This window comes from Glycomyces sp. L485 (genome assembly GCF_022548875.1).
Taxonomy (GTDB): Bacteria; Actinomycetota; Actinomycetes; order Mycobacteriales; family Micromonosporaceae; genus Glycomyces.
This window is the reverse complement of sequence record NZ_JAKZEW010000004.1, coordinates 139,684-197,354: the sequence shown is the minus strand read 5'-3', so window position 1 is coordinate 197,354 and position 57,671 is coordinate 139,684. Positions and strand designations below refer to the sequence as shown.

Annotated in this window: 40 protein-coding genes (1 of these 40 running past the window's edge); 27 read left to right on the top strand and 13 right to left on the bottom strand. The window is 69.9% G+C overall.

Annotated features, from left to right (window positions below):
- The 5 genes in view from L0U85_RS04495 to tkt are tightly spaced (at most 50 nt apart) and all read right to left on the bottom strand, a layout consistent with a single transcriptional unit that may run on beyond the window.
- Window positions 1-748, bottom strand: the 5' portion of a protein-coding gene (locus tag L0U85_RS04495) for a glucose-6-phosphate dehydrogenase assembly protein OpcA (RefSeq protein WP_241376559.1). 197 nt of this gene lie to the left of the window's left edge; 748 of the gene's 945 nt are visible here — the first part of the coding sequence; the start codon lies at window positions 746-748; its stop codon lies beyond the left edge, outside the window.
- A gap of 13 nt (window positions 749-761) precedes the next feature.
- Window positions 762-2,351, bottom strand: a complete 1,590-nt coding sequence (gene zwf, locus L0U85_RS04490; RefSeq protein ID WP_241376558.1) for a glucose-6-phosphate dehydrogenase — start codon at window positions 2,349-2,351, stop codon at window positions 762-764.
- A gap of 2 nt (window positions 2,352-2,353) precedes the next feature.
- Complete coding sequence (locus tag L0U85_RS04485) at window positions 2,354-3,949, bottom strand: glucose-6-phosphate isomerase (protein ID WP_347177354.1); 1,596 nt, start codon at window positions 3,947-3,949, stop codon at window positions 2,354-2,356.
- A gap of 15 nt (window positions 3,950-3,964) precedes the next feature.
- Window positions 3,965-5,080, bottom strand: coding sequence for a transaldolase (gene tal, locus L0U85_RS04480; RefSeq protein WP_241376556.1), 1,116 nt, complete (start codon window positions 5,078-5,080; stop codon window positions 3,965-3,967).
- A gap of 50 nt (window positions 5,081-5,130) precedes the next feature.
- Complete coding sequence (gene tkt / locus L0U85_RS04475) at window positions 5,131-7,206, bottom strand: transketolase (protein WP_241376555.1); 2,076 nt, start codon at window positions 7,204-7,206, stop codon at window positions 5,131-5,133.
- A 217-nt stretch (window positions 7,207-7,423) separates the two neighbouring features.
- Here tkt and L0U85_RS04470 point away from each other — a divergent pair, with 217 nt between their 5' ends.
- The 10 genes from L0U85_RS04470 (at window position 7,424) to L0U85_RS04425 (ending at window position 28,908) form a co-directional block, all read left to right on the top strand.
- Window positions 7,424-8,410 carry a heme o synthase gene (locus L0U85_RS04470; protein WP_241376554.1) on the top strand — a complete coding sequence of 329 codons (987 nt, stop codon included), beginning with the start codon at window positions 7,424-7,426 and terminating at the stop codon, window positions 8,408-8,410.
- Between the two features lie 64 nt (window positions 8,411-8,474).
- Window positions 8,475-11,801: a DUF4132 domain-containing protein gene (locus L0U85_RS04465; protein ID WP_241376553.1), complete on the top strand. Its 3,327-nt coding sequence runs from the start codon at window positions 8,475-8,477 to the stop codon at window positions 11,799-11,801.
- Between the two features lie 11 nt (window positions 11,802-11,812).
- Complete coding sequence (locus tag L0U85_RS04460; RefSeq protein WP_241376552.1) at window positions 11,813-15,139, top strand: DUF4132 domain-containing protein; 3,327 nt, start codon at window positions 11,813-11,815, stop codon at window positions 15,137-15,139.
- Window positions 15,140-15,179: 40 nt separating this feature from the next.
- Window positions 15,180-18,443: a DUF4132 domain-containing protein gene (locus L0U85_RS04455; protein ID WP_241376551.1), complete on the top strand. Its 3,264-nt coding sequence runs from the start codon at window positions 15,180-15,182 to the stop codon at window positions 18,441-18,443.
- A gap of 205 nt (window positions 18,444-18,648) precedes the next feature.
- Entirely contained in the window at window positions 18,649-21,186 is a 2,538-nt protein-coding gene (locus tag L0U85_RS04450) for a DUF4132 domain-containing protein (protein WP_241376550.1), read from the top strand.
- Between the two features lie 9 nt (window positions 21,187-21,195).
- Window positions 21,196-22,284 carry an AAA family ATPase gene (locus L0U85_RS04445; RefSeq protein WP_241376549.1) on the top strand — a complete coding sequence of 363 codons (1,089 nt, stop codon included), beginning with the start codon at window positions 21,196-21,198 and terminating at the stop codon, window positions 22,282-22,284.
- Window positions 22,285-22,289: 5 nt separating this feature from the next.
- Complete coding sequence (locus tag L0U85_RS04440; protein ID WP_241376548.1) at window positions 22,290-24,581, top strand: DUF5682 family protein; 2,292 nt, start codon at window positions 22,290-22,292, stop codon at window positions 24,579-24,581.
- The gene (locus L0U85_RS04435; protein ID WP_241376547.1) at window positions 24,578-25,702 is read left to right on the top strand and encodes a VWA domain-containing protein; all 1,125 of its coding nucleotides are present in this window, start codon (window positions 24,578-24,580) and stop codon (window positions 25,700-25,702) included. The genes L0U85_RS04440 and L0U85_RS04435 overlap by 4 nt, the downstream gene beginning before the upstream one ends.
- Window positions 25,699-27,621 (top strand): hypothetical protein, encoded by a 1,923-nt coding sequence (locus tag L0U85_RS04430; protein WP_241376546.1) that lies wholly within the window; start codon window positions 25,699-25,701, stop codon window positions 27,619-27,621. Before L0U85_RS04435 ends, L0U85_RS04430 begins: the two co-directional genes overlap by 4 nt.
- A 150-nt stretch (window positions 27,622-27,771) precedes the next feature.
- The gene (locus L0U85_RS04425) at window positions 27,772-28,908 is read left to right on the top strand and encodes an NADP-dependent malic enzyme (protein ID WP_241376545.1); all 1,137 of its coding nucleotides are present in this window, start codon (window positions 27,772-27,774) and stop codon (window positions 28,906-28,908) included.
- 11 nt (window positions 28,909-28,919) lie between these two features.
- Here L0U85_RS04425 and L0U85_RS04420 read toward each other — a convergent pair whose 3' ends face one another.
- The 3 genes from L0U85_RS04420 to L0U85_RS04410 all read right to left on the bottom strand — a co-directional run bounded on the left by L0U85_RS04420 (window position 28,920) and on the right by L0U85_RS04410 (window position 32,744).
- Entirely contained in the window at window positions 28,920-30,521 is a 1,602-nt protein-coding gene (locus L0U85_RS04420; protein WP_241376544.1) for a phospholipase D-like domain-containing protein, read from the bottom strand.
- 159 nt (window positions 30,522-30,680) lie between these two features.
- The gene (locus L0U85_RS04415; RefSeq protein WP_241376543.1) at window positions 30,681-31,643 is read right to left on the bottom strand and encodes an ADP-ribosylglycohydrolase family protein; all 963 of its coding nucleotides are present in this window, start codon (window positions 31,641-31,643) and stop codon (window positions 30,681-30,683) included.
- A gap of 111 nt (window positions 31,644-31,754) precedes the next feature.
- Entirely contained in the window at window positions 31,755-32,744 is a 990-nt protein-coding gene (locus L0U85_RS04410) for a COX15/CtaA family protein (protein ID WP_241376542.1), read from the bottom strand.
- Window positions 32,745-32,909: 165 nt separating this feature from the next.
- On the opposite strand from L0U85_RS04410, the gene L0U85_RS04405 reads away from it, so the two are divergent.
- The 9 genes from L0U85_RS04405 to L0U85_RS04365 are packed head-to-tail and all read left to right on the top strand — an operon-like array spanning window position 32,910 to window position 40,128.
- Entirely contained in the window at window positions 32,910-33,602 is a 693-nt protein-coding gene (locus L0U85_RS04405) for a metalloregulator ArsR/SmtB family transcription factor (protein WP_241376578.1), read from the top strand.
- A gap of 25 nt (window positions 33,603-33,627) precedes the next feature.
- Entirely contained in the window at window positions 33,628-35,061 is a 1,434-nt protein-coding gene (gene sufB, locus L0U85_RS04400; RefSeq protein WP_241376541.1) for a Fe-S cluster assembly protein SufB, read from the top strand.
- A 33-nt stretch (window positions 35,062-35,094) separates the two neighbouring features.
- Window positions 35,095-36,279, top strand: coding sequence for a Fe-S cluster assembly protein SufD (sufD, locus tag L0U85_RS04395; protein ID WP_241376540.1), 1,185 nt, complete (start codon window positions 35,095-35,097; stop codon window positions 36,277-36,279).
- Entirely contained in the window at window positions 36,276-36,614 is a 339-nt protein-coding gene (locus L0U85_RS04390; RefSeq protein ID WP_241376539.1) for a non-heme iron oxygenase ferredoxin subunit, read from the top strand. Before sufD ends, L0U85_RS04390 begins: the two co-directional genes overlap by 4 nt.
- Before the next feature lie 14 nt (window positions 36,615-36,628).
- Complete coding sequence (gene sufC, locus L0U85_RS04385) at window positions 36,629-37,390, top strand: Fe-S cluster assembly ATPase SufC (protein WP_241376538.1); 762 nt, start codon at window positions 36,629-36,631, stop codon at window positions 37,388-37,390.
- 14 nt (window positions 37,391-37,404) lie between these two features.
- Window positions 37,405-38,673 carry a cysteine desulfurase gene (locus L0U85_RS04380; protein ID WP_241376537.1) on the top strand — a complete coding sequence of 423 codons (1,269 nt, stop codon included), beginning with the start codon at window positions 37,405-37,407 and terminating at the stop codon, window positions 38,671-38,673.
- Window positions 38,673-39,134 (top strand): Fe-S cluster assembly sulfur transfer protein SufU, encoded by a 462-nt coding sequence (gene sufU / locus L0U85_RS04375; protein WP_241376536.1) that lies wholly within the window; start codon window positions 38,673-38,675, stop codon window positions 39,132-39,134. The genes L0U85_RS04380 and sufU overlap by 1 nt, the downstream gene beginning before the upstream one ends.
- Window positions 39,134-39,472 carry a metal-sulfur cluster assembly factor gene (locus L0U85_RS04370; protein ID WP_241376535.1) on the top strand — a complete coding sequence of 113 codons (339 nt, stop codon included), beginning with the start codon at window positions 39,134-39,136 and terminating at the stop codon, window positions 39,470-39,472. The genes sufU and L0U85_RS04370 overlap by 1 nt, the downstream gene beginning before the upstream one ends.
- The gene (locus L0U85_RS04365) at window positions 39,472-40,128 is read left to right on the top strand and encodes an acVLRF1 family peptidyl-tRNA hydrolase (RefSeq protein WP_241376534.1); all 657 of its coding nucleotides are present in this window, start codon (window positions 39,472-39,474) and stop codon (window positions 40,126-40,128) included. Before L0U85_RS04370 ends, L0U85_RS04365 begins: the two co-directional genes overlap by 1 nt.
- Window positions 40,129-40,141: 13 nt before the next feature.
- Here the strand turns inward: L0U85_RS04365 and L0U85_RS04360 are convergent, their stop codons facing one another.
- From L0U85_RS04360 to L0U85_RS04345, 4 genes are all read right to left on the bottom strand, one after another.
- Window positions 40,142-40,756, bottom strand: coding sequence for an NAD(P)-binding domain-containing protein (locus L0U85_RS04360; RefSeq protein WP_241376533.1), 615 nt, complete (start codon window positions 40,754-40,756; stop codon window positions 40,142-40,144).
- A gap of 176 nt (window positions 40,757-40,932) precedes the next feature.
- Window positions 40,933-42,846, bottom strand: a complete 1,914-nt coding sequence (locus tag L0U85_RS04355) for a beta-galactosidase (protein ID WP_241376532.1) — start codon at window positions 42,844-42,846, stop codon at window positions 40,933-40,935.
- A 100-nt stretch (window positions 42,847-42,946) separates the two neighbouring features.
- Entirely contained in the window at window positions 42,947-43,666 is a 720-nt protein-coding gene (locus tag L0U85_RS04350; protein ID WP_241376531.1) for a glutamine amidotransferase, read from the bottom strand.
- Window positions 43,656-44,900 (bottom strand): MurT ligase domain-containing protein, encoded by a 1,245-nt coding sequence (locus L0U85_RS04345; RefSeq protein WP_241376530.1) that lies wholly within the window; start codon window positions 44,898-44,900, stop codon window positions 43,656-43,658. The genes L0U85_RS04350 and L0U85_RS04345 overlap by 11 nt, the downstream gene beginning before the upstream one ends.
- Window positions 44,901-45,441: 541 nt before the next feature.
- On the opposite strand from L0U85_RS04345, the gene mraZ reads away from it, so the two are divergent.
- From mraZ to L0U85_RS04320, 5 genes are all read left to right on the top strand, one after another.
- Window positions 45,442-45,873: a division/cell wall cluster transcriptional repressor MraZ gene (gene mraZ, locus L0U85_RS04340; RefSeq protein WP_241376529.1), complete on the top strand. Its 432-nt coding sequence runs from the start codon at window positions 45,442-45,444 to the stop codon at window positions 45,871-45,873.
- A 16-nt stretch (window positions 45,874-45,889) separates the two neighbouring features.
- Entirely contained in the window at window positions 45,890-46,858 is a 969-nt protein-coding gene (gene rsmH, locus L0U85_RS04335; protein ID WP_241376528.1) for a 16S rRNA (cytosine(1402)-N(4))-methyltransferase RsmH, read from the top strand.
- Window positions 46,855-47,424, top strand: a complete 570-nt coding sequence (locus L0U85_RS04330; protein WP_241376527.1) for a hypothetical protein — start codon at window positions 46,855-46,857, stop codon at window positions 47,422-47,424. The genes rsmH and L0U85_RS04330 overlap by 4 nt, the downstream gene beginning before the upstream one ends.
- 8 nt (window positions 47,425-47,432) lie before the next feature.
- On the top strand, window positions 47,433-49,568 hold the full coding sequence (locus L0U85_RS04325) for a penicillin-binding protein 2 (protein ID WP_241376526.1): 2,136 nt from the start codon (window positions 47,433-47,435) through the stop codon (window positions 49,566-49,568).
- Between the two features lie 87 nt (window positions 49,569-49,655).
- Complete coding sequence (locus tag L0U85_RS04320) at window positions 49,656-50,567, top strand: PAC2 family protein (RefSeq protein WP_241376525.1); 912 nt, start codon at window positions 49,656-49,658, stop codon at window positions 50,565-50,567.
- A 59-nt stretch (window positions 50,568-50,626) separates the two neighbouring features.
- Here L0U85_RS04320 and typA read toward each other — a convergent pair whose 3' ends face one another.
- The gene (gene typA, locus L0U85_RS04315) at window positions 50,627-52,498 is read right to left on the bottom strand and encodes a translational GTPase TypA (RefSeq protein WP_241376524.1); all 1,872 of its coding nucleotides are present in this window, start codon (window positions 52,496-52,498) and stop codon (window positions 50,627-50,629) included.
- 141 nt (window positions 52,499-52,639) lie between these two features.
- Here typA and gsmA point away from each other — a divergent pair, with 141 nt between their 5' ends.
- From gsmA to L0U85_RS04300, 3 genes are all read left to right on the top strand, one after another.
- On the top strand, window positions 52,640-53,740 hold the full coding sequence (gene gsmA / locus L0U85_RS04310; protein ID WP_241376523.1) for a sporangiospore maturation cell wall hydrolase GsmA: 1,101 nt from the start codon (window positions 52,640-52,642) through the stop codon (window positions 53,738-53,740).
- Window positions 53,741-53,919: 179 nt separating this feature from the next.
- The gene (gene uvrA, locus L0U85_RS04305; RefSeq protein ID WP_347177353.1) at window positions 53,920-56,820 is read left to right on the top strand and encodes an excinuclease ABC subunit UvrA; all 2,901 of its coding nucleotides are present in this window, start codon (window positions 53,920-53,922) and stop codon (window positions 56,818-56,820) included.
- Window positions 56,821-57,453: an A24 family peptidase gene (locus L0U85_RS04300; protein WP_241376521.1), complete on the top strand. Its 633-nt coding sequence runs from the start codon at window positions 56,821-56,823 to the stop codon at window positions 57,451-57,453.
- Window positions 57,454-57,671 lie beyond the last annotated feature (218 nt).

The window sequence follows — 57,671 nt, the reverse complement described above, 5'->3', positions numbered from 1 at the left end:
TCGTCTCGCCGTTCTCCATGGTGAACCCCACGGAGGCGATCGCCGGCAGGTGCTCGGAGTTCCGCTCGACCTTGGTGTCGACCACTTCGGGCGTCACCCCGAGCCGGGTGTGAAGCCAGGCTGCCATCAGCTGCGCGGAGGGATCCCGGCGGTCGGCCTTGATGTCGACCTTCTCGACCGCGTGCGTGACCCCGTCGAAGCAGCTGGCGATGAGCGAGCGCCACAGGCTGATCCGCGTCCAGCAGATGTCGGTGTCGCCGGCGACGTAGGTCTGGGCGCGGCGGTACAGCGACTCGACCGGGTCGGTGGCCCTGGCCGAGTAGGTGATGCGGCGGTCTGCGAAGGTGCGCAGCTCCTGCTCCAGTCCGTACCGGACCGGGTCGAGCAGCCACCAGGTCACCACCGGCACGTCGGGCGCCAGCATCGGCAGCACGATCGAGGTCAGGTGGGCGGTGGCCGGGCCGTCGAGGCGCAGGATGACGGCCTCTGCCGCGCCGAGTCGCTCTCCGAGGGTGACCTCGGCGTCGATGCGCGGCTTCTCGGCGTCGGTGTCGCGCGGGATCGCGAGGATCAGCCGGTACGGGTGCTCCTGCGCGGCCTGCGAGGCGGCCTCCTCGACCTCTTCGCGCTCGTCCTCGGTGGTCAGCGCCACCAGGTTGAGCGCGAGGCTCGATGAGCCGCCGACGGCGTGGATCAGTTCGGCGAGCGCCTTCATGATCTCGCCGGTCGTGGTGTCCTCCAAATGCATGTCCAGACCCCTTCTATGCCCGCCGCCAGCGTCGACCGGACGCCTGCAGCATGAGATCGGCCCCGGTCGGGCCCCAGGTTCCGGACTCGTACGCCTCGGGTTTGGTTCCGGCCCAGAACTCTTCGAGCGGGTCGACGACCGCCCAGGAGGCGTCCACTTCGTGCGAGTCGGGGAAGAGGGTCTTGTCGCCGAGCAGGACGTCCAGGATGAGCCGCTCGTACGCCTCGGGGCTGGACTCGGTGAACGTCTCGCCGTAGCCGAAGCCCATGGTGATGTCGCGCAGCTCCATGCCGGTGCCCGGCACTTTGGAGCCGAACTTGACGGTGACGCCCTCGTCCGGCTGCACCCGGATGACCAGCTGGTTGTTGCCGAGGATCTGGGTGTCGTAGTCGGCGAACGGCATGTGCGGGGCCTCCTTGAAGACCACCGCGATCTCGGTGACCCGCTTGGGGAGCCGCTTGCCGGTGCGCAGATAGAACGGGACGCCGTTCCATCGGCGGTTCTGGATGCCGATCTGCACGGCCGCGTACGTCTCCGTGGTGGAGTCGGCCGGGATGTTCTCCTCGGCGTGGTAGCCCGCGACGGGGCGGCCCTGGACCCACCCGTCGGTGTACTGGCCGCGGATGGCGGTGGCCTCCAGTTCGTCGCCGAGCTTGATGGCCCGGAGCACCTTGAGCTTCTCGATGCGGATCTCTTCGGCGTCGAAGCCGACGGGCTGCTCCATGGCCGTCAGGGCCAGCAGTTGCAGCACGTGGTTCTGGAGGACGTCGCGGGCGGCGCCGTTGGCGTCGTAGAACCCGGCCCGGGAGCCGATGCCGACATCCTCGGCCATGGTGATCTGCACGTGGTCGACGTAGTTGGAGTTCCAGATGGGTTCGAACATCGCGTTGGCGAAGCGCAGCGCGAAGATGTTCTGCACCGTCTCCTTGCCCAGGTAGTGGTCGATGCGGAACACGTCTGGTGCGGTGAAGACCTGGTCCACCAGGTCGTTGAGCTCGCGTGCGGACTCGCGGTCGGTGCCGAACGGCTTCTCGACCACGACGCGCCTCCAACCGCCGCAGTGCTCGTTGTCGGCCATCTTGGTGCGCTCCAGTTGCTTGAGCACCTTCGGGAAGGCCTGCGGCGGGATCGAGAAGTAGAACGCGGCGTTGCCGGGGATGCCGTGGGACTCGCGCAGGTCGTCCAGCGTGGACGAGAGCTTGTCGAAGGCGGCGTCGTCGTCGAACGAGCCGGGCACGAACTTGAAGCTGCCGGTCAGCCGGTTCCAGACGTCCTCTCGCCACGGCGTGCGGGCGTGGGATTTGGCGGCGTCGCGCGCCATCTCCTCGAACGTGCCGTGGTCCCAGTCGCGGCGCGCGAACCCGAGGATCGCGAACGACGCCGGGAGCAGGCCCCTGTTGGCGAGGTCGTAGATCGCCGGGATGAGCTTCTTCTTCGCCAGGTCGCCGGTGACGCCGAAGATCACGAGCGCGCACGGCTCGGGGATCCTGGGCAGCCTCCGGTCGACCGGGTCGCGCAGAGGGTTCTGCGCGGGCGTGGCCCGCCCCGGCTCGGGGAGACGGGTGGGCGGATTCGCCGCGAGGGCGGTCTTGTCGTCGCCCATGGCTAGCTCAACTCCCGCACTGCGTGGAGCAGCTGGTTGACGCCGCGCTTGCGGTCGGTCAGGTGCAGGCGCACCAGCGGGCGGTCGCGGGACTGGAGCGCCTGGCGGTCGCCGGCGGCCTGCGCTGCCTGGAGGCTCGCGAAGGTGTAGTCCCTGCCCGGGATCTCGACGTCTTCACCGATCGCGCCGGTGATCTGGAGGAAGACGCCGGTCCGGCGTCCGCCCTTGTGGAACTGTCCGGTGGAGTGCAGGAAGCGCGGCCCCCAGCCCCAGGTGACCGGCGCGCCGGTGCGATCGGCCAGCTCGGCGCGGAGCGCCGCCACCGGAGCGTCGTCGAGCCGGTCGAGGTAGGCCATGACGGCGATGTAGGCGCCGTCGTTGTCCGCGTCGACGAGCAGTTCGCCGAGCGCCCCGGTGACGGTCTCGGCGTGGCTGCCGTAGATCTCGACGGCGCCGTCGACGGCGTGCGGGCGCTCCTGGGGGAGGCCCTCGGCGAGGATCCGCTTGGTGTTCTCCTTGGACTCGGTGACGTTCGGCTGGTTGAACGGGTCGATCCCGATCAGGTGGCCGGCGTAGGCCGTGGCCAGCTCCCAGACCAGGAACTGCGCGCCGAGCGGGCCGTTGACCACGGTGTCCGGCATGGCCAGCTGCGAGCCCGAGTTCGGCAGCCCGGTCGAGGAGCCGCCGACGGTCGTGTAGACGCGGTCCGAGCCGCGGGCGCCCGCGGCGCCGGGGTCTTCGAGGACGACCGGGAGCGTGCCCTTGCCGTTCTTGCCGAGGGACTCGGCGATGAGCTGCTCGGCCCAGTCGCCGAGGCCGACGATGCCCGAGCCGTCGTCGGCGATGGTGATCGTCTCCCGCGAGGCGATGACCGCGCCGAGCACCACCGCGGGGTTGTCGCCGTCATTGGCGATGGCGGTAGCGAACGTCTCGGCCTGGTCGATGAGCTCGGCGATGTCGGCGCCGGCCAGCGCGGTCGGGACGAGCCCGAACGCGGTCAGCGCCGAGTAGCGTCCGCCGACGTTCTCGTCGGCCAGGAACAGGTGCGAGCCGGCCTCGGTGGCGAACTCCTCCAGCTGCGAGCCCGGGTCGGTGACGAACACGAACCGCTTCGCGTAGTCGGTGATGCCGATGCCCTTGAACGCGGCCTCGAAGGCGCGCCGCTGGGAGTCGGTCTCGACCGTGGAGCCGGACTTGGAGGAGACGACCACCGCGGTGCGGCGCAGTGAGTCCTCGCCGATCTCGGCCAGAATCTGGCCGGGGTCGGTGGTGTCGAGCACGCTGATGCCCAGGTCGAGCGTCCGCGAGATGACCTCGGGAGCCAGGGAGGAACCGCCCATGCCGCACAGCGCGATGTGGTCGATGCCCTGCTCGCCGAATTCGGCGCGGAGCTTTGCGAGCGGAGCGATGAGCTCCTTGGACTTCTCGAAGGTGTCGACCCAGCCGAGCCGGATCGACGCCTCGGTCTCCGCCTCGGGACCCCACAGGGTGGCGTCCTTGGCCGCGAGCCTGGCCGGGACGCCGGCGCTCTTGAGCGCTTCGACGCCCGCGTTGACGCCTACTCCTGTGGTGACCGCCAGCCCTCCGGCGGCTTCCATCTTCCCCATCATCGCCTATCCTCGGTTCGATTCGAGTTTTGATTCGACTTCGGCCAGCAGCTCGTTCCAGCTGACGGCGAACTTGTCGACGCCCTCGTCCTCCAGCACCTGGACGACGTCGTCGTAGTCGACGCCGACGTCCGCGAGCCGCTCGAAGACCTTGTCCGCGTCGTCGTAGTTCGGCCGGACCGTGTCGGCCTCGACTTCGCCGTGGTCGGCGAAGTCCTCCATGGTCTGCTCCGGCATGGTGTTGACGCAGTTCGGGGCGACCAGCTGCTCGACGTACATGACGTCGCGGTAGTCGGGGTCCTTGACCGACGTGGACGCCCACAGCGGGCGTTGCGGGCGGGCGCCGGAGTCGGCCAGGGCGGCCCACCTCGGGGAGGCGAAGACCTCCTCGTAGGCCCGGTAGGCGAGGCGGGCGTTCGCGATCGCCGCCCTGCCCTTGAGGGACTTCGCCTCGTCGGTGCCGATGGCGTCGAGCCGCTTGTCGATCTCGGAGTCCACTCGGGACACGAAGAACGAGGCGACAGACTGGATCTTCGAAAGGTCGATCCCGGCGGCCTCGGCCGACTCCATGCCCGTCAGGAACGCGTCCATGACCTCCCGGTAGCGCTCCAGGGAGAAGATCAGCGTGACGTTGACGCTGATGCCGGAGGCGATCGCAGCGGTGATCGCGGGCAGCCCCTCCTTGGTGGCGGGGATCTTGATCAACAGGTTCGGCCGGTCGACGGCCCACCACAGGGCTTTGGCCTCGGCGATGGTCGTCGCCGTGTCGTGGGCCAGCCGCGGGTCGACCTCGAGCGACACGCGCCCGTCGGTGCCGCCGTCGTTATCGAAGACCTCCCGCAGCACGTCGCAGGCCCAGCGGATGTCGTAGGTGGTGATCGAGCGGACCGCCTCCTCGACGCTGACCCTGCGTCGGGCGAGGTCGGCGATCTGCTCGTCGTAGGACCCGCCCTTGGAGACCGCCTTTGAGAAGATCGTCGGGTTCGACGTCACTCCCGCCAGGCTCCGGGTCTCGATGAGTTCGGCGAGGTTGCCGCCGGCGAGCCGTTCACGGGAGATGTCGTCGAGCCACACCGAGATGCCGGCGTCCGACAAGGCGGCGAGATTCTGGTTGGTGCTCACTGGTTCCCTCCAGCTGATCTGGATAGTCCTCTGTGGCCTTATCTGCTGTCTTACTGTGCCTTCTTGATGGAGGCGCGGGCCGCGTCCGCGACGGCCGCCGCGGTGATCCCGAACTCCTCGTACAGCTTCTCGAACGGCGCGGACGCCCCGAAGTGCTCCAGTGAGACGCTGACTCCCGCGTCGCCCACGATGTCGCGCCACGGCATGGCGATGCCGGCCTCGACCGAGACGCGGGCCTTGACGTTCCCCGGCAGCACCGACTCGCGGTAGTCCTCGTCCTGCTCGTCGAACCACTCGCGGCACGGCATGGAGACCACGCGGGCCTTCACCCCTTCCGCGGCGAGGGTCTCGGCGGCCCGGACGGCCAGCTGGAGCTCCGAACCGGTGCCGACGAGGATCACGTCGGGGGTGCCTTCGGTGTCGGCCAGGACGTAGGCGCCGTTCGCGGCGCCCTCTGCGGAGGCGTACTCGGTGCGGTCGTACGTCGGGATCGCCTGGCGGGTGAGCGCCAGAGCGGCGGGGCGGTCCTGCTTGCCCAGCAAGGTCTTCCAGACCACGGCGGTCTCGTTGGCGTCGCCGGGGCGGATGACGTCCAGGCCCGGCATGGCCCGCAGCGCGGCGAGGTGCTCGACCGGCTGGTGGGTGGGGCCGTCCTCGCCGAGGCCGATGGAGTCGTGCGTCCATACGAAGACCACCGGCTGCTTCATCAGCGCAGACAGGCGGACCGCGCCGCGCATGTAGTCGGAGAATACGAGGAACGTCCCGCCGTACGGGCGGGTCGGGCCGTGGAGCTTGATGCCGTTGAGGATCGAGCCCATCGCGTGCTCGCGGATGCCGAAGTGGAGGGTGCGGCCGTACGGGTTGCCGGGGAACTTCTTGGTCTGGCGGTTCTCGGGCAGGAACGACGGCTCGCCGGTCATGGTGGTGTTGTTCGAGCCGGCCAGGTCGGCCGAGCCGCCCCACAGCTCGGGCAGCACCGGGGCGAGCGCCTCAAGGACCTTGCCGGAGGCCGCACGGGTCGCGACGCCCTTGGCGGAGGCCTCGAATTCGGGGAACGCCGCCGCGAAGCCCTCGGGGAACTCGCCGGCCCACACGCGGTCGTGCAGGGCCTTGGCCTCGGCGTTGGCATCGGCCCACGCGTCGAAGGCGGTCTGCCAGGCGGCGCGGGCCTTCTGGCCGCGCTCGACCGCGCCGCGGGTGTACTCGATGACCTCGTCGGCCACGGCGAAGGTCGCCGACGGGTCGAAGCCCAGGACCTCCTTGGTGGCGGCCAGCTCGTCGCCGCCGAGCTTGGCGCCGTGGATGCCGCCGGTGTTCTGCTTGCCCGGGGCGGGCCAGCCGATGATGGTCTTCAGGCGGATCAGGCTGGGCTTGCCGGTCTCGGACTTGGCGGCCTCCAGCGCGTCGAACAAGGCCTCGGTGTCCTCGACGTACTCGCCGCCGGCTTTCCAGTCGAGGGTCTGGACGTGCCAGCCGTAGGCCTCGTAGCGGGCCGCGACATCCTCGGAGAGGGCGATGTTCGTGTCGTCCTCGATGGAGATCTGGTTGTCGTCGTAGATCAGGACCAGGTTGCCCAGCTCCTGCGTGCCCGCGATGGCTGACGCCTCGTGGGTCACGCCCTCCTCGATGTCGCCGTCGGACGCAAGGACGTACACGTGGTGGTCGAACGGGCTCTGGCCCTCGCCCGCCGCCGGATCGAACAGGCCGCGCTCGCGGCGCGCCGCCATCGCCATGCCGACCGCGGTGGCCAGGCCCTGGCCGAGCGGTCCCGTGGTCGTCTCAACGCCGAGGGTGTGCCCGTGCTCGGGGTGGCCGGGGGTCTGCGAACCCCACTGGCGCAGGCTCTTGAGGTCCTCCAACTCCAAGCCGTAACCGGCGAGGTACAGCTGGACGTACAGCGTCAGGCTGGAGTGCCCGCAGGACAGCACGAAGCGGTCGCGTCCTTCCCAGTTCGGCTCGCTCGGGTCGTGCCGCATCACCTTCTGGAACAAGGTGTGGGCGACCGGGGCGAGACTCATGGCCGTCCCAGGGTGGCCGTTGCCGGCCTTCTCGACCGCGTCGGCGGCCAGCAGCCGCGCCGTGTCAACCGCTTTCTTGTCGAGTTCGGTCCACTCGAACTGTGCCACTGCGATACTCCTTGGTGCTCGTCGTATTTATTTGGGCGTCGGACGTCTGTCTTCCGACCCTACCTACACAGGGAGAACTTTAGGCGCACTCTCTCGGAGGGCGAAATTCGACTTGTTGTGAACCCGCACACGAGCAGGACCGCTCTCCCATAGACGCAGGTAGCGACCATCGCCCCGGCCCCAGACCGCGGCCTCACTGCCCGTACTGTGGGCCGTGATGAACGAGCACCCGACCCGAGCTGCCGCCGTTCCCCCGACGCCCGCCGCCCGACCCCGAATCGAAGTACCCGCCGAGACCCTCCAGGACTCCGGGGAGCCGAACCTGCGCTCCCGCATCGCGGGCTACGTGTCGCTCACCAAACCGCGCATCGTCGAGCTCCTCCTCATCACCACCGTCCCGGCCATGCTCGTCGCCGCCCGCCAGGAGTTCGACGGGCTGCCGTCCCTGGCCGCGGTCGTCGCCACCATCGTCGGCGGCGCGCTCGCCGCCGGCTCGGCCAACGCCATCAACTGCTACATCGACCGCGACATCGACCAGCTCATGCGGCGCACCTCGCGCCGCCCCCTGGCCAAGCAGGAGATCCCGCCGAAGAACGCCCTGATCTTCGGACTCGTCATCGGCGCGATCGCCGTCGCCGGCATGTGGGCCGTGGTCGGGCCGCTCGCTGCCGCCCTCACCTTCGGCGCGATCGTCTACTACGACGTCGTCTACACGATCTGGCTCAAGCGCACCACCCCCTACAACACCGTGTGGGGCGGGGCCTGCGGCGCCGCGCCGGTTCTCATCGGCTGGGCCGCCGTCACCGGCCACATGTCCTGGATGGCATGGGTGCTGTTCGCCGTCGTGTTCCTGTGGCAGCCCCCGCACTTCTACGCGCTGGCCATGAAGTTCAAGGACGACTACGCCGCCGCCGGCATCCCGATGCTCCCGGCCGTCGCCCCCGCCAAGCGCGTCGCGGTCGAGTCGGTCGTCTACGGCTGGCTGACCCTCGCCGTCTCGGTGATCCCGTTCTGGCTCGGCTCGACCTGGCTCTACCTGGTCGTCGCCGTCATCGCGGGTGGCTTGTTCGTCCTGGAGGCGCACAAGCTCCTCGGACGCGTCAACCGCGGCGAGGACCCCAGGCCGATGCGGCTGTTCCACTGGTCCACCAGCTACCTGACCCTGCTGTTCCTGACCTTGGCGATCGACTCGTTCATCATGTAGGCCAAGGACTTGAGCCGCTGACGCCCGCCGCGAACTGTCGCAGCGGGCGTTTATTGTTTCGCGCATGAAGAACCCCGACACGGATCACGCCCCGCGACTGCCCGCCGAATGGACCAACCACCTGCTGCCGTGGCGCGGCAGGCGCACCGGGCCCGAGATCGTCCTCGACGCCGCCGCGCCCGCGCTGATCGCCGGCCGCATCGCCCGCAACCGCGGCGACCTCGACGCGGCCCTCGCCCAGCCGGACAATCAGGCCGTCGCCGCGGCCGCCACCGCGCACCTCGACGGCGATCCCGACCCGGCCGGAGCCGCGGTGGTGATGCTGCTGCTCGAGGCCAAGGGCGACTACTGCATCGAACGGGACCGTCGAAACGAGCACCTCGACGCCTGGACCGTCGAGCACGGCATCGACTTCGCCGCCGCCGCGACGACCGAGTCCCTGGCGATCACGCACTGGTTCCCCGACTACGAGCAGAGGGGCATCGCCCACACGATCGTCGGCGAGGACGCACCGTATCGGTTGGGATGGAGCTGGCACCGCCCGTCGGACAGGATCGGCCGGATCAGATCGCTGCTCGCCTCGGCTTCCGAGAGCGAGTACGAGGCCGCGGTCGCGGCCCTCGCCCAGCGCCGGACCGATCCGGCCAGGAGGCTCGCCGCCGCACAGCTCATGCCGACCGAATCGCTGTGGGTCGAGGAGGCCTGCGCCGACTTCCCCGCCGTCGGCGGCCATGAGGGCGCCTTGTGGACCATGGTGACCGCTCCCGAACACGTCGCGGCGAGTCGGAGGACGCACATCGACGGCTACCACCTCACCGAGAGGACCGTCGCCGCGCTCGTCGACGGGATGGGGTCCGCGAGCCTGCCGATCCTGGCCGACACCCTCACGCGCTCGCCCGAGATGTCCAAGGACGCACGCGTCCTGCTGCTTCGTGCCATCGGACTGATCCCCACCGATGAAGCCGTCGAGTTCACGATCGACCATCTGACGATGCCCGGCGCCCAGAAGACCCTGCTCGCCATGGCCGAGCGGTTCCCGGACCGGGCACTGCGCACCATCGCCGTGCGGGCCCGAGATGCGGATGCGACACTGCGCGGCAGGCTCGCCGGCCTCGCGAGGGCCGCCCCCGGCCTGCTGGACACGGCACTCCCGCGCCTTGCGCCGGCCGATCGGGAGGCCATCGCCGGACTGCTCGACGACTCCGACCGCGTCCCGGACGCCTCCACCGAGGCACTGCCGGAACTGCTCGTCGCACCGCCGTGGACGCGGGGCAGGCGGAAACGGTCGGCGTACAGGATCCTCTCGCCGTTCCTGGAGGACCGGCTCGTCTGGGAGGCAGGCGAACAGGAGTCCTGGTCCGTGATCGGGGAGGCCGAGTTCCGCTGGGCCGACCGCGACTTCTGGATGCGCAGGATACGAAGCTTCGACAAGCACTCCGGGTCGGGGCACGACACCTTCTTCTTCGCATGTGCGCCGACGGACCTCGCGGCGCCGCTGCTCGACCGGTGGGACGGTTCGGCCGGCGGGCTCACGGAGGCTCGGGCCAAACGCATCCTGTCCAGGTTCGGAACCGACGTCCTCGACCGGTTGACGCCCCACCTCAATCGCAGCCCCGACATAGCCACCGCGATCCTCCCGATCCGGAGCCGCGAGGCCGCCCGCCTCGCCGCCGACTGGCTGCGCCGGCTCAAATCCCTGCGGCCGGTCGCGAAGCGCTGGCTCGACCGCCACGGCCCGGCGGCAGTGCACCTGCTCATCCCCGACGCCCTCGGCACCGACAAGCAGGCGCGCGCCGCAGCCGCCGCCGCCCTGCGCCACCTGATCGCCACCCGCGGCGCCGAGAACGTCACCGCCGCCGCGAAGGAATACGGCGAGGAGGCGGCCGCCGAAACCGTCACCGCACTGATCGACACCGACCCGCTCGACCCCGTAGACGTCAAGATCCCCAAACCTCCCGCCTGGGCCGACCCCGCGATGCTGCCCCAGGTCCTTCTGCAGGGCCGCGAGGCCGCGCTGCCGGCCGAGTCGGTCCGGCACCTCACCACCGTCCTAGCCGTCGCCGCCCCCGGCTTCCCCTACGCCGGGGTCGACGTCGTCGCCGCGACCTGCGACCGCGACTCGCTCGCCGAATACTCCTGGGCGCTGTTCGAGCAATGGATCGCGGCCGAGGCACCGTCCAAGGACGGCTGGGCCCTCACCCAACTGGCCCACTTCGGCGGGGACGACGCCGTCCGCCGCCTCACCCCTATGATCCGCCGGTGGCCCGGACAGAGCCAGCACAAACGAGCCGTGACCGGCCTGGAGGTCCTCGGCGCCATCGGCTCCGAATCAGCGCTCGCCGCGATCCACTCCATCTCCCAGAAGGTCAGGTTCAAGGCCCTCAAGGAGAAGGCCACCGAGCAGATCGGGTCCATAGCCGAAGGACTGGGCCTGACCACCGAGCAGCTCGGCGACCGCCTCGTCCCCGACTTCGGGCTCGACGAGGCGTCGAGTGTGGTCCTCGACTACGGACCCCGGAAGTTCAAGATCGGCCTCGACGAACAGTTCAAGCCGTACGTGACCGACATGGACGGCAGACCCCGCAAGAGCCTTCCCAAGCCCGGCGCCAAGGACGACGCCGAGCTCGCCGGGGCCGCCTACAAGCGCTTCTCGCAGCTGAAGAAGGACCTCCGCTCGGTCGCCAAGGACCAGATCGAGCGCCTGGAACGGGCCATGGTCTCTGGACGGAGGTGGACGACGGGGGAGTTCCAGGAGTTCTTCGTCGACCACCCGCTGATGTGGAACCTGGCGCGCCGCCTGATCTGGCTGGCCGAGTCCGGCGGCGTCCGGCGCGCCTTCCGGCTCGCCGAGGACAAGAGCCCCACCGACGTCGACGAGGAGGAGTTCGACCTGCCCGAGGACGCGGCGATCAGCCTGGCACACCCCGCGAGACTGGGGGAGGACCTGACCGACTGGACCGAGATCCTCGCCGACTACGAGATCATCCAGCCGTTCGACCAGCTCAACCGCCCGGTCATGGCCTTCACCGCCGACGAGCTGGAGAGCGGGCGGCTCACCCGCTTCGAAGGCGCCCGGATCGAGGCGGTCCGCCTCCTGGGCATGACCCACTGGGGCTGGCGGCGAGCCGCCCCCGAAGACGCCGGATGCGAACCGGGCGTGTGCTACGCACTGCCCGGCGGCGGATACGTCCTCCTCTCGCTCGACCCCGGCATCTACGCCGGCGACGTCTCGGAGTTCCCCTTGCAGACCGTCGAGTCGGTCCACCTGTCGCACGCCGAGGACTACCGGTCGGCCGCGTGCGGCGAATCGCATCCCCACCCGACCGACCTCGACCCCGTCACCGCATCCGAAGTGCTCACCGCGCTGGCGCGGATCACAAAGACCGCATGAGGAGCCAGGACATGCCCCGCCCGATCACCGACCTTCCCGACGAGAACCGGATCGAGCTGCCCGAGCAATGGCGGGAACTGCTGCTGCCCAGGCGGCGCAACGAGGTCCGAGTCGACTGCCGTCCCGACACCGAGGCCGAGGCGCGGATCCGCCTCTGGCTCACCGCGCACCGGACCGCGCTGGAGCAGGCACTGCGCCAACCCGGTTCGCTCCCTTACGTCACCGACGCCGGAATCGCCTACCTCGACGGCGAGGCCGATCCGCTCGGCGCCGCGGCGGTCGGACTGATCCTCCGGAAGGCCGCGCTTGCGGACCACTCCGAATGGTGCGACCTCGACCGCGACGACGTCGACTGGCAGATCTGGTCGGCCTGGGCCGGACAGTTCGGCCTGCCGTTCGCGGCGGCGGCCGCGATCGCCCAGATCGGCTATGAGGCCCGACCGAACCTGAACCCGCCCGGCGACGAGGAGCATGACCTGCCCCTGATCGGCGAGGCGACATTCTTCGCCTCCATGTACGAGTCTCCCTGGGTGGGCAAGGGCCCTGCGCTGCGCAAGGCGCAGAGCGCACTCGCCCAGGCCCCAGAAGGCGAATACGCCGCCGCGGTCGCGGCCGCCGCCGCCCAGCGGAACTCGACATCGCGGCGCCTGGTCGCGGCGCTGCTGCTGCCCGACCAGGACCAGTGGGTGCGCGACGCCGGAGAGGAGGATCAATCCCAAGGGGCCGACTGGTGTCCGTCCGAGTCGGTCGTCTTGTCGATCAAGGCCGACCCCGGAAGGCTGCTCGACGGCGGCGCCGAGAGGATCCCCGCGCCGTACGTGTGCCGCCGTGTCCTCGCCGAGTGGATCCACCACCTCGGCATCGGCTGCCTGCCGTTCCTGACAGCGCCGCTGCGCGGCCGGCTCCCCATCGCCCCTCGGCGCCGGGTCATCTTCGACGGGCTGGCGCTGATGCCGAGCGACGAAGCGGTCGCGCTGCTGCTCGCCCACCGCGACGACCCGCAGGCGCGCGCCGCCGTCCGGTCCGCCTCGACCCGATTCCCCGGCCGCTTCGCCAAGGCCGCCGCGGCATCGACCCCGGGCCTGTCGGCGATCGAGCGGGCGCGACTGGCCCGCGACCTCGGCCCCGAGCTCCTCGAATCGGCCGAGGCGCGGTCGGCCTTGACCGAGGCCGAACACGCGGCCCTGCGCGCGGTCACCGCGGGCCGGGGCCTCCCGGCCGCCGAGACCGAGCGGCTGCCGCGCCTGCTCGCGGCCCCGCCCTGGCCTCGGCGACGCCGCGGCCCCCGCACGAAGCCGATCACCGACCTCAAGGCGCCCAGCGAGATCGAGCTCATCTGGAGGTTCGAGGAGTACGCCCGCGCCAAGTCGATCGAACCGCATTGCTGGGAATGGGACGAGGAGGAGTACTGGGGCACGGAGATGTCGGTCGGCTCGTCCCGCATCGGCGGTCTGGACGTGGGCTCGGCCCTGTTCGGCAGGCTCGCGCACCGGGGTGCGGAGGTGGCCGACGACACCGTCCGGCGGCTGCGGGAGAACCCGAACATCCGCTCGGAGATCCTCACCCCGATCCTCAGCGAATCGGCCGCCCGCCTCGCCGCCGACTGGCTGGTGCGCCTCAGGGTCCGCAGGAAGGGGGCTGTCGCCTGGCTCGACCGGAACGGCCTCCGGGCCGCCGAATTCCTTGTGCCGGACGCGGTCGGCGAGGACGCGCGCGCCCGTCGCGGCGCGTGGGCCGCGCTGCGGTACCTGGCGTTCAGGCACGGCGACCGCGCCGTCGTCGAGGCGGCCGGCCGCTACGGGACCCAGGTTGGGGAGCGCGTGGCCTCCTTTCTGTCGCAGGCCGATCCGCTCGAACCGATCGGCCTGGCGGTGCGGGCGCCGAAGGACTGGGCCGACCCCGCGGCACTCCCTGAGGTGGTGATGCGCGGCGGCGACGCCGTCGTGCCCAGAGAATCGGTCGGGAACCTCATCACCGCACTGTCACTGTGGACCCCGCAGGTGCCCTACATGCCGGTCGAGGAACTCGCCGAGCACTGCGAGCGCGAGTCGCTCGCCGAATTCTCCCGAGCGCTGTTCGAACTGTGGCTTGCCTCGGACGAGCCGAAGTCCGACTCCTGGGTGGTGCATCAGATGGGATGCTTCGGCGACGGATCGACAGTGGAGCTGCTGGAGCCGCATCTCCTGCGCTGGTCCTCGAGCCCCGACCAGCGCTGGTCGCTCGACGCGCTCGAAGCGATCGCCGCCATCGGCGGCGACACCGCCTTCGACACCCTCTACCGGATCTCCCGCCTCGACCGCTTCCCCTCCACCACCAGGCACGCCCGCGAACTCGTCGCCCGACTCGCCGACGAGCGAGGCGACACGGTCGAGTCGCTCGCGGACCGCCTGGCACCCGACCTCGGCCTGCGCGATCCGGCGACCACGGTGCTCGACTACGGAAGCCGCCGCTTCCACATCGAGATCGACGAGCATTTCAATTCGAGAGTGGTCGACGACCGGGGCCGTGCGCGGCGCACCCTGCCCCGACCTGGCGTGCGCGACGACGACGCGCTCGCGCAGGCCTCCCGCGGGCGATACCGCCGCCTGGCCAAGGCCCTGAGCCTGGCCGCGGACGTCCAGGCCGGGCGGCTGCGCGAAGCGATGTTGGACGGCCGCACATGGACCCTGGCCGAGTTCGAACGGAACATCCTCGGACATCCGGTGATCGCCCCGCTCGCGAGGCGTCTGATCTGGACCAACCGGTCCGGAGAGCAGTGGCTGGGCTTCAGGGTCGACGAGTCCGAAGGCTACGCCGACGCGTACGACCGGCTGCTGACGCTCCCCGGCGACGTCGATGTCCGGCTCGCCCACCCCGCTCTGCTAGGCGACGGACTCGACCCCTGGCTGGAGACCGCGCTGGACTATCAGCTCCTGCAGCCCTTCGAGCAGCTGTCCCGCCCGTCGTACGTCCTCGACGAGCAGGAGCGCCGCACCGGAGTGCTGACCCGGTTCGCCGGTCGTCGAGTAAGCATGGTGGGTCTGCTCTCGGGCGGCGCCTGGGACTGGCGTCACGGCACCGCGGGCCTGGCCTGGGACGAACCCGGCAGGGGCGCGGGACTGTCACGGCGGCTGCCCGGCGGGGGCCGCCTGATCGTCGAGATCGCCGAAGGGCCCGAGACCACCTGGCCGGTGCACGGGGCCACCTACCACCTGACCGAGGTCAGGTTCGCGCGGAGCGCCAACCGCCACAGGTCCGCGTTCCGGCCGCTCCGCGGCGACCAGGTCGACCCGGTCGCCGCCTCCGAAGCCGTCACCGACCTGCTGCGATTCACAATGGACCGGTCATCGAACGGATGATCGCGAAGTGATGTCGTATGACTCGCATAGGCTCTCCGACATGAAGCCGAGCCTGTCATTGCCCGATGAAGACCAGTTCGCCGTCCCCGAATCCTGGAGACGGCATCTCCGGGCCAGGAGAGGAGACGGCAGCAGAAGAAGGGTCGCGCTCAAACCCGACCAGATGCGCGCCGACCTCCGCGACCGCGAGGGCCAGGTCCGCAGGACATTGGATCTCGAGCAGAACGAGTCGTTCGCCGCACCCGCGCTGGCGTTCCTCGACGGCGAGCCCGATCCCTACGGCGCCGCGGTCGTCGCAGCGGTGATCAATCGGGACTACGGCAACGGCACCTCGCCGCGGCCGCTGTTCGACTGGCTGGCCGAGGACTACGGCCTCCCGTTCGCCGCGAGCGCCGTGATCGAGCTGGCCGCCGTCGACTCCCGCTACTTCCGCGGCGGCTTCAACTACCTTTTCTATATATCGATCGACGACATCGGGTGGCGCTGGTCCCGTAGAGACGCCGAGTTCGGAACGATTCGGACCGTCGTGGCAACCGCCCCGGACGCCGAGTACGAAGCGGTGCTGGAGGCACTTGCGGCGCGGCGCGGCACCGCCGTCAAGCGGCTCATCTCATGCCTGATCGTGCCGGATCGGAAGACCTGGATCGACGAGCTGTGCGTCGAGCTGAGCGACCGGCGCGGGGACACCCACATCGCCAATGCCCTGCTCCGGCTGATCACCACCTCCGAACAACTGCACGCGGCGGGCGAGAGCGTGCTCGCCGGAACCGTGATCGGCAGGACCGACGCGCTCGACCTGACAGCCCGGCTGGGCATCGACGCACTCCCGATGCTGCGAGGAATGATCTCGCAGTCCCGCGGCGCGGACTGCTGGAAACCGATCTACCAGGCGCTGGCGGCGCTGCCCTCCGACGAGGCGATGGCCGCGATCATCGACGACCTCGACGCGCCGGTGGCGGTCGGCCCCGCGATCGAAGCGGCAGCCCGCTTCCCCTGCCGCGCCCTGCGGACCATCGCGCCCAAGGTCGCAGCGGCGACGCGTGAGCAGCGCAGACTCCTCACCACCGTGCTGCGGTCCGACCCGAACCTGGTCGAGTCCGCGCTCCCGGCCCTCGATCAGGGAACACGCGACGCGCTCGAACCGCTGACCGGCGACGCGAGGCCAGTCCCGGAGGCGGCACCCGAAGAGATCCCGGAACTGCTGCTCGCACCGCCGTGGGAGCGACCGAGGCCGAAGGCGAAACCGGCCGTGCTGGAGGGACTGGACCCGCTCCCTGTGAACCGGATCGTGTGGGCCGAAGGCGAACGGGACCAGTGGGAACCCAAGTACCCGCGCCGTGAACGGGACATCGACCAGTGGCGGGCCGAAGCCGCTCGATGGGACGAGCGCGACTACACCGAACGACTCGACTTCCTCGCCTTCGCCCCCGACGAACTCGCCAAGCCCATGGCCGCCCGATGGGACGGCCGGGCCTGGTACCCCAGCGCGCACGAACTCAAGCAGGTGCTCGCCCGATTCGGACTCGACGTCGCACCGCAGATCACCGAGCTGGTGCAGCCCAACGCGGCACTGCGCGAGGTCCTGCTTCCACTGTCCAACCCGGAGGCGGCCCGGATGGCGGCCGACTCGCTGGTCCGCCTCAAGGCCCTCCGCCCGACGGCCCTCGCCTGGCTCGACCGGCACGCCGCCGACGCGGCGATCCTTCTCATTCCGGACGCGCTCGGCAGGGCCAGGAAGGCCCGCCGGGCCGCCGAGGCCACTTTGGACTATTTGCGGCACCGGCGGGGACCGGAACTGCTGCTCGAAGCAGCGGCGCGGTACGGCGAGGCCGCCGTCGAGGCGATCAGGCCCTTGGCCGAGCGCGACCCGCTCGAGCCGTTCGGCGGCAAGGCCCCCGGGGTCGGCGCCTGGGCCGCGCCTGCGGTCCTGCCGCAGGTGCTGCTCAAAGGCCGTGAGCGCGCACTGCCGGACCGATCGGTCGGGCATCTCGTGACCGTCCTGGCGATCGCCGCGCCCCACTACCGGTACGCCGGGATCGACGTCGTGGCCGAGCACTGCGACCCGGAATCGCTCGCACGGTTCTGCTGGGCGCTGTTCGAGCAGTGGCTGGCCGTCGGCGCCCCCGTCGAGGACTCGTGGGCGCTCGCCCAGCTCGCCCACTTCGGGGACGACGACACCGTCCGCGCGCTCGTGCCGCTCATCTGCGAGTGGCCGGGCCGCAAGTTGCACAAGCGTGCCGTCGCGGGTCTCGAAGTGCTCGGCGTCATCGGAACCGAGACGGCCCTGCGGGCAATCCACCGCATCTCCGAGAAGGTCAGGTACGAGAATCTCAAGTGGACTGCGCGGGAGCAGATCGAGGCGATCGCCGCTGGACTCGGCCTGAGTTCCGAACAGCTCGCCGACCGCCTCGTCCCCGACTTCGGGATCGGCGAGGAGTCCGCGCTGGTGTACGACTACGGTCCCCGCCGGTTCGAGGTCCGCTTCGACGAGGAGCTGAAGCCGATCATCACCGACTCCGACGGCAAGGCCCGCAAGGCCCTCCCCAAACCCGGAGTCCGCGACGACGCCGGCATCGCCGAGTCCTCCCGCAAACGGTTCACCAGGCTCAAGAAAGAGGTCCGAACGGTCGCCTCCGACCTGGTGGAGCGCCTGGAGCTGGCCATGGTCCGCCAACGGACCTGGACGAAGGCCGAGTTCGACCGCCACCTGGTCGACCATGCCCTGGTACGGCATCTCACGCACCGCCTGGTGTGGGTGGCCGATCATGGCGGAGAGACGACCGCGTTCCGCATGGCCGAGGACCGCAGCCGCACCGACGTCGACGAGAACGAGCTGAGGCTCCCCGACGACGCGACGATCCGCCTGGCCCATCCCGTCCACTTGGGAGACCAGGTCGAGACCTGGGCCGGGATCTTCGCCGACTACGAACTCCTCCAGCCCTTCGAACAGCTCGCCCGGCCGGTCGAGGCGTTCACCCCGGAGGAACTGGAGACCGGGCGCCTCACCAGATTCGAGGGCGCCGCGGTATCGGTCGGATCGCTGCTGGGGCTGACCGGCAAGGGCTGGGAACGAGGCTGCGTCGGCGACGGGGGCATGGAGTTTGAAATGACCCGCGATCTCGGCGACGCGGGCCATCTGGAGATCGGGCTGACCCCCGGCATCACAGTCCGCGACGTTCACGAGTTCCCGGAGCAGAAGGTCGACTCCGTGCGACTGCACCGGCACGGCGGGCGAACCCCGATCGACCCGGTCGCGGCCTCTGAGGCCCTCGTCCCGCTCGCGAGTGCCACCGGTGTCGGATGACGGTGTTCGAAAGGCCGCGGTGTCGCACCCGCCGCCTAATCTGGTGGCGATGAATCACCCCGATGCGCAACTGCCGGACGAGAACCGAATCCAACTGCCCTCGCGATGGAAGGCCGCCACATCGAGACGGCGCGGAGGATCCTCCTCCGGGCCGATCGAACCCGACGAATCGGCTCCCTCACGGATTCGCCGAATCATCGCATCGATGGAGGACGATATCCGAGTCGCACTGGCCGATCCGCGCAACGAGCCGTACGCTTCGGCCGGTGTGGCCTGCCTCGACGGCCGGCCGGACCCGCTCGGAGCCGGAGTGATCAGGGCGCTGGCCAACAGCGACAAGAACCGTCGGTACCGGGTTGCCGACGGCTCCCACGGAAACGTGTACGGGGGCCCCCAGAGACTGCGGTCGCATTTCTGCGCTTGGCGCGCCGAATTCGGCACTGAGTTCGCATTCCGAGCGGCCGTGGAGGCACTGGGCGTGGCCGCTGTGGTGCCGCTCGAGCACGCCGGTCCGAATCGACGTGCCGTCCCGGAGCTGTTCGAGCCCACGACCAGTTACTGGGACGGCCAGCTCGAGGACCTCATCCACCTGCGGTCACTGCTCGCGGGCGCCACCGACGACGAATACGTCGCCCTGGCGGAGTCGCTCGCCGAGCACCGTGGCAGCCCCATCAAACGCTTCGCCACCGCCTACCTCATGCCCGACCAGGAGGCATGGGTCGAGCAGGCCTGCGCGGAGTACAAGATGACCCTTCTCGACAAATGGCTGCTGTCGATCATCACCACTTCCGACCAGCTCGCCGCGTCAGGCAGGACGAAGCTGCACCACCACATCATCACCAAGCCGCGCTTGGCAGCCATGGTCGAAGGTTTCGGCGCAGATTGCGTTCCGGTGTTGGAGAAGACCCTTCGGGAGTACGGTCAAGGCGAGCAACGCCTGCTGCTGCTGACGGCCCTCTCGGTGCTTCCCTCCGACGATGCCATGGCGGCACTGCTGAGCGATATCGCGTCGTTCGACGCGAGGAGCCTTGCGCTGGAGTCGGTCAAGCGGTTCCCCACCCGGATGCTCCGCGCGGCCGCGGCGCTGGCACCCGGCGCCTCGCCCGCGGACCGGGCACTCCTGACCGGAGTGGTGCGATCCGACCCGGCCCTGCTCGAAGTCGCGTTCCATCACCTGAGCGACAAGGACCAGGCGCGGATCACCGAGCTCGTCGAGGGTCTGGAACTGGTTCCGGACGCCCCGGCCGAGGCCCTTCCGGAGGCGGTCGCCTCGCCTTCGCGGCCCGATCCGGCAGCCGGACCCTGGGCGAATCCGGCGCTGCTGCCGCAGGTGCTTCTGCGAGGAGGCGAGAGTGCCCTGCCCCTGGTGGCCGTCGATCACCTCCTCAACGAACTGGCCGTCGCCGGCTTGACCGGACCGAACGACACGATCGAAGCCGTGGCCCGAGAATGCGACCTCGGGTCCCTGAAGCATTTCTCCTGGAAGCTGTTCGAACTCTGGCTTCACGCGGGCGGACCGGCGAGGGACAAGTGGGCGTTCACCCAGCTGCGGTGCTTCGCCGACGACGACCTCGTGGCGCGTCTGACCCCGATGATCAGGGAGTGGCCGGGGGAGAGCCACCACAAGCGGGCCGTCCTCGGACTGGAACTGCTGGGCGCGATCGGATCCGAGACGGCGCTGCGCGCGATCCACGGCATCTCGCAGAAGGTCAAGTTCCAGGGCCTCAAGCGGGAGGCGGGCCGCCAGGTCACCGCCATCGCTGCCGGCCTCGGCCTCAGCGCCGAGCAACTCGGCGACCGCCTCGTGCCGGACTTCGGCCTCGACGACGCCTCCAGCCTGGTGATCGACTACGGACCCCGCCGCTTCACGGTCGGCTTCGACGAGCAGCTCAAACCGTTCGTCACCGACTCGGCCGGAAAACGCCGCAAGAGCCTGCCGAAGCCCGGAGCCCGAGACGACGCCGAGGTGGCCGAAGCCGCCTACAGGCGCTTCACCCAGTTGAGGAAGGACCTCCGAACCGTGGCTTCCGACCAGGTGAAACGTCTTGAGCGGGCCATGGTCGACGGGCGTACCTGGTCGAAGCCGGAGTTCGAGCGGTACTTCGTCGGCCATCCGCTGGTGTGGCACTTGGCGCGGCGGCTGGTGTGGCTCGCCGAGGCCGACGGCGAGCAGACCGCTTTCCGGATCGCCGAAGACCGCACGCTCACCGACTCCGACGAGAACGACCTGACGCTGGACGCGGGCACCGTCATCCGCCTGGGCCACCCGCTCCACATGGGCGACGAGTGCCGCGAGTGGAGCGAGGTGTTCGCCGACTACGAGATCCTGCAGCCGTTCGAGCAGCTGTCGCGACCGGTCATGGCGCTCACCGAAGCGGAGATCGCCACCGGACGGCTCGAACGTTTCGAAGGGATCACCGTCGACGTGGGCAGGGTCCTGCGCCTGGAGAAGCACGGGTGGCACCGGGCGGCCCCGGTCGACAACGGCCACCAGCCCGGCATCGGGCGCCGACTTCCCGCCGGGGGATACGTCTGCGTCCAACTCGAACCGGGCTTCGCCATCGGTCGCCCCGCGGAGTTCCCCGAGCAGACCTTGACCTCGGTCAAGCTGTCCGACTTCGAGGACTACGGATGGTACCGACACGGCCGCGAACACCGGTGGCCGCCCGAAGTCGATCCGTTGACCGCCTCCGAGATCCTCTGCCAGCTCGCCGAGCTCGCCGACACCCGCATCGCGAATTAGAAAGCCGACATGATCGACAACTCCACCGAGCCGAAACTCCAAAGGCCCCCCGCCGAACAGCGATTCGCCGACGAACTCGCGAAGCTCGCCGCCGACGACTCCGCCCCGCGCCCGCCCGGGTGGGCACTGAGCCTCCAGGCCGCCCGCGCGTTCGTGGTCGGCGACGACAGGCTCGGCGTGAGCCGCAAGTTCGTGGGCGACCCGTCCCTGATCGACCGGGCACTGGTCACCTTGGCCACCAACCGGGGGCTGATGCTCGTCGGCGACCCCGGCACCGCCAAGTCGCTGCTGTCCGAGCTCATCGCCGCCGCCGTCTGCGGCGACTCCACGCTCACCATCCAGGGCGGGGCCTCCACGACCGAGGACCAGATCGCCTACTCGTGGAACTACTCCCTGCTGGTCTCCGAGGGCCCCACCCAGCGCGCACTGGTGCCCGCGCCGCTGCTGCGCGGCATGGCCGAGGGTCGCCTCGTCCGCTTCGAAGAGATCACCCGCTGCCCCCTCGAAGTCCAGGACTCGCTGCTGTCGCCCCTGTCCGACCGCGTCCTGGCCGTCCCCGAACTCGAAGGCGGCGACAACATGGTGTTCGCCCGCGAGGGCTTCAACATCATCGCCACCGCCAACACCCGCGACCGGGGCGTCAACGAGATGAGCGCGGCGCTCAAGCGCCGCTTCAACTTCGAGACGGTCTTCCCCATCGCGGACTTCGCCACCGAGCTCGACCTGGTCGAGGCCGAGGCCGCCGCCGCCCTGGAGCGCTCCGGGGTGCCGGCGCCGCCGAGCCGCGACGTCCTGGAAGTGCTGGTGCGGGTCTTCCGCGACCTGCGCAGCGGCGACGACGCCGGCGGCCGGATGCAGTCGGTCATGTCCACCGCCGAGGCCGTCTCGGTCGCCCACGCCGTCGGCATCAAGGCCTGGTATCTGCGCGGCGGCCGGGCCGCGGCCGGCGACATCGTCGACTGCATGGCCGGGGCCGCCGCCAAGGACAACCGCGAGGACCTCGCCAGACTTCGCCGCTACCTCGAACAGCGCGCGCCCAAGCACAAAGGCGAGCACTGGCGAGACCTGCACCAGGCGCGTGCACTGCTGCCGGGCTGATGCTCATGTCTTCCCGAGACCGACTGCACATACTCGGCGTGCGCCACCACTCGCCGGCCTGCGCGCGCCTGGTCGCCGACACGGTCGAACGGCTCCGGCCCGCCGCGGTGCTCATCGAGGGCCCGGCCGACTTCAACGACCGGCTCGACGAGCTCGCCCTCGACCACGCGCTGCCCGTGGCGATCTACTCCTACACCGGCACCGAAGGCGACATGCGGCGCACCTGGACGCCGTTCTGCGACTACTCACCCGAGTGGATCGCCCTCGCGGCCGCCCGCCGGGCCGGGGCCGAGGTCCGGTTCATCGACCTGCCCGCCTGGCACGACGCCTTCGCCGGGATCGAGAACCGCTACTCCGACGCCGAGAGGCGCTACGGTGAGGCGACCGAGCGGCTGTGCCGCGAACTCGCCGTCGACAACTCCGACGCCCTGTGGGACCACCTGGTCGAGGTCGCCGACCCGGACGGCCTCGCCGAACGGCTCGACGCCTATTTCGAGCTGCTGCGCGGCGAGGCCGCCGCCGACGAGGCCGACACCGAGCGCGAGACCCATATGGCCGCGTGGATCCGCGCCGCCCTGGCCGAGACCGACGGACCGGTCGTGGTCGTCTGCGGCGGCTTCCACGCCCCGGCCCTGCGCCGCCTGGCAGACCGGGGCCCGGCCGACCGGCCCGCGGTGCCCCTGCCGCCCGAGGGCGCCGAGGTCGGCGGCTTCCTGGTGCCGTACTCGTTCAAACGGCTCGACGCCTTCGCCGGATACCAGTCCGGGATGCCCTCGCCCGAGTACTACCAGCGGCTGTGGGAAGACGGCCCCCAGGCCGCCGCGGACGCCCTGGTCGAACTCATCGCGACCCGCCTGCGCGGACGTGACCAGATCGTATCCACATCGGATCTGATCGGCGCGAGAGCCCTCACCGACGGCCTGGCCCGCCTGCGCGGCCACGACCGGCCCGGCCGAACCGACCTGCTTGACGGCCTGGCCGGCGCCCTCATCAGCGACGACCTCGAACAGCCCCTGCCGTGGACCAGGCGCGGCACCCTCACCCCCGGCACTCACCCCGTCGTCGTCGAGATGACCGCCGCCCTCACCGGTGCCCGTGTCGGCCGCCTCCACCCCGACACGCCCGCGCCGCCCCTGGTCGCCGACGTCGAAGCGGCCCTGGAGCGGCTCGGACTCGACAGCCCCGGAGCCGTCCGCATCGACCTCACCGACCCGCTCGACCTCGAACGCAGCCGCGCCATGCACTGCCTCAGCATGTTGGCCGTCCCCGGATTCAGCCGCGAGGAGGGCCCCGCGGAGGGCATGGAGGTGACCGCGAGCGAACAGTGGGAGATCCGCGACCACGACGGCCGCCGCTCAGCCCTCATCGAAGCCGGCGCCTACGGCGCCACCCTCGGCGACGCCGCCCAGAACGTCCTCGAACGCCGCATCGGCGGCGCCGACGGCGATCTGGAGGCGTTGGCGGCCAACCTGTTCGGGGCCGCGCTGTGCGGCCGCGCCCGCCTCACCGACCGGCTCGGACCGGCTGTTGAGGCCGCGGTCGCCGCCTCACCCGAGCTCGCCGCGGTCGGGAAGGCACTGGCCGTCGCGCTGGCGCTGTGGCGGCACGACCACCTGTTCGGCACCGCCGGGAGCGACCTGTACGCCGCGGTCATCGGTCGGTGCACCGACCGCGCGCTGTGGCTGGCCGAGGGTCTCCACGCCGGGCCCGGCCCGGCGCACGCCGGGCGCCTCGAAGCCTTGTGCGCGGTTCGCGACGCGGTCCGCCACGTCCCGCACCTGACACCTCCGGCCGGATCGGTGGCCGACACGGGCCGACGCATCGCCCGCGACGGCCAGGCCCCGCCCGACCTGCGCGGAGCGGCCGCCGGCCTGGCCTGGTCCCTCGGGGCCCCACCGGAGGCGGACGAGGCCGCCGCGAGCGCCGGCGCCCCCGGCCGCCTCGGCGACTGGCTCGCCGGGTTGTTCGCGGTCGCGCGCGAAGAGGTCCTGGCCGAGGCCGACGACGGCGGCGTGGTCGCCGCCGTGGACGAGCTCGTCGGCGACATGTCCGAATCGGAGTTCCTGGAGGCGCTGCCCGCGCTGCGCCAGGCATTCGGGCACTTCCCCCCGCGTGAACGCGCGCAGATCGCCGAGCGGGTCGTCGAGCGGCGCGGCGCGCCCGGATCGGGCCGCGACCTGCTCGCCCGCCACGACGTCGACCCGGTGGTCCAGGCCGCCTCCCACGCCCTCGAAGCCCGCGTCGACACCGTCCTCGAACGTGAACACCTATTCGCCGCAACGGAGGAGCGACAGTGAGCGCAGACCTGGAACGTTGGCGGCTGGTCCTAGGGCCCGCCGCCGAACGGCACACCGGCGCCTTGGGCGAGCGGGCCGCCGCCCGCGACGCCGCCCTCGATTGGCTCTACAGCCGCGACGGCGACCTCGACAGGCGAGACGTCCGCCGCGGCGGCACGCGCGAAGGCGGCGACGGACCCTCCATCGTCACCACTGTGGACTGGATTGATCAGATCCACCGGCTCTTTCCCAAGGAGACCGTCGAACGGCTCGAACGCGACGCCATCGAGCGCTACGAGATCGACGACGTCGTCACCGATCCCGAAATACTCGGCCGGATCGATCCGAACCCGGCCCTGCTCAAAGCCGTCCTGCGAACCAAGCACCTGATGAACCCCGAAGTGCTTGCCGCCGCCCGCCGCATCGTCTCCGAGGTCGTCCGGCAGCTGGTCGAGAAGCTCTCGGTCGAGGTGCGCACCGCATTCACCGGCAGCCGCGCCCGCCGCCCCAGCCACCACCGCCGCGCCCGCGACTTCGACCTTCGCCGCACCCTGCGGGCCAACCTCGCCCACTACCGGCCCGAGGATCGCCGGGTCGCCATCGAACGGCCCTACTTCCACTCTCGCACCGCCAGGCGCCTCGAACAGTGGCAACTGATCCTGCTGGTCGACCAGTCCGGGTCGATGGCCGGATCGGTCATCCACTCCGCGGTGACCGCCTCATGCCTGTACGCCCTGCCGGGCCTGAAAACCCACCTGGTCGCCTTCGACAGCGACGTCGTCGACCTCACCTCCGAAGTGGACGACCCTGTCGAGCTGCTCATGAAGGTCCAGCTCGGTGGCGGCACCGACATCGCCCGCGCCGTCGACTACGCCTCCGGCCTGGTCGAGAACCCCCGCCGCGCGATCGTCGCCGTCGTCACCGACTTCTACGAGGGCGGCAGCGAGCGCCGGCTCCTGCACACCGTCAAGCAACTGTGCGAACAGGGCACCCAGGTACTCGGACTGGCCGCACTCGACGAAGAGGCCGATCCCGACTACCACCGCGACCTCGCCGGGCGCATGGCCGCCCTCGGCGCCCATGTCGGGGCCATGACCCCCGCCCACCTCGCCGAGTTCGTCGCCGAAAGGCACGGAACGTGATCAGAGACGACCTCCTCGCCCTCACCGCCGACAGCCTCGCAGCGCTGGCCAACCGCGGCCTGGTCAAGCGCGCCGCCAAGGAACTCGACGCCGGGACCGCCCCGCTCCTGGAGACCGATCCGGACGGGACGGTCCGCGCGACCTTTCCCGACCGGACTGAGACCGCCCTGCCCGCCCACGGCGGCATGGAAGCCGCCACCTGCACCTGCCCGGCCCCTTCGAAGTGCCGCCACCGCGTCGGCGCCGTCCTGGCCTACCAGCGCGAGCACGAGGGGACCGGGGAGACCGAGGTCGCCTCTCCCGCCGCGATCACCGACGACCAACTGCGCGAGGCCTACGGCCGCCACGCCATGGCCGCCGCCGAGAAGGCCCGCCGCGCCGGATACACCACGCGCCTGACCTGGCCCGGTCCCGACCGGCCCGCCGTCGCCGAGCTGCCCGCCTGCACCGTCTCCTTCCTGGTGCCCGGCCTCGGCTACGTCCACACCGACGCCACCGGACCGGCCCGCGAGTCCGGCATCGTCCAGGCCGTCTGGGCCTTCCGCGAGGCCGAGCGGGCCGAAGGCGAAGCGCCGCAAACGATCAGCGTCGGCGGCCGCTCCCGCACCGACGACCTGGACGCGGCGGTCCATCTGGCCCGGAGAGTCCTCCTCGGCGGCGTCGAGGGCGCCGACGCCGTCCTTCGCGCCGCGCTCGCCCGCGAGGCCAAGGCCTTGACGGTCCGCCGCCTCCACTGGCCCGCCGGAGCCCTCGCGGACCTGATCGCCCAGCTTGAGCGCTATCACGACCGGTCTGCCGCCTACGACCAGCGGCGGCTCGCCGCCCTGCTCGCCGAGATCCCCGCCCGCGAGCGCGCCGGACGATCCGACTCGGGCACCCCCAACGCTGCGATCCTCGGCAGCGACGAGGCCGCCGAGACCCCGCTGACCCTGCTGCGGCTGACGGGCATGGGCTGCCGCGTCGGCACCGAGGGCGACCGGCGCACCGTCGAGTTGTACTTCGCCCAGCCCGAGACCGGAATGGTACTGACCGTCAAACGCGACTGGGAGCTTCCCGAGAGCGGCCGACTCACCGGGCACGACCTGGCCGGGCGGCGTCTGGCCGGCTGCCGTATCGGCGCCATGGCCGGTGGCAACGTCGTCTCCGAGGCCGCCAGCCGCACCGCCGCCCGATCGCTCAGGCTCGGCAACGGCCGCCTGGCCAAGACCCAGGTACTCCCGCTCGGCCGGTCCTGGGACGACCTGCCCGCCGGCCTGCGCGTCACCGACCTCGACGCGCTGACCGAACGGCTCGACGCCCTGCCGCCGACCCTGATCCGCCCGCGCGTCGCCGCCGAACTGGTGCGCGTGATAGCCGTCGAGAAGGTCGAGTCGATCGGCTACGACCCGGCCGCCCAGCGCGTTGAGGCCGCCATCACCGCTCCTGGCGGCGGCAGGGCGCTGGTGCGCGCGGCTTACAGCGCCGCCGCCCCAGGCGCGCTGGAGGCCGTCGAAGACGCGCTCGGCCGCGAACCGTCCGCCCTCGCCGGGGCCGTGAGCCGTCAGCGCGGCGGGTTGGTCGTCGAACCGACCGCGATCCTGGCCGCCGACGGCCCGGTCGTGCCCGACCTGGCCCCCGGCGACGACTCCGCCGGCTTCGCCGCCGTCACCGCCTCAGCGGCGGACCCGGTCGCCTCGGCGCTCGAAACCGCGGTCGACGCCTGCGCGGATCTGGCCCACCGGGGGCTGAGCCACGCCCGCGAACCCTCCCGTAGAGCCATAGAATCAGCGGCTGAATCCTTGTATCGGGTTGGTCTTCGAAAGTCCGCGAGCGTTCTTGCTATGCTTTCCAAGTCGCTTGGGGAGGATGACGACAATGTCAAGATTCAGGCCTGGAACGATACCGCCGTCCGAATACTGGTGACCGCTGAGCTACAATGACCCGATTCCTGGGTAATCCCGATCTCAGCGAAGCCGGCAAGCCATAAGCTTGCAGTGCTTTTCTCTCCAGCCACGCGAACGACCGGGGCGACAACGTCCCCGAATTCGGCCGTCGGCATCGTTCATACGAGCAATGGGGCTTTCATCATCGTGTTCGACCTGCAAGACCCGATCTTTCTCGCGCACCGGGGCGGCAAACTGCGCACCGCCGCCACCGTCCCGCTGGACACCCGCGACGACCTGTCCATCGCCTACACGCCCGGCGTGGCCCGGGTCTGCGAGGCCATCGCCGACGACGCCGCGCTCGCCCGCGACTACACCTGGCGACCCAACCTCGTCGCCGTCGTCACCGACGGCACCGCCGTGCTCGGGCTCGGCGACATCGGGCCTGCCGCCTCACTGCCGGTCATGGAGGGCAAAGCGGCCCTGTTCCGGCAGTTCGCCGACGTCGACGCCGTCCCGATCTGCCTCGACACCACCGATCCGGATGAGATCGTCGCGGCAGTCACCGCCATCGCCCCGTCCTTCGGCGGCATCAACCTGGAAGACATCGCCGCGCCGCGCTGCTTCGAGATCGAGGCGCGCCTCAAAGCCGCCCTCGACATCCCGGTCTTCCACGACGACCAGCACGGCACCGCCGTCGTCGTCCTCGCCGCGTTGCGAGGCGCGCTGCGCCTCCAAGGCCGCAACGCGGCCGACGTGACCGTCGCGATCGTCGGCGCGGGAGCCGCCGGAGTCGCGATCACCGCGATCCTGCGGTCCGCCGGCGTCGACGACATCATCGTCTGCGACTCGACCGGGGTCATCCACCCCGGGCGCGAACGGCTGGGCCCGGTCAAAGAGGAACTCGCAAAGAACACCAACCGGTTCGGGCGCACCGGCGGCCTCGCCGAGGCACTCGACGGCGCCGACGTCCTCATCGGCGTCTCCGGCGGCCGCGTCCCGGAGTCGGCGCTCGCCTCCATGGCCGACGACGCGATCGTGTTCGCGCTCGCGAACCCGCGGCCCGAGGTGGATCCCGCGGTCGCCGCAGAGCACGCCGCGATCGTTGCCACCGGCCGCAGCGACTACCCGAACCAGATCAACAACGTGCTGGCCTTCCCGGGGATCTTCCGGGGCGCCCTCGACGCCGGAGCGAGGGCGATCACCGAAGAGATGAAGCTCGCCGCCGCCGAGGCCATCGCCGACTGCGTGAGCGACGACCTGGCCGCCGACCACATCGTCCCCTCGGCGCTCGACCCGAAGGTCGCGCCGGCGGTGGCCGAAGCGGTCAAGGCCGCCGCCTGACCGAGCCGCCGCTAACGCCGCTTCCAGGCACCCTTGTCGAACGAGAACGATCGGAACCGCTCGCGGACCTCCACGGCGTCGGTGGCGACGCCCAGTTCCCGCAGGTACGTCGCGGACTTGTCGACACCGTCCGGTATCCGCGTCCCCTGTCGGGGGAACGGCAGGACCCTGGAGGCGGAAGGTTCGCCGGGCGACCGGCGCAGTCGCCGCAGCTTCGCCTCGGCCCGCACCCTCCACAGCGAGTTCCAGCCACCGTCCGGCGGGTCGTGCAGTTCGGGAGCGGTGAGGTCGAGGCCCAGGTGCTCAGACCACAGGCGCCGCCGCAGGTCGGCGATGCGGGCTCGGGTCGACTCGGGGCGGTCCCCGTCGAAGTCGGCTATGGCGAGATTGACCTCAGTCGAGCGGACGTCGTCGGGGTTCTCAGGCCCGAACGCCCCGACCACGCGGCCGGCGAGCCTCACCGGCCAGGCGGCCGCCCGGGCGTGCTCCGAGGCCGCGAGGGAGAGGCCGTCGAGGTTCGCCGATCCGACGGTGGCCCAGGTGTCGTCTACGACCGCTGCCTTGGAGTGGACATGCGTGCGGATGATCGAACCGTGTTCGTGGCTCCACAGCGTGTAGATTCCTATCCGCTCGGCCGCGTCCGGGCCCGACAGACTCGAATAGAGCCGCTCGAGCGCTTCGGGCTGCCATTGCGTGTATCGGGGGATGTCGGGGCGGTTGTTGATGAGGGCGATCAGATGCAGTCGGTCGTTGCCCCGCAGCGCATCGACTAGGGCGTCGACGATGTCGTCCGAGGTCAGGTACTGGTTCTCCAGATAGATGAACTCCTTCGCATTCGCGATCGCGTTCAGGTACGACTCGAGGATGCCGGTCTCGCCGCCGGGAAGATCCGGGAAGCGCCCGCCGTGAAGCGTGCGCGTCACCTGTGCCGAGAGGTCGCCTTGAGCCGCTTCGGCCGGCGGTGCGAATTCCGGCAGGTCCGCCGGTCCGCTGAGGTTCCAATGCAGCCTGAAGGTGGCGTCGAGGTCCGCGACGGCGGGGCCGGTGATCCGGGCGCTGACGTCGTGGGCCGGCACTCGGATGGCGCTGCGCCACCGCACGTGGCCCCGCCTCGGATCGTCCAGGTGATGTGCGGTGCAGTCGAAGAACTCCTGGGTGAACATCGAACCGATCGAGAACGCGACGGCGTCGTCTACGAGGAAGACCTTGGCGTGGATCGGCGCGGCCTGGGGCGTGTGGAACCGGCGGAGCCGGACCCGAGCGGGCACCCCGCGACGCTTGAAGAACCGCTCGACGGGGCGGGAGGTATTGACCGGTGAGATGGCGGGTTCGACGTGGTTGAGCAGCAGGCTCACCTCCGCGCCGCGCCGCGCGGCCGACACGAGGCGTTCCTCGAGCCTGGTGGAACCTGGTGCTCCCGGGCGCCCGACGATCCGCTCGTCGAAGGACATCCGCACGTGTGGGAGGTCGAGTAGGAACAGCATGCACCGCACCGACCTCCGGGCCGAGCCGACCTCCTCGGCGAGGCGCCCCCACGCGGCCTCGTTGTCGATCAGGAACTCGACCGAGTTCCCGCGGGTCGGCCGTGGCCCTTGACGAGCGCTCCAGTTCATATGGTCCCCACCGCCGGTTCCCTCCTGGCCGATTGCCAACGTTCGGCGGGCGCCGCAGACGGACGAGCGGCGCAGTGGCGGTCGCGGCCCGAGACCGCACCGCGGCAAGGACGCTCTACCCGCTCGTCCGGCGGTCGAAACGCGCGCCCTGAAACGGGGTCAGCGGCGTGCCGCGCCGATTCGCGCGGCGAGGTCGGCGATCGTCCCGCGGCCCTCCACGTGGGCCGCCCAGTCCGCCGGAACCGCCGCGTAGCCGTAGGCGGCGCCCAGCAGGTTCCCCAGGATCGCGCCGGTCGAGTCGGAGTCGCCTCCGTGGCTGACGGCCGCTACCAGCGCCGCGCGCACGTCACCAGTGCCCAGCAGGCAGTACACGGCGATCGCGAGGGCCTCCTCGGCGACCCAGCCCTCGCCGAGTCGCGCGCACGAGTTCGGCGCGGGCGGGACGTTCCCGGCCAGTTCGAAGGCCCGCTGAAGGGCATCGGCGGTCTCGGAGCGGTCGAGACTCTGGCGAAGGTGCAGCATCGTGTGCGAAACGGCCTTCTGGACGGTCTCGCCCTCGACCAGGTGGAACACCATCATCGCGAACGCGCCGGCCGCCGCGCCCGCTGTCGGGTGGCCGTGGGTGATCGCCGCGCACTGCCGCGCCAGGTCGTAGGCCCGAGCGGGGGAGGAGGCGAGCAGGCCGAACGGGGCCGAGCGCATGACCGTCCCGCAGCCCTTCGAATCCGGATCAGCGCCCCGTTCGCCCCCGTGGGCCAGCGAGGAGATGCAGGCGTTTCCGGGCGCGCGCCGCTCGTAGAGCCACGGCAGGGCGGCCAGACCCCGGGCGCCGGCGGGCGGCATGGGCTTGGTCTGGGTGTCGAACCAGCGCAGATAGGCGCGGCGGACCGATTCGAACTCGGTGCCCTCGAGCGCCTCCAGGAGCCCTTCTGCGGTGAAGAGGGTCATCTGAGTGTCGTCGGAGACCTTGTTGTGGGCCATCTCGGTGACCCCTGAAGGGCCGAACCGCTGCTCGATCTGGGGCCAGGAGTCGAACTCCACCAGATATCCCAGGGCGTCGCCGACGGCGCCTCCGACGAGGCAGCCCAGGATCCGGTCTTCGGCGGTGATGCTGTGAGTCACAGCCGGATTCTAGGGGGCATGCGCCGCCGCAGCCCGGCCAGTGCTCTTCGTCATCGCTTCTGCGCATCGGCAGGACGCGATGCGGCGACCGAAGCGTTGCTCCCCGTCGTGCTAGTTCCGTGCCGAGACCTCGGGCTCGGCACGTTCGGCCTCCTCGAGCGGCTCGCCCTGGTCCTCCACCACGATCACGAACGGCTCGGAGCCGTTCAGCGGACTGCGCTTGCGCAGCGAGAACACCACCGCGATCGCACTGATCCACAGCAGCGAGGCACCCAGCATGTGCATCCCGACGACGACCTCCGGCAGGCCCGTGTAGTACTGCACGTACCCGGTGACGCCCTGGAGCAGCTCGACGCCGAGCAGGATGTACGCGGCCCGCCTCGCCGAGAGCGGGGCGCCCACCGCGTGCAGCACCGCGATCATCGCGACGCTCAACCCGAGGAGCAGCCACACCCCGTCGGCGTGCAGCTGCGCCGCGAACTGCGGGTCCAGTCCGTTGCGCGGCGAATCCGGGTCGCCCGCGTGCGGGCCCGACCCGGTGACGACCACGCCCAGAGCGATCACGGCGAACGCCACGGCGGCCAGTGCCTGACCCAGCCGGACCACTGCCTTCGGAACCAGCGGCGCGGCCGGCCCGTCCGGTTCCCCCGAACGGAAGTACAGCGTCGCCGCGATCCCGAGGATGACGATCGAGGCCAGGAAGTGCAGCCCCACCACCCAAGGGTTGAGGTCGGTCCAGACCGTGATTCCACCGATGACCGCCTGCGCGGGCACGAAGCACATGACGCCGAGCGCGAGCTTCACCAGCGACGACCGCCGCGGCGTCCGCGACCAGGCCGCGATGAGCGCGCCCAGCGCCACCGCGACGAGCACGAACGTCAGCATCCGGTTGCCGAACTCGATCGCGCCGTGGACGCCCATCTGAGGCGTGGCGGTCAGCTGTCCCTCGGAGCAGTTCGGCCACTCGGCGCAGCCCAGGCCCGAGCCGGTCAGGCGCACCGCGCCCCCGGTCAGGACGATGCCGACATTCGCGATCAGGCTGGCCAGGGCCCACCGGCGCACCGCACCCGGTTGGGCGAACCACCTCTGCAACAGGTTCACGGGCCCGAATCTATCGGCCGGGCCGAAGGTCCCCGCGCTCCAGGTGCCGAGATGTGGGCCGCGGCAGTACCACCTCAGGTGAGGTTAGGCAACCCTGCGTGCCCGGTCTCACGATAGGCGCTGTCGACACCGCACTGCGAATTAAGTAACATTTGGCTTGTGGAAATGGTGACGAGGGTCGGCGGCAGCCACTCGACGGACGGGGAGACCCGCCGCCGAGTGTCCGAGCTGCTGCTCGAGAGCGGCCAGGCCACGGCCGCCGAACTCGCCGACGCCCTCGGCATCACCGCCACCGCCACTCGCCGCCATCTCGACGTCATGGAGTCCGAGGGGCAGGTCGAGACGCGCGTCGTCAAGACCTCCAAGCGCGGCCGCCCGGCGAAGCACTACCAGCTCACCTCGGCGGCCCGCGAATCCTTCGGCCACACTTACGACGACCTCGCGACGGAGGCGCTCCGCTGGATCCTCCGCTTCGAAGGCGAGGACGCCATCAGCGCCTTCGCGGCAGAGCAGGTCGCACGCCTGGAGAACCGGTGCCGTGCCGCCCTTGAGGCGGTCGACTCGGACGATCCGATGGCGAGGGCGCAGGCGCTGGCGGACGCGCTGTCCGGTGAGGGCTACGCCGCAACGGCGTCGGTCATCGCCACCGGCGGCCAGCTGTGCCAGCATCATTGCCCGGTGGCCGGGGTGGCGTCAGAGTTCCCGCAGCTGTGCGAGGCGGAGACCCGCGTCATCAGCAAACTGCTGGGCGTCCATGTCCAGCGCCTGGCGACGATCGCCAACGGAGACGGCGTGTGCACGACGCACGTGCCCGGTCCGGTGCCGTTGCCCGCCCCGCAAAGGGCAGAGCCCGAATAGCCGACAGGTCAAAGGTGAGACTGAGATGACCGACACGAAGAAGATCGAGCAGCTGACCCAGGAAGAGGCCTTGGCCTCGCTGGGGCGCTACGAGTACGGCTGGGCCGACTCCGACGTCGCCGGCGCGAACGCGCAGCGCGGCCTCACCGACGAGGTCGTCCGCTCCATCTCGGCGCGCAAGAACGAGCCCGAATGGATGCTCGAGCGCCGCCTGAAGGGCCACAGGCTCTTCGGCCGCAAACCCATGCCGAACTGGGGCGCGGACCTGTCCGGGATCGACTTCGACAACATCAAGTACTACGTCGAGGCCTCCGAGAAGCAGGCCGAGTCCTGGGAGGACCTGCCCGAGGACATCAAGAAGACCTACGACAAGCTGGGCATCCCCGAAGCCGAGCGTCAGCAGCTCGTCTCCGGCGTCGCCGCGCAGTACGAGTCCACGGTGCTCTACCACTCCATCCGCGAGGACCTGGAGCAGCAGGGCGTCATCTTCATGGACACCGACACCGGCCTGCGCGAGCACCCCGAGCTGTTCGAGGAGTACTTCGGCACGGTCATCCCCACCGGCGACAACAAGTTCGCGGCCCTGAACACCGCCGTGTGGTCCGGCGGGTCGTTCATCTACGTGCCCAAGGGCGTCCACGTCGACATCCCGCTCCAGGCCTACTTCCGGATCAACACCGAGAACATGGGCCAGTTCGAGCGCACGCTCATCATCGCCGACGAGGGCTCGTTCGTCCACTACATCGAGGGCTGCACAGCCCCGGTCTACTCCTCGGACTCGCTGCACTCGGCGGTCGTGGAGATCGTCGTCAAGAAGGACGCACGGGTCCGCTACACGACCATCCAGAACTGGTCGAACAACGTGTACAACCTGGTCACCAAGCGCGCGATCGCCGAGCAGGGCGCCACCATGGAGTGGGTCGACGGCAATCTCGGCTCCAAGGTCACCATGAAGTACCCGGCCGTGGTCATGACCGGCGAGCACGCCAAGGGCGAGGTCCTGTCCGTGGCGATGGCCGGCGAGGGCCAGCACCAGGACACCGGCGCGAAGATGACGCACGCGGCGCCGAACACGTCGTCCACGATCATCTCGAAGTCGATCTCCCGCGGCGGAGGGCGCACCTCCTACCGCGGCCTGGTCAAGGTCGACGAGGGCTCCCACCACTCGAAGTCCACGGTCAAGTGCGACGCGCTGCTGGTCGACACCATCTCGCGCTCGGACACCTACCCGTACGTCGACATCCGCGAGGACGACGTCGACATGGGCCACGAGGCCACGGTCTCCAAGGTCGGCGAGGACCAGATGTTCTATCTCATGAGCCGCGGCCTCACCGAGGACGAGGCGATGTCCATGATCGTGCGCGGCTTCATCGAGCCGATCGCCAAGGAGCTCCCGATGGAGTACGCGCTCGAACTGAACCGCCTGATCGAGCTGCAAATGGAAGGCGCGGTCGGTTAATCGGCCCGTACGGACAAGGAACCAATAGACCTGATGAGCATTGAAGTAGGCGCGCGCCCGCACACCCACGGAGCCGACGAAGTGCCGCCCAAGACGAAGTCGCAGCTGCTGCGCTCCTTCGCCCCCGCCGACTTCCCGGCCCTCACCGGCCGGGAGGAGGATTGGCGGTTCACGCCGATCAAGCGCCTCGCCGGGCTCGACGACGCCGACACGGTCGCCGCGGTCAAGACCGCCGACTACGTAGTGCGCGATCTGCCCGCCGGGGTCAAGACCGAGACCGTCCCCAAGAGCGACCCGCGCCTGGGCTCGATCCTGAAGCCCTTCGACCGGCCCAGCGCCGTCGCCTGGGCCAGGTCCGAGTCGGCCCTGGTCGTCGCCGTCGAACCCGAGGCTCGCGTAGCCGAGCCCGTCTGGATCGACGTGGTCGGCGGCGGCCTCGACGGCGCCTCCTGGGCCCACACCTTCATCGAGGTCGGCCACCATGCCGACGTCACCGTGATCCTGCGGCACACCGGCCAGGCCCGGCTGGGCGACAACGTCGAGATCGTCGTCGGCGACGGCGCGCACCTGCGCATCGTCTCCATCGCCGAATGGGACCGCGACTCGGCCCATGTCGAGCACCAGAAGGCCCGCCTCGGTTCCGACGCCAAGCTCGACCACATCGCGGTCAGCCTCGGCGGCGACCTGATCCGCCAGTACCTGTCGGTCGACTACGCCGGGCGAGGCGGCGACGTCGACGCCTACGGCCTCTACTTCGCCGACACGGGGCAGCACATCGAGCACCGCCAGCTGGTCGACCACTCGGTGCCGGACTGCCGCTCCCGCGTGAACTACCGCGGCGCCCTCCAAGGCGACCGGGCCCACACCGTGTGGGTCGGCGACGTGCTCATCCAGGACGCCGCCACCGGCACCGACACCTACGAGGTCAACCGAAACCTGGTCCTCACCGACGGGGCCCGCGCCGACTCCGTGCCGAACCTGGAGATCGAGACCGGCGAGATCGCCGGGGCCGGTCACGCCTCGGCCACCGGACGCTTCGACGCCGACCAGCTGTTCTACCTCCAGTCGCGGGGCATCCCCGAGGACGAGGCCCGACGCCTGGTCGTCAAGGGCTTCTTCAACGAGATCGTCCAGAAGATCCCGTCCGAGTCGCTGCGCGAAGAGCTCACCGACATCATCGTCGGACGCCTCGACTCAGGCGAGGCGGTCACCGCATGACCGACGCCGATTTCCTGCGCGTCTGCGCGCTCGACGACCTGCCGGACTCCGAGGCCATCGCCGCCGACATCCACGGCACGTCGATCGTGCTGGTGCGCAAGGACGAAGAGGTCTTCGCCCTGTACGACGAGTGTTCCCACGCGGCCGTGGCGCTCTCCGAGGGCGACGTCGAGGACTGCACACTGGAGTGCTGGCTGCACGGGTCGATGTTCGACCTGCGCACCGGCAAGCCCACCGGGCCGCCGGCCACCGAGCCCGTGGCGACCTACCCGGTCGAAGTCCGCGACGGCGACGTCTACCTCAGCCTGAAACCCAAGACCACCGAAGAAGCCTAAGGAACAGACCCACCATGAGCAAGCTTGAGATCCGCGACCTGCAAGTCTCGGTCAACACCGAAGAGGGCGCCAAGCCGATCCTGCACGGCGTCGACCTCACCATCAGCTCCGGCGAGACACACGCCATCATGGGGCCCAACGGGTCGGGCAAGTCCACGCTCGCCTACTCGCTGGCCGGGCACCCGAAGTACGAGGTCACCGGCGGCGAGGTCATCCTCGACGGCGAGGACGTCCTCGAAATGAGCGTCGACGAGCGCGCCCGCGCCGGCCTGTTCCTGGCCATGCAGTACCCGGTCGAGGTGCCCGGCGTGAGCGTCTCGAACTTCCTGCGCACCGCCAAGACCGCCGTCGACGGCGAGGCCCCCAAGATCCGCACCTGGATGAAGGACCTCAAAGGCGCCATGAGCGAGCTGAAGATGGACGAGGCGTTCATCAACCGCAACGTCAACGAGGGCTTCTCCGGCGGCGAGAAGAAGCGCCACGAGATCGTCCAGATGGAGCTGCTCAAGCCCAAGATCGCGATCCTCGACGAGACCGACTCGGGGCTCGACGTCGACGCGCTCCGCGTCGTCTCCGAGGGCATCAACCATGCCAAGGAGACCACGAACTCCGGCGTCCTGCTCATCACGCACTACACGCGCATCCTGCGCTACATCAAGCCGGACTTCGTCCACGTCTTCGTCGACGGCCGAATCGCCGAGGAGGGCGGGTCCGAACTCGCCGACAAGCTCGAAGCCGAGGGCTACGAAGGCTACGTCGGCACGAAGGCCGCCTAGAAAGAAGGAGTCAAGTGGAGGCAGCCAGCAAGCTCGACGTCGAGTCGATTCGCGCGGACTTCCCGATCCTGCAGCGCAAGATCGGGGACAAGACGCTCGCGTACCTCGACTCGGCGGCCACTTCGCAGAGACCGGTGCAGGTCACCGACGCGATGCGGCAGTTCACCGACTATTCGAACGCCAACATCTCGCGCTCGGTCCACACCCTCGCCTCCGAGGCCACCGACGCCTACGAGGGCGCCAGGGCGAAGGTCGCGTCGTTCATCGGAGCGATCAGCCCCGACGAGGTCGTCTTCACCAAGAACTCGACCGAGTCGATCAACCTGATCACCTACGCCTTCCAGAACGCCGCCGTCGAACGCGGCGCCGACCCGCGCTTCGTCCTGAAACCCGGCGACGAGGTCGTGGTGACCGAGATGGAGCACCACGCCAACCTCGTGCCCTGGCAGCAGCTGTGCCTGCGCACCGGTGCCACGCTCCGCTGGATCGGCATCACCGAGGAGGGCCGGCTCGACCTGGACGACCTCGACGAGGTCGTCAACGAGCGCACCAAGGTCGTCTCGTTCGTCCACGTGGCGAACCTGCTCGGCACGGTGAACCCGACTTCGCAGATCGTCGCCCGCGCCAAGGCAGTCGGCGCCCTCGTCGGTCTCGACTCCTCCCAGGCCGTGCCGCACATCCCGGTCGACGTCGCCGAACTCGGCGTCGACTTCATGGCCTTCACCGGCCACAAGATGCTCGGCCCCACAGGGATCGGCATACTGTGGGCGAAGGCCGAACTGCTCGACGCTATGCCGCCGTTCCTGACCGGCGGATCCATGATCGAGACGGTCACGATGGAGCGGACCACCTTCGCCAAGGCGCCCGCGAAGTTCGAGGCCGGCACCCCGCCGGTCGCCGAGGCCGTCGGCCTGGCCGCCGCCGTCGAGTACCTCGAAGCGCTCGGCATGGAGAACGTCCGCGCCCACGAGAAGGAACTCGCCGGCTACATGCTGGAGAAGCTCGAAGCCGTCGACGGCGTCACGATCATCGGCCCCCGCGTGCCGATCGGGCGCGGCGCCACCGTCTCGTTCGAGCTCGAAGGCGTCCACCCGCACGACGTCGGCCAGATCCTCGACTCCGAGGGCGTCGCCGTGCGCGTGGGACACCACTGCGCCAAACCGACGTGCATCCGATTCGGCGTCACCGCCACCACCCGCGCGTCAGGCTACGTCTACACCACGACGGATGAAATAGACCGCATGGTGTCGGCGTTGGATAAGGTGCGAAAGGTGTTCGCCTGATGGATCTCGACGAGCTGTACCAGGAAGTCATCCTCGACCACTACAAGCGCCCGCGAGGCGTCGGCCTGCGGGAGCCCTTTGAAGGCGAGTCGCATCAGGTCAACCCGACCTGCGGCGACGAGATCACCCTGCGCGTCCACGTCGAAGGCGACACCGTCGCCGACCTCTCCTACGAGAACGTGGGCTGCTCGATCTCCAAGGCCTCAGCGTCGGTGCTGTACGAGCTGGTCAACGGCGCGAACATCGACGACGCGCTGGCGCGCCTGAAGGAGTTCACCGCCTTGATGAACTCCAGGGGCCAGGGCGAGGCCGACGAGGAGACCCTTGAAGACGCCGTGGCCTTCACGGGCGTCTCGAAGTACCCGATGCGCGTCAAATGCGCGCTGCTGGGCTGGATGGCGTTCAAGGACGCCCTGGTCCGCGCCGAAGCCGTGCCGACTCCCGAAGGAGGAGCCGAGTAATGACCGAAGCAACGAAGGCCAAGGATGAGGAAATCCTCGAGGCGATGAAGGACGTCGTCGACCCCGAGCTCGGCATCAACGTCGTCGACCTCGGCCTGGTCTACGGCGTCCACGTCGACGAGGAGAACATCGCCACGCTCGACATGACGCTCACCTCCGCGGCGTGCCCGCTCACCGACGTCATCGAGGACCAGTCCAGGTCCGCGCTCACCGGCGGTGCCGAGGGCGGCCTGGTCTCCGACATCCGCATCAACTGGGTGTGGATCCCGCCGTGGGGCCCGGACAAGATCACCGACGAGGGCCGCGACCAGCTGCGGGCACTGGGCTTCAACGTCTGATGACGAAGATCCGCCCCGCGCCGGGCGGCGGCAGGATCGTCGAGGTCGAACCGGAGCGCCTGCCGCGCTGGGTGGAGCGCTTCGCCGAGCGCAACGGCGGCATCGCCGCCCATCACGCCGAAGGCGACGCCTGGACGATCGAATCGAACGACGGAACCGCGGCGAGCGTCCGGTGGGCGCTCGCCGCGGGCATCCCCGCCGAATGGCTCCTGACCGGCGAACCCGACGAAGTGGCCGGACGCCTGCGCGAGTACGCCCTCGAACCGAGACGCCTCGGCGTCCTGCTGGCCCGCAAAGGCGCTTACTCCGTCGGCATAGTCGTGGACGGCCGCATCGAGGCCTCCAAGACTGACACCGCCTACGTCCAGGGCAAGACGAAGGCCGGCGGTCAGTCCCAGCAGCGCTTCGCGCGCCGCCGCGAAGGCCAGGCCAAGGCCGCCGGAAAACGAGCCGTCGAGGCGTCCGCGGCCGTCCTCGCCGACGCCGACCTGGACGCCGTGGTGACCGGGGGAGTGGTGGACGCGATCCTCGAGGACCCGCGCCTGAAGCACCTGACCCCGGCGGTCCACATAGGTGATATCACCGAGCCCAGGCAGCATCTCCTGCGGGAGATCGCCTACAGGGCAGTCAGCTTCGAGATCCACCTGCCCGACTGAGAGGCGGAAGGCCTCAGTACTCGATCGCGAGGGCGGTCGACCAGTTGCCTCGGATCTGGTCCTGGACCTTCATGTGCAGCAGTTGGAACGCTTCGAGCGCCCTGGCGTGTTTGAGCGCGCCCACCTGGATCGGGCGCAGCCCGCCGTCCTCGCAGACTCGGGCGACTCTGCCGCGCGCCTTCTCCTCGTCGCCGGCGATGAAGACGTCGAGGGCGCCGTAGGCGGACAGCCGAGTCGCGAAGGTGGTGTTGAAGGCCTTGACCACCAGCGCGTCCGGTGCTATCTCTGCGATCTCTTCGGCCGCGGACTTGTCGGGCGGGGTGACCAGTCGGTCGTACGTGGCCGTGTCGACCGGGTTGCAGATGTCGATAAGGACCTTCCCCGCCAACTGGTCGGCCCAGCGCCGGGCGACCTCAAGGCTCCCGCGGTACGGCGTCGCCAGGACGACGATGTCGGCGTCGCCGACACTCTCGAATGCCTCACCGGTCGACTCGTGCTCCAGTTCCCGGGCGAGCGTCACGGCCTTGGAGGGCTCGCGGTCGGCGATGCGCACCCGGTGCTTCCCTGCGCACATGCGGCCGCCGATGCCCCGGGCCATGTTGCCTGAGCCCGCGATCAGGACCTCCATGCGTCCCCCTGCGGTTCGTCGTGCCGCGCCCGCGGGCGCGCGGTCTCTGATGATCCCGACGGCTCTGGAGCCGGGGTCTTCGGGTAGCCCGGACCGCACCACGGCGGGTTCTGCCTCGTGTCGTCGCCCATAGGCGCGAGCCTATGGCCGGCATGGCGGTCAGGGTGCGGTTTCGGCTAATCGGGGCGCTTGTCGACCGCCCACGCCCCTGCGGGGACGATGATGCGGCCGATCTGGGCCTCGGCGTCGGTGTGGTTGATGATGAAGCGCCACCGGCCGCGGTCGACCACGTCGACGCCGGCGAGGCCGGGCCCGTTGAGTTCGAGGGCCTCGAAGAGCCGGTCCCAGGCGTCGTCGGCGAGTTTGCAGGAGACGTACCAGGCCTCGCCCTCGCCGAACGGGTTCACCGTGACCGCCGGCTGGTTCTCGATGACGTCGCCGGTGGCGTACTGGGTGACGCATTGGGCGCCGCGCAGTTCGACCAGTTCGCAGAAGCGCTCGGCGCCGCCGAAGTTCCACAGTGCCCGCTGCTCTCCGGCGGGCTGGGGGAGGTGCTCGAGGACGCGGATGCCGAACAGGTCGGTGAGGCCGCCGAGGTAGCCGCCGGTCCAGACCTGGCAGTTCTCGTCGACGGCGCCGGTGAGGTAGGAGGCGACGAGGCGTCCGCCGCCGGCGGTGAACCAGCGGAGGTTCTCTGCGGCGGCCTTGCTGAGCACGTATGTGGTGGGGGCGATGACGACGGAGTACTTGCCGAGGTCCCCTTCGGGGGCGGCGAAGTCGACGGTGACGCCGCGGTCGCGCAGGATCCGGTGGATCTGGGCGACGTTCTCCAGGTAGTCGATCTTGGCGGGCAGGGAGGCGTGCCCGCCGGTGGCCCACCAGGATTCGGGGCTCCACAGGATCGCGACGTCGGCCTCGACGGGGGCGTCGGCGGCATCGGCGATGCCCGGCAGGGCGTTGCCGAACTCGACTACCTCGCGGAACATTCGGGTGTCCTTGCCGGAGTGGGGGACCAGCGAGGAGTGCCACTGCTCGGCGCCGCCGCGCCCGGCCCGCCATTGGAAGAACATGGCGCCTTTGGAACCGCGGCTGATGTGGATCATGGAGTGGCGGGCCATGCGGCCGGGGCTCTTGGCGATCGAGCCGTCGGCACTGTGGATCGATCCGGCGGCCTGCTCCATGAGCAGCCAGGGCCTGCCGCCGGCCCAGGACCTGGCGAGGTCGGCGTGGAGGGCGCTCTGCTGCTCGGCCCGTTCGTCGGGCGCGCCGGGGTAGGAGTCGAAGGCGACGAGGTCGACCTCTTCGGACCACCGCCACTGGTCAACGGGCACCCATTGGCCGAACACGTGGTTGGTCGTGATGGGGACGTCGGGGGCGGCCTCGCGGAGGATGTCGCGCTGCTCGCGGTAGTGGTCGAGCATGGCCTCGCAGGTGAAGCGCTTGAAGTCGAGCTCGTGGGCGGGATTGGTCAGGTACTGGGTGGCGCGGGGGGCGAGGATCTGGTCCCACTCGGAGTACCGCTGCGACCAGAACGAGCCCCACCAGGCGTCGTTCAGGGCCTCCAGCGTGGAGTACTTCTGTCGGAGCCAGACCCGGAAGGCCCGCTCGGCGTGCGGGGAGTGGCTGGTGGATCCGTATTCGTTGTGGACGTGCCACATCGCCAGCGCGGGGTGGTCGGCGTAGCGCCCGGCGAGTTCGGCGGCGATCCGGCGGCTGGCCTCGCGGTAGGCGGGGGCGTGGACGTCGTAGGTGTCGCGTGAGCCGTGGACCTGGAGGGTGCCGTCGGGGCGAACGTTGAGCGCGTCGGGGTGGGCGAGGGTGAACCACGGCGGAGGGGAGGCGGTCGGGGTGGCGAGGTTGACGCCGATGCCGCCGTCGTGGAGTTTGCCGAGGACGCGGTCGAGCCAGTCGAAGTCGTATTCGCCCTCTTTGGGTTCGAGTCTGGCCCAAGAGAAGACGCCGACGCTGACGAGGTTGACTCCGGCTTCGCGCATGAGCGCGACGTCGTCGTCCCAGACGTTCTCGGGCCACTGCTCGGGGTTGTAGTCGCCGCCGTAGCACAGGCCGTCGACGCCTTTGGGCCAGTCCATGAGGGTGTCCTCCCGGTGAGGTACGAGTTAGTTGTTTGACTAAACTAACTCGGTTCGAAGCGATTGCCTACCGATTCTGGACCAAAGCCTCTTAGGCCGATCATTCGGGCGCGAGTGCGACGAACCGTTCGGCGCGCAGGCGCTCGGGCCAGGCGTCGTCGACCTGCGGCATCGTCCTCGGGTCGATGCCCATCGCCCAAGACAGCAGCAGGTCGGCCAGGCGCGGGTTGCGCGCCAGCGCCGGGCCGTGCATGTAGGTGCCGACGACGTGCCCGGCCCAGGCGCCCTCGGTGACGCCGTCGTTGCCGATGCCGGCGGAGACGTGCGCGAGGGGCTGCACGGCCTCGCCGAGGTGGGTGCGGCCGCCGTGGTTCTCGAAGCCGGTGATCGGGCCGATGTCGAGAGCCGCCGAGCCCTCGCCGGCGATCTCGCCGACGGCGCGCGACTCGCCGCGGTCTGAGCGGAGGTCGAGGATGCCAAGGCCCGGGTAGCAGCGGCCGTTGGCGTAGAACGACTCGCCGAGAAGCTGGTAGCCGGCGCAGATGGCGAGGATCGGCCGGCCGGCGTCGGCGGCCTTGACCAGCGCGCCGTCGTCGAGGAGGCGCTCGGCGGCGACCGCCTGCGGGCCGTCCTCGCCGCCGCCGATGAGGTACATGTCGGCGCCGTGCGGGATGTGCTGGTCGCTTCGCACCTGCATCGGTTCGACTTCGATGCCGCGGGCGCGGGCCCGGTGGGCCAGGACCAGCAGGTTGCCCCGGTCGCCGTACGTCGAGAGCAGATCGGGGTACAGCCAGACGATGCGCAGTGTGCTAATTGACACGATTGAATTCCGCCCTAATGTCTTGGAACGCCGTGTAGTTCGCGACGACCTCGACCGGCCCGGGGGCCACGGCCGCGATCGCCGCCCTGATGTCGTCGACGACGATGTAGTCGACCCGGTCGACCTCCAAGCGGACGGCCAGGTCGGTGCGCCGGTCTCCGGTGACGACGACCTTGCGGCCGGCCAGTGACGTGAAGTCGACGTCGTAGATCCAGGAGGTGTCGAAGCCGTCGACCTCGCGGGCGTTGAGGGAGAGCACCACCGGCGGGGTCTTCTCGATCATGTCGAACGACTCAAGCCACCCCGCGGGGTTCTTCGCCAGCAGCAGCCGCAGGTGCCTGCCGTCGCGTTCGACTTTCGCGTAGCGACCGGCGACGGATGTGACCTCCGAGAGCTTCGGCGCCGCCTGGGCCGGTTCGACCCCGAACAGGCTCGCGATCGCGAGCGCGGTGGCGGCGTTGGCCCGGTTGACGCGGCCCGGCAGCTGGAGGTTGAGGTCGTAGCGGCGCCCGTCGGGGCCGACGACGGCCTCGCCGGCCTGCGCGACGGACCACTGCGGACTGGGCCGATTGAGGCCGCAGTTGGTGCAGCGCCAGAACTCGCCGAAGCGGTCGAGGTGCGAGCCGCAGTTGGGGCAGATCGCGGAGTCGGCGGTCCAGCTCTGGCCGGCCGCGACCCACACGACGCGCTCGCAGACCGAGGCGGCCCACACGATGAGCGGGTCGTCGGCGTTGGCGACGACCGTCGTCTGCCCGGCCGACATCTCGAGGGTCTGGCGCCACTTCTGCGCGAGCGCGGTGACCTCCATGGCGCGGTCGAGCTGGTCACGGGACAGATTGAGCAGCGCGACGACCTTCGGGTGCGCCGCGTCGAGCAGCTGCCCGAGGTAGTGCTCGTCGCATTCGAGGGCCGCGTAGGTCGCCTTCGGGGACTTGGCGAGCGCGGTGGTGTGCCCGGTCGGCATGTTGGCGCCGAAGGAGTTCGTGGCGACCTTCCCGATGGCCTCCAGCGCGGCGGTGGTGAACCGGGTGGTCGTAGTCTTGCCGTTCGTTCCCGAGATGAGGACCACGTGGCGTCCGTCGGCGAGCAGTTCGAGGAGCCGGGGTTCGACGATCAGCCCGACGCGCCCGCCGATGACCGAGCCGTCACCGCGCCCGGTGGCCCGCGACAGCACCGCAGCCGTTCGGAGCAGTGCTGTGGCGAATTTCGCGCGTGGGGTCAGGTTCGCGCTCATGCGGACTCGCTTTCCACTTGATCGGACTCGACGACTATGCAGAAGAGTTTGTCACACGGTCGGGGGCGGGCGTTTTGAGCGGGAGGGGTGGGTGAGGCTCATTGCGCCACTCGGATCGAGATCCAGTAAGTGGTGCCGAGAGCATCGACACCCGCCTCTCGGTAGTCGCGTCCTCACGCATCGAGTGTCCACGGCGATCACGTGACGTCGGGTCCGTTCGAGCCCACGCAGAGTGTCCGTTCGTGTTGCCCAGCGTACGCGCACGGTCGCGCGTCGGGGTTTCCGTTTGCGGGCCCTGTGAACCCGAAGGGATGAACTCCGAGTGAATCTCACCATCTAGGCGGTTGTCGTCCGCTCGTCACTCCACTTCTCTCCACCGACGCTGAACTGCGGCTTCGCTACCCGAATCATGAATGCCCGAGCGAAACAACCCCCAACGGTGGGGGGAAGTGGAGTATGGTGGGGCGCATTGGTGGGAGGGGGCTTCCACCGACGCGGCACCGGAGGCCGCGCAGCCTGAAAGTCACAGGGGGTGGCGCCGATGTTCCTCGGCACCCACACCCCGCGCCTGGACGACAAAGGCCGCGTCATCCTCCCCGCGAAGTTCCGAGACGCACTCGCGGAGGGGGTGGTGATGACGAAGGGCCAGGAGCGCTGCCTCTACGTCTTCCCCGAAGACGAGTTCTCCCGCTTGGCAGAGGCGCTCCAGCAGGCGCCCATGTCGAGTAAGACCGCCCGCGCCTACAACCGGGTGTTCTTCGCCTCGGCCCACGACGAGGTCCCCGACAAGCAGGGCCGAGTCACCATCCCGCCCCGACTGCGCGAGTACGCCGGGCTCGACCGCGACCTGGTCGTCATCGGCGCCTCGAACCGGGTCGAGATCTGGAACGCGACCACCTGGGACGACTACCTGGAGGCCTCCGAGGAGGCCTTCGCCGACATCGAAGAGGGCGACCTGCCCGAAGGACTGTGAGAAGGAGGTGAGTGACATGAACGCACCGCACGTACCCGTCATGCTCGACGAGGTGCTCGAATACCTCGCGCCCGCCGCATCCCGGCCCGGCGCGATCGCCGTCGACGCCACACTCGGCGCCGGAGGCCACACCGAGGCGCTCCTGTCCGCCCACCCCGGCCTCACCGTCATCGGCGTCGACCGCGACCCCACCGCGCTCGAGCTCGCCTCCAAGCGCCTCGCCGGCTTCGGGGAGCGCTTCGTCCCGGCCCGCGCCGTCTACGACGCGATCCCCGACGTGCTCGCCGCGAGCGGCCACGAGACCGCCGACGCGATCCTGTTCGACCTCGGCGTGTCCTCGATGCAGCTCGACCAGCCGGAGCGGGGCTTCGCCTACGCCCAGGACTCGCCCCTGGACATGCGCATGAACCCCGACGACGAGCTCACCGCCGAGACCGTCGTCAACACCTACCCTGTGCCCGAGCTCGTGCGCATCCTGCGCGAATACGGGGAGGAGAAGTTCGCCCCCCGCGTCGCCAAGGCCATCGCCGCCTCCCGCGCCAAGGCCCCGATCACCTCCAGTCGCGAGCTCGCCGACCTCGTCCGGGACGCCATCCCGGCCGCCACCCGACGCACCGGCGGCAACCCCGCCAAACGGACCTTCCAGGCCCTGCGCATCGAGGTCAACGGCGAACTCGACACCTGGCGGGCCGCCCTGCCCGCCGCGCTCGACTCGCTCGCCCCCGGAGGGCGCGTCGTGGTGATGTCCTACCACTCGCTGGAAGACCGCATCACCAAGCACGAGCTGGCCCGCCGGGCCAGCTCCACCACCCCGGCCGGCCTGCCGGTCGACCTCCCCGGAACCGCGCCCACCTTTCGACTCCTGACAAGGAAAGCCCAACAACCGACCCAGACCGAACTCGACCGAAACCCGCGATCGGCGCCCGCGCGACTGCGCGCCGCCGAACGGGTAGCAACGTCCACCGGAGAAGGAGGCGACTCATGAGCAACGCGCCCTACCGTCGGCCCCGAGCAGACGCCGACGAGATCATCAGGGCCGCCCGCCGCAGGGCCCGCGCCGCGTCCTCGCGGCGACGGTCCCTCGTCGGCGAAGCCGCCGAGACTCCGGTCGTCGACGGCTCGCTCGCCGTGCAGCCCGAGGCCGCCCCGGTCGAGTCCCCTCCTATCCACGAGCGCGAGACCGAGGCGATCCCGACCGAGCGAGCCCGCCCGGTCGAGCGCCCGAAGGCGAAGCCCGCGCCCGAGCCGGTCGAGATGCCGCGCCCGGCGTTCGTCGGCGGCGTCGTCGCACTGGTCGTCGCGGGCATCGTGGGGCTGCTGCTGCTCAACACCGTCATCAACGAGGACGCGTTCCACCTTCAGGAGCTGCGCGCTGAGAACACCGAGCTCAACCAGGCCGAGCAGGCGCTCGACTCCGAGCTCTCCGAGCTCAACTCGCCGAACAACCTGGAGGCGCGGTCGGTCGAGTTCGGGATGGTCAAGCCCAAGAACGTCACGTTCCTGTACCTGCCCGACGGTGAGACCGTCGAAGTGCCCTGGGGCGGGGAGTAAGAGCCTCGATGGCCGAGTCCGATCCCCGTCAGCGGCGCGACCCCTCCTCGATGAGCCGGGCGCGTCGTTACACGCCTCGCGGACGCACCGTCCGCGAGGCGGCATCCGACGCGGGCGAGGACAACCGCGCCCGCGAGCACGGCGCGCGCGACCGCGAGGCCGCCCGCCGTGCTCGCAGCCGCGAAGCCCAGCAGCGCGAAACCGAGGACCTCGCCGCCAGGCGGCGCCGGGAGGCCGCCGCCCGCTCACGTCAGCGACGCCAGCGCGAACCCGCTCCCGAGGCCCCGCGGGCGCGCCAGGAGGCACCCGCCCGACGCCCCGCCCCGAGGCGGCCCGGCACGCCCTCTCCGAGGCGGCCCTCCCGCGAGGCCGCGCCGAAGGTCCGCCAGATCCGCGAACTGCCTCGCGTCGGCAGCCCCGCCAGACGGCTCCGGTTCGCCTCGGCGCTGGTCCTCATCCTCCTGCTCGTCTCCGGCGGCCGCCTCGTCCAACTCCAGGTCACCGACTCGGCCGCCTACGCCGCCGACGCGCTCAACCAGCGCCTCGTCACCGAGCCGATCCCCGCCGAGCGCGGGTCGATCCTCGACAGGAACGGGAACGCCCTGGCCTACTCGGTCGAGGCGAACTACATCGCCGTCGACCCCACCCGCGTCGAAGCCGACCCGGCCGAGCTGGCCGCCGACCTCGGGCCGCTGCTGGGCCGCCGCGCCTCGGAGCTGGAGCCGCTCATCGCCACCCGGGAGACCCCGCAGGGCGAGCCGGTCCAGTTCGCCTACCTCCAGCGCGGCGTCGACCTGGCCACCGGCGACGAGATCGCCGAGATCGACGACCCGGGCATCATCATCGGCGACGACGAGCGCCGCATCGTGCCCGGACACGACCTGGCCGCCAACGTCATCGGCTTCACCGGCGGCGACAGCGGCGAGGGACTGGCGGGCCTGGAGTCGTCCTACGACGACTGGCTGCGGGGCACCGACGGCGAGGTCGCGTACGAGCGGGGCGGGTCGGGGCAGCCGATACCCGGCGCGTTCTACCGGGAGGAGCCGGCGTCACCGGGCAAGGACGTCCAGCTCACCCTCGACGCCGACCTGCAGTTCCAGGTGCAGAAGATCCTTGAGGAGACCGTCGACGACAACGACGCCGAGTTCGGCTCCGCGATGGTCATGGAGGTCGGATCGGGCGAGATGCTCGCGATGGCGTCGACACCGACGTACGACGCGGCGGACCCTTTCGAAGTGGACGACGAGGAGGTCTACCGCGACTACGCCACCCAGGAGACATTCGACCCCGGCTCGATCCATAAGGCGATCATCTTCGCGGCGGCCCTGGAGGAGGGCTGCATCGAGGCGGACGGGACCATGCCGATGGGGCAGACCATCAACAAGGGCGGGCAGATCTACGAGGACACCTATCCGCACGGCGACGCCTCGCTGAGCCTGGCCGGGATGATCGCCCAGTCCTCCAACGTCGGCACCATCCTGCTCGCCGACTGCCTCGGCGAGGACAAGGTCTACGAGTACCAGCAGGCCTTCGGTCTCGGTCGGCCGACCGGTGTCGGCGTCACCGGGGAGGCGTCGGGCCTCCTCGTGGACCCCGAGCTCTGGTCGGGAACCTCTTTCGGATCGATTCCGATCGGCCACGAGATCACGGCCACGCTCATCCAGATGGCCGCCGTGTACGGCGCGATCGCCAACGACGGCGAGTACGTCCAGCCGACCCTGATCGACGACCTCATCGACGCCGAAGGCGATGTCGTCGAGGACGACGGCGAGCCGGAGACGCACCGGGTCGTCTCCGAGAAGACCGCCGCGGACCTCCACTACCTGCTCCAGGCTCCGATCGCCGACGGCACCGGTACCGGACAGAACGCTCACCTGGAGAACTACCGCCTCGCAGGCAAGACCGGCACCGGAAAACTCGTCAAGGACGGTGAGTACGCGCCGGGGTCCGTCGCCTCCTTCGTCGGGTTCGCTCCGGCGGAGGACCCGCAGTACGTCGTGGCCGTCACCGTGTACGTGCCCAACGGCGGCGGAGGCGGCGGGACGACCGGGGACGCGTTCAGGCAGATCAACGAATTCGCTTTGGGCTACTTCGGAGTCCGGCCCTCGCAGGGGCCCGATCCCGAGTTCGATGTATGGGGGTGAGCCCGCTCCGGTCCCAGTGCTCGGGGGAATGGCGGGCCGACGCCGGACGTTAGCATCTAAGGCGTCTAGAAGAAGGAGCCGATTGCTTTGAACGTTGACCCTTGGGCACTGTGCGACGTCCTCGCCGACCCTCCGGAGGCGCGGGGCGCGGTCCTGCTGCATTTCCTGGACGGGTTCATGGACGCGGGCTCGGCTGGTCGCGGCGTCGTCGACTACCTCTTCGACGAGTTCGAGCACACGCCGGTGGCGTCGTTCGACGTCGATCAGCTCATCGACTACCGGTCCCGGCGCCCGAACCTGACGTTCGCACTGGACCGCTGGTCGGACTTCGAGGCGCCGCAGCTGGTCGTGTACCTGATGCACGACCGGTCGGACCGTCCGTTCCTGCTGATGACCGGACCTGAGCCGGACTTCGCCTGGGAGCGTTTCGTCGACGCCACCGAGGACCTGATCGACCACTGGAGCGTCCCGCTGACGGTCGGCTTCCAAGGCATCCCCATGGGTGTGCCGCACACCAGGGACCTCGGCATGACCGTGCATGCGACCCGCCCCGAACTGGTCTTCGACAACCGGCCGGTGTTCAACGAGGTGACCGTGCCCGGGAACGCCGCGGGGTTGCTCGAATACCGCCTCGGCGAGTCCGGGCGCGACGCGATAGGGCTGTCGGTCCATGTACCGCACTACGTGATGCAGATGACCTACCCGGCCGCGACGATCCGGCTGCTGGAGGGCATCCGGGAGGCCACCGGTCTCGACCTGCCCTCGGACCCGGCGCTGGAGGAGGACCGGGCGCGCGTGGACGCCGACATCGCCGAGCAGGTCGCCGAGTCCGACGAGGTGGCCGAGGTCGTGAAGTCCCTTGAGGAACAGTACGACTCGTTCACGGAGGCGGCCGAGGCCGACGAGATGCTGCAGGAGGGCCGGATGCCCACCGCGGACGAGCTGGGAGCCGCCTTCGAGCACTTCCTGGCGGAGCGCCAGAAGCGCGACGACGACTGAGCACAGGCGACAGCGAAGCGGGCCCGGCCGTTGAGGCCGGGCCCGCTTCGTCGTTCCCGCTAGTTGCCGTGCTTGGCGCGCGAGGCGGCCCGGCCGCGCTCGCGCTGGTCGAGCACGACCTTGCGGATGCGGATCGTCTCGGGAGTGATCTCGACGCACTCGCCGTCGCGGCAGAACTCCAGCGACTGCTCCAGCGACAGCGCCCGCGGCGGCACCACGTTCTCAGTGGAGTCGGCCGCGGCGGCGCGCATGTTGGTGAGCTTCTTCTCCTTGGTGATGTTCACGTCCATGTCGTCCGAACGCGAGTTCTCGCCGATGATCATGCCCTCGTAGACCTCGGTGCCCGGACCCACGAACAGCACGCCTCGCTCCTGGAGGTTGATCATCGCGAAAGCGGTGACCGAACCGGGGCGGTCGGCCACCAGCGACCCGTTGTTGCGGGTGCGCAGCTCGCCGAACCACGGCTCGTGGCCCTCGAAGATCGAGTGGGCGATGCCGGTGCCCCGCGTCTGCGTGAGGAACTCGGTGCGGAAGCCGATCAGGCCGCGGGAGGGCACGAGCCACTCCATGCGCACCCATCCCGACCCGTGGTTCGTCATCGTCTCCATGCGGCCCTTGCGGGTGGCCATGAGCTGCGTGATCGCGCCCAGGTGCTCCTCGGGGGAGTCGATCGTCATCCGCTCGACCGGCTCGTGGACCTTGCCGTCGACGGTCTTCGTGACCACCTCGGGCTTGCCGACGGTGAGCTCGAAGCCCTCGCGGCGCATCTGCTCGACCAGGATGGCGAGGGCCAGCTCGCCGCGGCCCTGGACCTCCCAGGTGTCGGGTCGCTCGGTGGGCAGGACCCGCAGTGAGACGTTGCCGACGAGTTCGCGGTCGAGCCGGTCCTTGACCAGCCGGGCGGTGACCTTGTGGCCCTTGCCGCCCTTGCCGACCAGCGGGGAGTTGTTGGTGCCGATCGTCATCGAGATCGCCGGCTCGTCCACCGTGATCAGCGGCAGCGCCGCCGGGCTCTCGGGGTCGGCCAGGGTCTCGCCGATCGTGATGTCGGGGATGCCCGCGATCGCGCAGATGTCGCCGGGACCGGCCTTCTCCGCGGGTTTGCGGGTGAGCGCCTCGGTCATCATCAGCTCGGTGATGCGGACGTTCTGGACCGAACCGTCACGGCGCATCCAGGAGACCGTCTGTCCCTTGCGCAGCTCGCCCTGGGAGATCCGGCACAGCGCGATGCGGCCGAGGAAGTTGTCGGCGTCGAGGTTCGTCACGTGGGCCTGGAGCGGGGCGCCCTCCTCGTACTCGGGCGCCGGCACGTGGTCGAGGATCGTGTCGAAGAACGGCTTCAGGCTGTCGGAGTCCTCGGGGACGGTGCCGTCCTTCGGCTGGTTCAGCGAGGCGACGCCGTCGCGGGCGCAGGCGTACACGATCGGGAACTCGATCTGGTCCTCGTCGGCGTCGAGGTCCAGGAACAGGTCGTAGGTCTCGTTGACGACCTCGGAGATGCGCGCGTCGGGACGGTCGGTCTTGTTGATGCACAGGATGACCGGCAGGCGCGACTCCAGCGCCTTGCGCAGCACGAAGCGGGTCTGGGGGAGCGGGCCCTCCGAGGCGTCGACCAGGAGGACGACCGCGTCGACCATGGACAGGCCGCGCTCGACCTCGCCGCCGAAGTCGGCGTGGCCGGGCGTGTCGATGATGTTGATGACCATCGGCGAGCCGTCGGCGGGGTTCGTGTAGTGGACCGCGGTGTTCTTCGCGAGGATCGTGATGCCCTTCTCGCGTTCGAGGTCCATCGAGTCCATGACGCGGTCGTCGACGTCGGCGCCTTCTCGGAACGCCCCGGCCTGCTTGAGCATGGCGTCGACGAGCGTGGTCTTGCCGTGGTCGACGTGGGCGACGATGGCGATGTTTCGCAGATCAGAGCGTATTGACACGACACCAATTGTCTCCTAAGAGCGGACCGGAATCTCGGTCAGGCCACGTGATGGCCGACACGGAACTCCACCACGAAAGAGAAAACCTCACGTTTGTGGTTCAACTGACAGAAAAGCGACACATTCGTACTCTCATTGTTCATGGGCGTATTGAACATCTCCATCAGGTTCGCAATGGTCCCCGTGCTGGCCGCCGCCATCATGCTGGCGGGATCCGTTCCCGCCGACGCGAAGGTCACCGGCGCCGTCGTCTCCACCTCCGGAGGCAGCGTGAACGTGCGCTCCGGTCCCGCCACCGACCAGAAGGTCGTCACCGCCCTCGCCAACGGGGCGACGCCCACCGTCCACTGCAAGGTCCGCGGCGAACGCATCGACGGCCATGTCCGGGGCTCCTCGTCGTGGCTCCGAGTCGGCACCGACCGCTGGGTCAGCCACGCCTACATCCGATGGACGGACGGTTCACCCAAGACCCCCTGGTGCGCCATGGCGAGCAAGAAGCCGACCCACGCCAAGGTCACCACGGCCGGCTCCAGGCTCAACGTCCGCGCCGCCGCCGACTCCGGATCGAACCGCCGCGGCACCTACGACAACGGCGCCACCGCCCGCGTCGTCTGCCAGGTCTGGGGACAGTCCGTCGACGGCAGGGTCAGCGAGACCAACGTCTGGTACCGCGTCGGCGACAAGAACTTCGTCTCCGCCGCCTACATCGAATGGAACAAGGGCGAGCCCTGGATCCCCTGGTGCGGACAGGACCCGCCGAGCGTGCCCAAAGGCGGCAACCAGGCCTTCATCGACCGCCACGCCTCCGCCGCGCAGGCCAGCCGGCTCGCCACCGGCGTTCCGGCCTCCGTGACCCTCGCCCAGGCGATCCTGGAGACCGGCTGGGGCAAGGGCGCGCTGGCTCGCGAGGACCACAACATCTTCGGCATGAAGTGCTTCGGCTCGCCCGGCGATCACGCCATCGGCTGCCGCGACTACGGCACCTTCGAGTGCAGCCCCACCGGTGGCTGCTTCGACATCAACGCCACCTTCCGCGCCTACGACAACGTCGGCGACTCCTACCGCGACCACGGCGAGCTGCTCTCGGGCTGGTCGCGCTACGCCAAGGCCATGGACCACAGGGGCGACCCCGACCGGTTCGCCCGCGAGATCCACAAGGCCGGGTACGCCACCGATCCGAAGTACTCCGACAAGCTGATCGGCATCATGAAGCAGTACGACCTGTACCGCTACGACCGCTGAGGCGCTCCTCACATCAGAGGAGAAATCGCAGTTGGGAACCGGGTAGCCTCGTGGGAGGCCCGCGATCGAACAGCGGGCCTCCCAAACCTGTCGGACCCGAAGGTTAGATTGCCACGGTGGCCAACGAGCAGCTTCAAACCGCAGCCAAGCGAACACCCGCCCCACTGTCAACGGGGAACATCGTCGTGCGCGGCGCGCGCGAGCACAACCTCAAGGACATCGACCTCGACCTCCCGCGCGACTCCCTGATCGTCTTCACCGGCCTGTCCGGTTCGGGCAAGTCCTCCCTCGCCTTCGACACCATCTTCGCCGAGGGCCAGCGCCGCTACGTCGAATCGCTCTCGGCCTACGCCCGCCAGTTCCTCGGCCAGATGGACAAGCCCGACGTCGACTTCATCGAGGGCCTGTCCCCGGCAGTGTCGATCGACCAGAAGTCCACCTCCCGCAACCCGCGCTCCACGGTCGGCACCATCACCGAGATCTACGACTACCTGCGCCTGCTGTACGCCCGCATCGGCGTCCCGCACTGCCCCCAGTGCGGGGAGGCCATCGGCAGCCAGACCCCGCAGCAGATCACCGACCAGATCATGGCCCTGCCCGAGGGCACCCGGTTCCAGGTCCTCGCCCCGGTCGTGCGCCGCCGCAAGGGCGAGTTCGCCGATCTGCTGAGCGAACTCCAGCAGCAGGGCTACGCCCGCGCCCGCGTCGACGGCGAGGTCTACACCCTCACCGACGTCCCGAAGCTCAAGAAGCAGGAGAAGCACGACATCGAGGTCGTCGTCGACCGGCTCGTCGTCAAGCCCTCCTCCGTGCAGCGCGTCACCGACTCGGTCGAGTCCGCGCTGGCACTCGCCGACGGCGTCATCGAACTCGACTTCGTCGACCTCTCCGAGGACGACCCGGGGCGGCGCCGCCGCTTCTCCGAGAAGCTCGCCTGCCCGAACGACCACCCGCTCACGCTCGACGAGCTGGAGCCGCGCACCTTCTCCTTCAACGCCCCGTTCGGGGCCTGCCCGGTCTGCCACGGCCTGGGCATGCGCAAGGAAGTAGATCCGGAACTGGTCATCCGCGACCAGGAGGCCTCGATCCGCGACGGCGCGCTCGCGCCCTGGTCGTCGGTCGGCATGGGCGATTACTTCCTCTACCAGATCATCGCGCTCGGCGAGGTCGTCGGATTCGACGTCGACACCGCCTGGGTCGATCTGCCCGACCGCGCGCACAAGGCGGTCCTCTACGGCTATGACGAGACCCTCCAAGTCTCCTACCGCAACAAGCGCGGCCAGAAGCGCTCCTACGAGACCCGTTTCGAAGGCGTCGTCCCGTGGGTGGAGCGCCGGCATCACGAGACCGACTCGGAGTGGACGCGCGAGAAGTACGAGCAGTTCATGCGCGAGATCCCGTGCTCGACGTGCGGCGGCGCCCGCCTCAAACCCGAGGTCCTGGCCGTCACCGTCGAAGGCAGATCGATCTACGAGGTCTGCAACCTCTCGATCAGCGACTGCTCGGAGTTCTTCTCCGGGCTCGAACTCTCCTCCCGCGACACGATGATCGCCGCGCCGATCGTCAAGGAGGTCACCGCCAGGCTCCGGTTCCTGCTGGACGTCGGCCTCGAATACCTCAACCTGGCGCGCTCGGCCGGCAGCCTGTCCGGCGGCGAGGCCCAGCGCATCCGCCTGGCCACCCAGATCGGCGCCGGCCTGGTCGGCGTCCTCTACGTCCTCGACGAGCCCTCGATCGGGCTCCACCAGCGGGACAACAACCGGCTCATCGCCACGCTGGAGCGGCTGCGGGACCTCGGCAACACGCTCATCGTCGTCGAGCACGACGAGGACACCATCCGCGTCGCCGACCACATCGTCGACATCGGCCCCGGAGCGGGCGAGCACGGCGGCTCGGTCATCTACTCCGGCCCGGTCGGCGGGCTCACCGAGGCGCCGGGCTCGATCACCGGCGACTACGTCGCGGGGCGCCGCCACATCGAGATTCCCGCGGTGCGCCGTCCTGGGACACACGACCGCGAACTCGTCGTCCGCGGCGCGAGGGAGAACAACCTCAGGAACATCGACGTGGCCTTCCCCATGGGCTGCATGGTCGCCGTCACCGGCGTGTCGGGCTCGGGCAAGTCCACTCTGGTGAACGAGATCCTCTACAACACGCTCGCCTCCGAGATCAACGGCGCGAAGCTCGTGGCCGGCCGCCACCGCACCATCACCGGCGTCGACGGCGTCGACAAGGTCGTCGGCGTCGACCAGTCCCCGATCGGGCGCACGCCGCGGTCCAACCCCGCCACCTACACCGGGGTGTTCGACAAGGTCCGCAAGCTCTTCGCGGGCACGCCCGAGGCGAAGGTGCGCGGCTGGGGCCCGGGCCGGTTCTCCTTCAACGTCAAGGGCGGCCGCTGCGAGGCCTGCGGCGGCGACGGCACCCTCAAGATCGAGATGAACTTCCTGCCGGACGTGTACGTGCCTTGCGAGGAGTGCGGCGGGGCCCGCTACAACCGCGACACGCTGAAGGTCCACTACCGCGGCAAGACGATCTCGGACGTACTCGACATGCCGATCGAGGTGGCCGCCGAGTTCTTCGAGCCGATCCAGTCGATCCACCGCCACCTCAAGACCCTCGTCGACGTGGGCCTCGGCTATGTGCGGCTGGGGCAACCCGCGCCGACGCTCTCGGGCGGCGAGGCACAGCGCGTCAAGCTCGCCTCCGAGCTCCAGAAGCGGTCGACGGGCAAGACTGTCTACATCCTCGACGAGCCCACCACGGGCCTCCACTTCGAGGACGTGCGCAAACTCCTCGGCGTACTCGACGACCTGGTCGACAAGGGCAACACGGTCATCACGATCGAGCACAACCTCGAAGTGATCAAGTGCTCGGACTGGGTCATCGACCTCGGACCCGAAGGCGGCGACAAGGGCGGCACGCTGGTGGCCGCAGGGACGCCCGAAGAGGTCGCCGACATCGAGGCCAGCCACACCGGCGCGTACCTGCGCCCACTGCTGGGCAAGGACGGCAAGGGCAACGGCGACGGCCCGGCGGCGCGTCGGGCCAAGTCCGGCAACGGACGCAAGCGCCGCTAGGTGCTGGCCGTCGGGGCGGCCGCAGTCGCACTCCTGGCGAGTCCCGGACTGGGCCGGTGCGTCGCTCTGGCCACCGCCCGTCGTCCCGACGCGCGCCTGCTCGCCGCCGCGAGCCTCGCGGCGGCGCTGCTCATAGTGTGGCGCGCCGAGAGCGTGCTCCACGGGGCCGCTTTGGCGCTCGTCGCTTCGGCGGGCATCGTCGCGGCGTGGGTGGACGCCTTCGAACGCCGCCTGCCCGACGTGGTGGTCCTGCCGGTCTACCCGGCCGTCGCGGCGCTGCTGCTGGCCACTTCGGACGCCGATGCGATGATCCGAGCCGCCTCCTGCGCGCTGGCTGGTCTGGCCCTGTACGGAGCCGGTTGCGCCGCGGGCCAGGTCGGTTTCGGTGACGTCAAGCTGGCCGGGCTGCTGGGTCTGGTCCTCGGCTGGGCCTCCTGGCAAGGGGCCCTGGCCGGCCTCGTCGCAGTCTGCATCATCGGCGGAGGACAGGCGCTCGTGGTGAGGGCCCTGCACGGCCAAGATTTCCCGTTCGGGCCGGCGTTGGTCCTGGGAGCTGCGGCCGGGCTGGCACTGGCTTTCTTAAGGCGGGGGAACCACTCGAACAGCTCGAAAAGAAACGACGATTCACATTAGCCATAAAGTAGGTGAAACTCGTCCGACGTGCATATAGTCCGCATTGGTCCGGCAATCCGGACCGCACGTCTAGTTCGATTCGAGGGAGTCTTCATGCTTCGTAAAGCTCTGAGCGTCACCGCCGCGCTGGGCGCCGCCGGTGCCATCGTCGCCGGCAGCGCCTCGCCCGCCGCGGCCGAGGATCTCGATGCCGCTCATACCGAGGGCATCGACGTCAT

Excerpts from the sequence above, each read along its gene's own strand:
- sufU (WP_241376536.1), top strand. The coding sequence starts at position 38,673 with ATGGATCTCGACGAGCTGTACCAGGAAGTCATCCTCGACCACTACAAG.
- sufD (WP_241376540.1), top strand. The coding sequence starts at position 35,095 with ATGAGCATTGAAGTAGGCGCGCGCCCGCACACCCACGGAGCCGACGAA.
- L0U85_RS04470 (WP_241376554.1), top strand. The coding sequence starts at position 7,424 with ATGAACGAGCACCCGACCCGAGCTGCCGCCGTTCCCCCGACGCCCGCC.
- zwf (WP_241376558.1), bottom strand. The coding sequence starts at position 2,351 with ATGGGCGACGACAAGACCGCCCTCGCGGCGAATCCGCCCACCCGTCTC.
- rsmH (WP_241376528.1), top strand. The coding sequence starts at position 45,890 with ATGAACGCACCGCACGTACCCGTCATGCTCGACGAGGTGCTCGAATAC.
- sufC (WP_241376538.1), top strand. The coding sequence starts at position 36,629 with ATGAGCAAGCTTGAGATCCGCGACCTGCAAGTCTCGGTCAACACCGAA.
- L0U85_RS04405 (WP_241376578.1), top strand. The coding sequence starts at position 32,910 with ATGGTGACGAGGGTCGGCGGCAGCCACTCGACGGACGGGGAGACCCGC.
- L0U85_RS04360 (WP_241376533.1), bottom strand. The coding sequence starts at position 40,756 with ATGGAGGTCCTGATCGCGGGCTCAGGCAACATGGCCCGGGGCATCGGC.
- L0U85_RS04345 (WP_241376530.1), bottom strand. The coding sequence starts at position 44,900 with ATGAGCGCGAACCTGACCCCACGCGCGAAATTCGCCACAGCACTGCTC.
- L0U85_RS04445 (WP_241376549.1), top strand. The coding sequence starts at position 21,196 with ATGATCGACAACTCCACCGAGCCGAAACTCCAAAGGCCCCCCGCCGAA.
- L0U85_RS04455 (WP_241376551.1), top strand. The coding sequence starts at position 15,180 with ATGAAGCCGAGCCTGTCATTGCCCGATGAAGACCAGTTCGCCGTCCCC.
- L0U85_RS04485 (WP_347177354.1), bottom strand. The coding sequence starts at position 3,949 with ATGGAAGCCGCCGGAGGGCTGGCGGTCACCACAGGAGTAGGCGTCAAC.
- L0U85_RS04390 (WP_241376539.1), top strand. The coding sequence starts at position 36,276 with ATGACCGACGCCGATTTCCTGCGCGTCTGCGCGCTCGACGACCTGCCG.
- L0U85_RS04325 (WP_241376526.1), top strand. The coding sequence starts at position 47,433 with ATGGCCGAGTCCGATCCCCGTCAGCGGCGCGACCCCTCCTCGATGAGC.
- L0U85_RS04370 (WP_241376535.1), top strand. The coding sequence starts at position 39,134 with ATGACCGAAGCAACGAAGGCCAAGGATGAGGAAATCCTCGAGGCGATG.
- gsmA (WP_241376523.1), top strand. The coding sequence starts at position 52,640 with ATGGGCGTATTGAACATCTCCATCAGGTTCGCAATGGTCCCCGTGCTG.
- mraZ (WP_241376529.1), top strand. The coding sequence starts at position 45,442 with ATGTTCCTCGGCACCCACACCCCGCGCCTGGACGACAAAGGCCGCGTC.
- L0U85_RS04460 (WP_241376552.1), top strand. The coding sequence starts at position 11,813 with ATGCCCCGCCCGATCACCGACCTTCCCGACGAGAACCGGATCGAGCTG.
- L0U85_RS04365 (WP_241376534.1), top strand. The coding sequence starts at position 39,472 with ATGACGAAGATCCGCCCCGCGCCGGGCGGCGGCAGGATCGTCGAGGTC.
- sufB (WP_241376541.1), top strand. The coding sequence starts at position 33,628 with ATGACCGACACGAAGAAGATCGAGCAGCTGACCCAGGAAGAGGCCTTG.
- L0U85_RS04420 (WP_241376544.1), bottom strand. The coding sequence starts at position 30,521 with ATGAACTGGAGCGCTCGTCAAGGGCCACGGCCGACCCGCGGGAACTCG.
- L0U85_RS04450 (WP_241376550.1), top strand. The coding sequence starts at position 18,649 with ATGGAGGACGATATCCGAGTCGCACTGGCCGATCCGCGCAACGAGCCG.
- L0U85_RS04440 (WP_241376548.1), top strand. The coding sequence starts at position 22,290 with ATGTCTTCCCGAGACCGACTGCACATACTCGGCGTGCGCCACCACTCG.
- L0U85_RS04355 (WP_241376532.1), bottom strand. The coding sequence starts at position 42,846 with ATGGACTGGCCCAAAGGCGTCGACGGCCTGTGCTACGGCGGCGACTAC.
- L0U85_RS04465 (WP_241376553.1), top strand. The coding sequence starts at position 8,475 with ATGAAGAACCCCGACACGGATCACGCCCCGCGACTGCCCGCCGAATGG.
- L0U85_RS04330 (WP_241376527.1), top strand. The coding sequence starts at position 46,855 with ATGAGCAACGCGCCCTACCGTCGGCCCCGAGCAGACGCCGACGAGATC.